49 protein-coding genes and 1 other annotated feature (2 of these 50 running past the window's edge) are annotated in these 57,671 nt (G+C 48.9%); of the genes, 41 read left to right on the top strand and 8 right to left on the bottom strand.

All coding sequences use genetic code 11. The annotated features are described in order from the left end of the window. A protein-coding gene (locus tag D328_RS0108820; RefSeq protein ID WP_267879783.1) for a helix-turn-helix transcriptional regulator crosses the window boundary here: on the top strand, window positions 1–579 show its 3' portion. Its footprint begins 381 nt before the window's first position; the window shows 579 of its 960 coding nt (coding positions 382–960); the start codon falls outside the window, past its left edge; the stop codon is at window positions 577–579. 85 nt (window positions 580–664) lie between these two features. On the opposite strand, the gene D328_RS28640 is transcribed toward D328_RS0108820, so the two are convergent. Beyond that, entirely contained in the window at window positions 665–952 is a 288-nt protein-coding gene (locus D328_RS28640; RefSeq protein ID WP_018884626.1) for a hypothetical protein, read from the bottom strand. Between the two features lie 253 nt (window positions 953–1,205). Here D328_RS28640 and D328_RS0108810 point away from each other — a divergent pair, with 253 nt between their 5' ends. Then, a complete protein-coding gene (locus D328_RS0108810; protein ID WP_018884625.1) occupies window positions 1,206–2,138 on the top strand; it encodes a family 43 glycosylhydrolase in 933 nt (310 codons plus the stop codon). A gap of 285 nt (window positions 2,139–2,423) precedes the next feature. Then, window positions 2,424–2,669, top strand: a complete 246-nt coding sequence (locus D328_RS0108805) for a hypothetical protein (RefSeq protein ID WP_018884624.1) — start codon at window positions 2,424–2,426, stop codon at window positions 2,667–2,669. A 216-nt stretch (window positions 2,670–2,885) separates the two neighbouring features. Here the strand turns inward: D328_RS0108805 and D328_RS0108800 are convergent, their stop codons facing one another. Continuing rightward, the gene (locus tag D328_RS0108800) at window positions 2,886–3,944 is read right to left on the bottom strand and encodes an anthranilate phosphoribosyltransferase (protein WP_018884623.1); all 1,059 of its coding nucleotides are present in this window, start codon (window positions 3,942–3,944) and stop codon (window positions 2,886–2,888) included. A 23-nt stretch (window positions 3,945–3,967) separates the two neighbouring features. Then, complete coding sequence (locus D328_RS0108795) at window positions 3,968–4,546, bottom strand: ANTAR domain-containing response regulator (protein ID WP_018884622.1); 579 nt, start codon at window positions 4,544–4,546, stop codon at window positions 3,968–3,970. Between the two features lie 431 nt (window positions 4,547–4,977). Here D328_RS0108795 and nirB point away from each other — a divergent pair, with 431 nt between their 5' ends. The 3 genes from nirB (at window position 4,978) to D328_RS0108775 (ending at window position 8,647) form a co-directional block, all read left to right on the top strand. Next, complete coding sequence (gene nirB / locus D328_RS0108785; protein WP_018884620.1) at window positions 4,978–7,407, top strand: nitrite reductase large subunit NirB; 2,430 nt, start codon at window positions 4,978–4,980, stop codon at window positions 7,405–7,407. 20 nt (window positions 7,408–7,427) lie between these two features. Further along, window positions 7,428–7,751 (top strand): nitrite reductase small subunit NirD, encoded by a 324-nt coding sequence (gene nirD / locus D328_RS0108780; RefSeq protein WP_018884619.1) that lies wholly within the window; start codon window positions 7,428–7,430, stop codon window positions 7,749–7,751. A gap of 359 nt (window positions 7,752–8,110) precedes the next feature. Further along, window positions 8,111–8,647, top strand: coding sequence for a GNAT family N-acetyltransferase (locus D328_RS0108775; protein WP_018884618.1), 537 nt, complete (start codon window positions 8,111–8,113; stop codon window positions 8,645–8,647). A gap of 149 nt (window positions 8,648–8,796) precedes the next feature. Here D328_RS0108775 and D328_RS0108770 read toward each other — a convergent pair whose 3' ends face one another. Then, window positions 8,797–10,014 (bottom strand): MFS transporter, encoded by a 1,218-nt coding sequence (locus D328_RS0108770; protein WP_018884617.1) that lies wholly within the window; start codon window positions 10,012–10,014, stop codon window positions 8,797–8,799. Between the two features lie 482 nt (window positions 10,015–10,496). On the opposite strand from D328_RS0108770, the gene D328_RS0108765 reads away from it, so the two are divergent. The 10 genes from D328_RS0108765 (at window position 10,497) to D328_RS0108720 (ending at window position 21,843) form a co-directional block, all read left to right on the top strand. Then, on the top strand, window positions 10,497–12,671 hold the full coding sequence (locus D328_RS0108765) for an FAD-dependent oxidoreductase (protein WP_026281082.1): 2,175 nt from the start codon (window positions 10,497–10,499) through the stop codon (window positions 12,669–12,671). Between the two features lie 167 nt (window positions 12,672–12,838). Next, window positions 12,839–14,923 (top strand): assimilatory nitrate reductase catalytic subunit NasC, encoded by a 2,085-nt coding sequence (nasC, locus tag D328_RS0108760; protein WP_018884615.1) that lies wholly within the window; start codon window positions 12,839–12,841, stop codon window positions 14,921–14,923. A 303-nt stretch (window positions 14,924–15,226) separates the two neighbouring features. Beyond that, entirely contained in the window at window positions 15,227–16,516 is a 1,290-nt protein-coding gene (locus tag D328_RS0108755) for a M20/M25/M40 family metallo-hydrolase (RefSeq protein ID WP_018884614.1), read from the top strand. Between the two features lie 90 nt (window positions 16,517–16,606). Next, a complete protein-coding gene (locus D328_RS0108750) occupies window positions 16,607–17,401 on the top strand; it encodes a DUF3100 domain-containing protein (RefSeq protein WP_018884613.1) in 795 nt (264 codons plus the stop codon). After that, window positions 17,401–17,886, top strand: coding sequence for a hypothetical protein (locus tag D328_RS0108745; protein ID WP_018884612.1), 486 nt, complete (start codon window positions 17,401–17,403; stop codon window positions 17,884–17,886). Before D328_RS0108750 ends, D328_RS0108745 begins: the two co-directional genes overlap by 1 nt. A 376-nt stretch (window positions 17,887–18,262) precedes the next feature. After that, window positions 18,263–18,883: a helix-turn-helix transcriptional regulator gene (locus tag D328_RS0108740; RefSeq protein WP_018884611.1), complete on the top strand. Its 621-nt coding sequence runs from the start codon at window positions 18,263–18,265 to the stop codon at window positions 18,881–18,883. 13 nt (window positions 18,884–18,896) lie between these two features. Further along, a complete protein-coding gene (locus tag D328_RS0108735) occupies window positions 18,897–19,700 on the top strand; it encodes a pyruvate, water dikinase regulatory protein (RefSeq protein WP_018884610.1) in 804 nt (267 codons plus the stop codon). 60 nt (window positions 19,701–19,760) lie between these two features. Continuing rightward, window positions 19,761–20,738: a class II fructose-bisphosphatase gene (glpX, locus tag D328_RS0108730; protein WP_018884609.1), complete on the top strand. Its 978-nt coding sequence runs from the start codon at window positions 19,761–19,763 to the stop codon at window positions 20,736–20,738. Window positions 20,739–21,073: 335 nt separating this feature from the next. Continuing rightward, entirely contained in the window at window positions 21,074–21,550 is a 477-nt protein-coding gene (locus tag D328_RS0108725; RefSeq protein WP_018884608.1) for a hypothetical protein, read from the top strand. 104 nt (window positions 21,551–21,654) lie between these two features. Beyond that, window positions 21,655–21,843 carry a nitroreductase family protein gene (locus tag D328_RS0108720; RefSeq protein WP_205622113.1) on the top strand — a complete coding sequence of 63 codons (189 nt, stop codon included), beginning with the start codon at window positions 21,655–21,657 and terminating at the stop codon, window positions 21,841–21,843. A 9-nt stretch (window positions 21,844–21,852) separates the two neighbouring features. Here D328_RS0108720 and D328_RS0108715 read toward each other — a convergent pair whose 3' ends face one another. Continuing rightward, window positions 21,853–22,542, bottom strand: a complete 690-nt coding sequence (locus D328_RS0108715) for an LrgB family protein (RefSeq protein ID WP_018884606.1) — start codon at window positions 22,540–22,542, stop codon at window positions 21,853–21,855. Then, window positions 22,512–22,916 carry a CidA/LrgA family protein gene (locus D328_RS0108710; protein ID WP_018884605.1) on the bottom strand — a complete coding sequence of 135 codons (405 nt, stop codon included), beginning with the start codon at window positions 22,914–22,916 and terminating at the stop codon, window positions 22,512–22,514. The genes D328_RS0108715 and D328_RS0108710 overlap by 31 nt, the downstream gene beginning before the upstream one ends. 321 nt (window positions 22,917–23,237) lie before the next feature. Here D328_RS0108710 and D328_RS0108705 point away from each other — a divergent pair, with 321 nt between their 5' ends. The 14 genes from D328_RS0108705 (at window position 23,238) to D328_RS0108640 (ending at window position 40,666) form a co-directional block, all read left to right on the top strand. After that, entirely contained in the window at window positions 23,238–25,127 is a 1,890-nt protein-coding gene (locus D328_RS0108705; RefSeq protein ID WP_018884604.1) for a beta-glucoside-specific PTS transporter subunit IIABC, read from the top strand. A gap of 29 nt (window positions 25,128–25,156) precedes the next feature. Beyond that, on the top strand, window positions 25,157–26,596 hold the full coding sequence (locus D328_RS0108700; RefSeq protein WP_018884603.1) for a glycoside hydrolase family 1 protein: 1,440 nt from the start codon (window positions 25,157–25,159) through the stop codon (window positions 26,594–26,596). 104 nt (window positions 26,597–26,700) lie between these two features. Further along, complete coding sequence (locus D328_RS0108695) at window positions 26,701–28,158, top strand: glycoside hydrolase family 1 protein (protein ID WP_018884602.1); 1,458 nt, start codon at window positions 26,701–26,703, stop codon at window positions 28,156–28,158. Next, window positions 28,130–28,963 (top strand): BglG family transcription antiterminator LicT, encoded by an 834-nt coding sequence (gene licT, locus D328_RS0108690; protein WP_018884601.1) that lies wholly within the window; start codon window positions 28,130–28,132, stop codon window positions 28,961–28,963. The genes D328_RS0108695 and licT overlap by 29 nt, the downstream gene beginning before the upstream one ends. A gap of 303 nt (window positions 28,964–29,266) precedes the next feature. Next, window positions 29,267–30,004 carry an NADPH-dependent oxidoreductase gene (locus tag D328_RS0108685; protein WP_018884600.1) on the top strand — a complete coding sequence of 246 codons (738 nt, stop codon included), beginning with the start codon at window positions 29,267–29,269 and terminating at the stop codon, window positions 30,002–30,004. 313 nt (window positions 30,005–30,317) lie between these two features. Next, window positions 30,318–31,319 (top strand): ABC transporter substrate-binding protein, encoded by a 1,002-nt coding sequence (locus tag D328_RS0108680; protein WP_018884599.1) that lies wholly within the window; start codon window positions 30,318–30,320, stop codon window positions 31,317–31,319. Continuing rightward, window positions 31,316–33,376: an iron ABC transporter permease gene (locus D328_RS0108675; protein ID WP_018884598.1), complete on the top strand. Its 2,061-nt coding sequence runs from the start codon at window positions 31,316–31,318 to the stop codon at window positions 33,374–33,376. The genes D328_RS0108680 and D328_RS0108675 overlap by 4 nt, the downstream gene beginning before the upstream one ends. Window positions 33,377–33,796: 420 nt before the next feature. Then, window positions 33,797–35,017, top strand: coding sequence for a GTP-binding protein (locus D328_RS0108670; protein ID WP_018884597.1), 1,221 nt, complete (start codon window positions 33,797–33,799; stop codon window positions 35,015–35,017). Window positions 35,018–35,111: 94 nt separating this feature from the next. Beyond that, on the top strand, window positions 35,112–35,525 hold the full coding sequence (locus D328_RS0108665; protein WP_018884596.1) for a (2Fe-2S) ferredoxin domain-containing protein: 414 nt from the start codon (window positions 35,112–35,114) through the stop codon (window positions 35,523–35,525). A gap of 125 nt (window positions 35,526–35,650) precedes the next feature. After that, entirely contained in the window at window positions 35,651–37,270 is a 1,620-nt protein-coding gene (gene nikA / locus D328_RS0108660; protein ID WP_018884595.1) for a nickel ABC transporter substrate-binding protein, read from the top strand. Between the two features lie 4 nt (window positions 37,271–37,274). After that, entirely contained in the window at window positions 37,275–38,222 is a 948-nt protein-coding gene (gene nikB, locus D328_RS0108655) for a nickel ABC transporter permease (RefSeq protein WP_018884594.1), read from the top strand. Then, a complete protein-coding gene (gene nikC, locus D328_RS0108650) occupies window positions 38,219–39,070 on the top strand; it encodes a nickel transporter permease (protein ID WP_018884593.1) in 852 nt (283 codons plus the stop codon). Before nikB ends, nikC begins: the two co-directional genes overlap by 4 nt. Window positions 39,071–39,101: 31 nt before the next feature. Continuing rightward, window positions 39,102–39,902, top strand: coding sequence for an ABC transporter ATP-binding protein (locus tag D328_RS0108645; protein WP_018884592.1), 801 nt, complete (start codon window positions 39,102–39,104; stop codon window positions 39,900–39,902). Next, on the top strand, window positions 39,899–40,666 hold the full coding sequence (locus tag D328_RS0108640; RefSeq protein ID WP_018884591.1) for an ATP-binding cassette domain-containing protein: 768 nt from the start codon (window positions 39,899–39,901) through the stop codon (window positions 40,664–40,666). Before D328_RS0108645 ends, D328_RS0108640 begins: the two co-directional genes overlap by 4 nt. 239 nt (window positions 40,667–40,905) lie before the next feature. Here the strand turns inward: D328_RS0108640 and D328_RS0108635 are convergent, their stop codons facing one another. After that, window positions 40,906–41,280, bottom strand: coding sequence for a VOC family protein (locus tag D328_RS0108635; protein ID WP_018884590.1), 375 nt, complete (start codon window positions 41,278–41,280; stop codon window positions 40,906–40,908). 346 nt (window positions 41,281–41,626) lie between these two features. Between D328_RS0108635 and D328_RS0108630 the strand changes: the two genes are divergently transcribed. From D328_RS0108630 to tyrS, 6 genes are all read left to right on the top strand, one after another. Next, entirely contained in the window at window positions 41,627–42,049 is a 423-nt protein-coding gene (locus tag D328_RS0108630) for a MarR family winged helix-turn-helix transcriptional regulator (protein WP_018884589.1), read from the top strand. Window positions 42,050–42,056: 7 nt separating this feature from the next. Then, entirely contained in the window at window positions 42,057–43,109 is a 1,053-nt protein-coding gene (locus D328_RS0108625) for a threonine aldolase family protein (RefSeq protein ID WP_018884588.1), read from the top strand. 195 nt (window positions 43,110–43,304) lie between these two features. Next, entirely contained in the window at window positions 43,305–44,048 is a 744-nt protein-coding gene (locus D328_RS0108620) for a LytR/AlgR family response regulator transcription factor (RefSeq protein ID WP_026281079.1), read from the top strand. Further along, window positions 44,045–45,334, top strand: a complete 1,290-nt coding sequence (locus D328_RS0108615) for a sensor histidine kinase (protein ID WP_018884586.1) — start codon at window positions 44,045–44,047, stop codon at window positions 45,332–45,334. The genes D328_RS0108620 and D328_RS0108615 overlap by 4 nt, the downstream gene beginning before the upstream one ends. 141 nt (window positions 45,335–45,475) lie before the next feature. After that, window positions 45,476–47,548 (top strand): serine hydrolase domain-containing protein, encoded by a 2,073-nt coding sequence (locus D328_RS0108610; RefSeq protein ID WP_018884585.1) that lies wholly within the window; start codon window positions 45,476–45,478, stop codon window positions 47,546–47,548. Window positions 47,549–47,623: 75 nt separating this feature from the next. Continuing rightward, window positions 47,624–47,863 (top strand) — a binding site (T-box leader). Between the two features lie 159 nt (window positions 47,864–48,022). Then, the gene (gene tyrS, locus D328_RS0108605) at window positions 48,023–49,282 is read left to right on the top strand and encodes a tyrosine--tRNA ligase (RefSeq protein ID WP_018884584.1); all 1,260 of its coding nucleotides are present in this window, start codon (window positions 48,023–48,025) and stop codon (window positions 49,280–49,282) included. Window positions 49,283–49,545: 263 nt separating this feature from the next. Here the strand turns inward: tyrS and D328_RS0108600 are convergent, their stop codons facing one another. Continuing rightward, on the bottom strand, window positions 49,546–50,400 hold the full coding sequence (locus D328_RS0108600) for an AraC family transcriptional regulator (RefSeq protein WP_026281078.1): 855 nt from the start codon (window positions 50,398–50,400) through the stop codon (window positions 49,546–49,548). Window positions 50,401–50,636: 236 nt separating this feature from the next. On the opposite strand from D328_RS0108600, the gene D328_RS0108595 reads away from it, so the two are divergent. From D328_RS0108595 to poxB, 5 genes are all read left to right on the top strand, one after another. Next, entirely contained in the window at window positions 50,637–53,252 is a 2,616-nt protein-coding gene (locus D328_RS0108595; protein WP_018884582.1) for a beta-L-arabinofuranosidase domain-containing protein, read from the top strand. A 122-nt stretch (window positions 53,253–53,374) separates the two neighbouring features. Beyond that, the gene (locus tag D328_RS0108590; RefSeq protein ID WP_018884581.1) at window positions 53,375–54,988 is read left to right on the top strand and encodes an extracellular solute-binding protein; all 1,614 of its coding nucleotides are present in this window, start codon (window positions 53,375–53,377) and stop codon (window positions 54,986–54,988) included. A 47-nt stretch (window positions 54,989–55,035) separates the two neighbouring features. Then, a complete protein-coding gene (locus tag D328_RS0108585) occupies window positions 55,036–55,998 on the top strand; it encodes an ABC transporter permease (RefSeq protein ID WP_018884580.1) in 963 nt (320 codons plus the stop codon). A 100-nt stretch (window positions 55,999–56,098) separates the two neighbouring features. Further along, complete coding sequence (locus D328_RS0108580) at window positions 56,099–56,941, top strand: carbohydrate ABC transporter permease (protein WP_226383710.1); 843 nt, start codon at window positions 56,099–56,101, stop codon at window positions 56,939–56,941. A gap of 255 nt (window positions 56,942–57,196) precedes the next feature. Further along, window positions 57,197–57,671: the 5' end (the start) of a ubiquinone-dependent pyruvate dehydrogenase gene (poxB, locus tag D328_RS0108575; protein ID WP_018884578.1), read on the top strand. 1,253 nt of this gene lie beyond the right edge of the window; only the first 475 of its 1,728 coding nucleotides appear in the window; the start codon lies at window positions 57,197–57,199; its stop codon lies off the right edge, out of view.

Raw genomic sequence — 57,671 nt, 5'->3', positions numbered from 1 at the left:
ATGGAGCTATTCAATCAGGTGAAGCAAGGAATATTCACGAGACAATTGATTTCATTTGACTATGTGGACTCCAATGGAGGGGCGAGCAAGGAGACGGCACAGCCAGTCAAGCTCATTTTCAAGAACAATTCGTGGTATTTCAAAGGTATAAAGTATATAGCACAGCAGGAGGCGGGCTTAGAGACGTACAAGATCAAACGGATCACAGAGCTACGGTTTGTGTCAGAGGTAGCTGATTCAAGCTCAGCCGCTTCAGTAGAGGAACGAGTGCATGAGGAGCATGAGATGGTTCAGCTTGAGATGTTGTTCTCGCGAGCGATTGCCTACAGGGTGCCTGATTATTTTGACCCGCTCAGCATTCGGCGTGAGGTGGATGGAAGGCTTAGAGTGTCTGTGCATATTGAAGAAGGCGAGCGGTTATATTCCTTCCTAATGTCCTTCGGTGCGGAATTGACGGTATTGAAGCCTGATAAAGTTCGGGAACAGCTGCTGATTAGACATCAAAAGGCCGTAGAGCATTTGCGGAACCGAGATTATAAAGAAAGAATAGAATACGAAGCGAAGATAAAGAATAGTTAAAGCAAAAATAGAACAGCCAGACGTCAGTATTGACGTCTGGCTGTTCCTGATGCAGCTACACATTTCCGAATCAGGACAACATGTATTAATAGCTAAGGCTGCTCGTTGCAGATGCGAAGACTACCAGTGTAAGAACCATGATGATACCGTAGATTACAAGACCGATGGCAGCCCAGATCAAAGCAGCTTTGCAATAATTGGCTTTGCTAGGATTTGCTCCGCCTCCGAATGCCCAAACGAACATCATGATCAAGTTGACCACAGGAATCGCCAGAATCAGAATTGTGATCATCCAATCTTTCACAGACATTGGTGGATGACTGGAAAAATCTGCGTTTGGTTTGGATAAGTTGGATTGTACGTGTGTTGACATGTTGTAATTAACCCCATTTCTTTTTTTGTATGTATGGAAACTCTTGTTCTATATTATATGATTCTATATCACTTTTCAAGAAAATTATGGGACTGAAAGTAATAATATTATCTTTTTTATCCATCGGATGAAGGATGTAGTATTCTCTGGTTGAAATATAGTAATATATTTATGAATATATCAACTATATTGTTAACGAAATTCGATTCTGGATTCTGTATTTCTATATTTAAATCCGAAGGAGAGAGTGTTTATGAAGAGCAGTCCTTTATTCAGAGATCCTATCATGGATGGAGCAGCAGATCCTACCGTAATCTGGAACCATGTTACAGAGGAATGGTGGATGATTTACACAAATCGCAGAGCAACGGTGGAGGGGCCAGGTGTAGCCTGGGTACACGGAACTGATCTGGGAGTCGCTGTATCCAGAGACGAGGGGCGAAGCTGGTTATACCGAGGGACACTTCAAGGACTTGAATTTGAATGGGGACGAAATACATTCTGGGCACCGGAAATCATTTATCATAAAGGTACTTATCATATGTATGTGAGCTACATTCAAGGTGTGCCTACGGAGTGGGCTGGACATGAGCGGCATATTATTCATTACACGAGTCCTGATCTTCAGCAGTGGACGCTAATGGGGCGGCTGTCCCTTAGCTCAGATCGAGTCATTGACGCGTGTGTGTATCCTTTGCCAGATGGTACATTCCGGTTGTGGTACAAGGATGAGGCTAATCATTCCCACACGTATGCTGCGGATAGTATAAATCTGGTCGATTGGGAAGTGGTGGGCCCGGTGCTGACGCATTGCGCACATGAAGGACCGAATGTATTTTTCATGTCCGATTCCTACTGGATGATCGTGGACGAATGGAGAGGGCAGGGAGTATTTCGATCGACGGATGCCGAGCAGTGGGAGCGAACAGGTCTCATTCTGGAGCAGTCAGGTACACGTCAAGACGATTCTGGGGTAGGGCTACATGCAGATGTGGTCGTTCAGGGAGAAGAGGCGTATATCTTTTACTTCACCCATCCGGGGCGAAGCTCATCTCATGAAGAGCTTACTACCTATGGGCAGCGCAGAACGTCCATCCAGGTCGCCAAGCTCAAGGTAGAGGGGGGCACACTTCGGTGTGATCGCAATGCGGAATGTGAGCTGAGGCTATCACGACCGCTTTTGTAGTCTGTAGTCTGGTCCACGCAGACAGGCTTATCCATAGTGGGACAGGCTGGGATTATTAAGCATACACATGGGCAATACAGGCAATACATCAAGTCCTCTGGTCGAGTGAATATCTTTTGTTTAGGTGAAAAGGTTGTAACGACAGGAGGGGGCTTGAACTGTGGGTCTAGGGGGAGACTTAGACTAAAGTCGAGGTTAAATCCTCGTCTCAGGCAAGTTACTGCGATCTGTCAGCCATGATATGCTATGAGTATCTTAGGAAACTCATTGAAAAGGATGGATGTCATGCTACGGGATTACGCAGATCGACACCCTCGGGCAAGAGCGGCATTGCTTAGCGCTGTATGCTTTTTGCTGGCCTGCATCATCGGTTATCTGGCACCTCAAGGAACAGACGGAATGAATGTAAGTACCCGACCTGCAGACCAGTCAACTTCAAATGCGATTCAGACAGACCATAGCATTTATTTTCAGTCACAGCATGTAGCCCCTTCGCAGACCTACTACATGTCGAGTCGTACATACAGATAGCTGCTTGCAAGCAGAGTGGTCCAAGTCAGCAATAGGAAAAAAGCTTTCCCGAACCGTCGTTGTCGGGAGAGCTTTTTTTTTCGAATATAATTGAATTTATAAGTTTTAGCGAAGCTGAGCAAATTCGATATCGTAAGAAACTTTCACCCAAACGCGGTCTTTCTTCTCGTGGAAGTACGTCAAAAGACGTTTTTTTGCGTGACATCTTTAACATCCTTAACGACTGGAAGAGGGTGCCTCCGCCTGTAGACTCTCTTGCATAACGGAACGCCAGCCGGTATAGGTGCGCCAGGCTTCGCCGTTCTCCAACAGGAGCTTGCAGGTATAGATTCCTTCCTCAATAGAATCCACACGGCCAGCGACATGCAGGCGGACTGCCCCATTCAGCAATACCTGATTCATGAATGCCATGTGCCCTTCACCGCGCAGGACCTCTTCAGTAACTCGAATTTGGGCAGCAGGGGTCCAGGTCATCTCTGGCAGCTCAGCCTCCAGACCGAACATTTCCGGATCAATGACCTCCATGGTCGTATGACCAGCATCCAACCGGTAAGTGCGGGTAGGTCTGTTAATGTGAAGATCCTCCGACCCTTCAACGCCCTGAATAATCAATGCACTTTGGTAATTCAAGCGATTCAGGAGCTTGGCAGTTCGTTCGAATACCGTATTATGGAAAACGCCGAACACGATGTAAGGTGAATGGTTGTAGTCCACCAGCTTTTCCATGGTATTCAGTACAGTACGTAGTCCCAGTTCCTCACGAATGGAGCGAAGCCTTTTGAGCGGTTGGCACCATGCTTCGGCATGCATATAGGTCACTCCTGAAGTTACCGCTGCCCTGGCCATGAGCTCGTTAGCCGCCTGTTCAGGATGAATTCCCAGCTCCTTCAGGAGTATAGACAATGTAATGCCCCATTTTGGAGGGAGCGGAGAGGTTCCGTGAAGTGTGACTGGTAAGCCCGCTGCTGCAAGCAGAAACGCTGTTGGAAAAGTGGCAATGAAGGACGAGACTCTACCGTCATAGGGGCCAGCAAAATCAATGCCTTGCTGCAGTGCAGGTCGCTGAGCATGCTTACGGCAGGTTAGCACGAATGCCTCAAGCTCCTCCACGCTCTCCATCTTGATGCGCTCCGCAGCAAGGAAGGCACCGATCTGTGCCGGTGTGGCTGTGCCGCCAAGAATATGCTCTGCGGCCTGCAAGGCTTCTTCGTAGGTGAGGTCACGGGCTCCGCGTTTGCCACGTCCAACCTCCTTCAAGACATCGATCATATTCATCGTCAATTCTCCTTCTCGGATTACTATGCTCTAAGCATTTCGTGCGCTTTGACAATAGATATCGCTACATCGACAATACGTTTGCGATCATTCATGGCCTTCTTGCGCAGGACGTCATAGGCTTCGGCCTCGGGTATGCCGTTAATTTGTCCAAGTATCCCCTTAGCTTTATCAATCCATTTCCGCTCCTCCAGACGTGCGTGCAGTTGCTCCCGTTCGCTATGCCAGTGCTGCCGCTCGAAGAATCGCTTTTCTCCAAAATGCAGTGACCAGTGAAGCTCCTGCTCCGTCATAGATGGGGTAAGCACTCCGTCAATGGATACATTTACTTCGCAATCCTGCAGCGACGACTGGGCCGTCTCGGTGCTGCACCACCAGAAGATAGGTAAAGACCTCTGCTTGACGAGGGTATTTCCCCATGTCTCTATTGAAGAGAGTGGCAGGTGTAGGATCATGGCATCCGCATGCTGGATGGACTCACGAACGATAGCCTCGCTACCGGAAGGATGCACCTGATAACCGTAGGATAACATGATGGATTCAGGATGATATTTGGAAAGATTCTCCGGCGGTTGGGCGTCAATAATAAGAAAAGAACGCATGCTGGGAATTTCCCTCCTGTAGTATCGGGTTATATAACCTGACATATGATTACTTGCTAACGAGCAGGTTTCGCATCAGTATTGGTGTCTTTTCGTACATTCTGGAGGTGTTTTAACAAAAAAGCAATCATTTTTTTCTGAAAATGTGATTTTTATTGCCTCTTTTTACCTTATTCTTCTGTTACTTTATAAGTTAAACACTTTTTGCGTAAAGATAGTTGACATGGTCGTGAATTCCTTTTATATTAAAGCTAATATTACCTTAACTTACAAGGTCATTAATCTGATGGATACAACGGCGTATCTGTCTGGAAGCGGCAATGAAGCCCGTCTTCGTGTAGCATAGAGCGATGTCTCTTTGCGCATGAGCGGGCTTTTTCTGTTTCCGTGCTGCCATAAGGCTTGAAGCTCGCAGAAGGGGGATATGTAGGATGGGAAGTGCAAAGAAACTGGTACTGATCGGGAATGGAATGGCGGGTATACGAACAATAGAGCATTTGTTGAAGCTTGCTCCTGATGCGTATGAGATCACTGTTTTTGGAGAGGAGCCGCACCCGAATTACAACCGCATTATGCTGTCGACGGTCCTGGCGGGAGGGTCGGATATTCGCGATATCGTCATTAATGACTGGGATTGGTATGAAGAAAACGGGATTCACCTTCACACAGGGGATCCAGTCCAGCACATTGATCCTGCGAATAAGGTGGTAAGATCTCTCAAGGGCATGGAGGTAGCCTATGATGTGCTGCTTATTGCCACAGGCTCCAATGCCTTCATTCTACCTCTTCCAGGAGCGAATAAAGAGGGTGTCATCGGCTTCCGCAACATCCAAGATTGTCACACGATGATGGAGAGCGCCAAGAAATACAGCAAGGCAGCCGTCATCGGTGGTGGCCTGCTGGGCCTTGAAGCAGCACGTGGACTTTTGAATCTGGGGATGGATGTATCTGTCATTCATAATAGTGAAGGGCTCATGGATCGCCAACTGGATAGACCGGCCTCTGTGATGCTGCAGCGTGAGTTGGAAGCTCAAGGAATGAAGTTCCTGCTAAGCCACCAGACTGCAGAGATCATGGGTCGCAAGCGGGCGAATGGACTTCGTTTCGCGGATGGCACCACTCTGGAAGCAGATCTGGTCGTGATGGCCGTCGGGATCAAGCCCAATATTGAATTAGCCAAATCCGCAGGCCTAGATACGAACCGCGGGATTATTGTGGATGACTTCATGCATACCAGCATCCCGGATATCTATGCTGTAGGTGAATGTGCAGAGCATCGCGGGATTGCGTATGGTCTTGTAGCTCCACTATATGAGCAAGGGGCTGTACTAGCCAAGCAGCTGGCGGGAATTGGTAGCGAGGGCTACGCAGGCTCCTTAACCTCCACCAAGCTGAAGGTGTCTGGTGTGGATGTATTCTCTGCAGGCTATTATAACGATGAGCCAGGTATGCGCTCCATGCGGTATCAGGACGAAATAGATGGTGTGTATAAAAAGATTGTCATCCGCGACGAGCGTCTCGTCGGAGCTGTATTGTTCGGGGATACCTCCGATGGAGCGTCCTTGTTCTCGCTGATTAAAAGTGGTGAGTCCATTGCTGGCCGGGAAAAAGAGCTTCTGCTCGGATATGCGCCAGGTCAAGCCGGTAATTCAGGCTCGGCCATGCTTGAGGCCATGAGTGATGACGAGATCATCTGCGGCTGTAATGGTGTGAGCAAGAAGGACATTGCAGACGCTGTTGCTGGCGGTTGTCGCACAGTCGGCGAGATCAAGGCTTGCACGAAGGCGTCTGCTTCTTGCGGAGGCTGTAAGCCACTGGTGGAGGGTCTCCTTCATTTATATGCGGGAGATGAGGCGACATCGGTCAAGGAAGGTATCTGTGGCTGTACCTCGCTGAGTCGGGATGAGATCGTAGACAGCATTAAAGAAATGGGTCTGATGACTGTCAAGGAAGTTATGAATGTGCTGGGATGGGAAGAGGACGGAGGCTGCTCCAAGTGCCGCCCTGCCCTGAACTATTACCTGGGTATGCTATGGCCGGCTGAATATGTGGACGAGAAGGAATCCCGCTTCACCAATGAACGCTACCATGCCAACATTCAAAAGGATGGTACTTATTCCGTAGTACCTAGAATCTATGGTGGAGTCACCTCGCCAGCTGATCTGAAGAAGATTGCAGATGTCGCTGAGAAGTACGAGGTTCCTTTGGTGAAGTTCACAGGTGGACAGCGGCTGGATTTACTTGGTGTCAAGAAGGAGGACCTGCCAAAGATCTGGGAGGAGCTGGATATGCCTTCCGGGCATGCTTATGGCAAGACGCTGAGAACGGTAAAGACATGTGTAGGTAATACGTTCTGCCGCTTTGGCACACAGGATGCAATGGATATGGGCATTAAGCTGGAAAAGGCATTTGAACGGATGAATGCGCCAGCAAAGGTTAAGCTTGCTGTCTCCGGCTGTCCGCGTAACTGTGCAGAGGCTGCCATCAAAGACGTCGGGATTGTAGCCATTGATGGAGGCTGGGAATTGTATGTCGGCGGTAATGGAGGCATCAAGGTACGTGCAGCGGAGCTGCTCTGCACCGTCAAGACAGAAGCGGAAGTGCTGGAATGGTCATCGGCCTATTTGCAATATTATCGTGAGCAGGCCACCTGGAATGAGCGTACGGCCCACTGGATGGAGCGCGTCGGTATTGAAGCGGTTAAGACAGCCCTCTCGGACCCAGAGGAGCGCAAGCGCCTGCAAGGCAGACTTGATGAGACGTTAAGCTACACTAGAGATCCTTGGAAAGAGATCGTCGAGGACGGCGGACTTCGCAAGAATTTCGAACCTTTAGCTGGCCTGCAGGCTGTAACAGAGTAATATAGGAGGGGGAAAAAGAGATGGAGAGCAAGATTCGCGTAGCACACCTGAGTGAGATCGACAAATTGGGTGCAAGAACCCTTCGCATAGAGGATAAAGAGGTAGCATTATTTCGCTTGCAAGATGGAAGCATCAAGGCGCTGGAGAATCACTGTCCTCACAAAGGAGGAAAGCTGTCTGAAGGGATGGTCTGCGGTCACAAGGTCCATTGTCCGTTGCATGATTGGAAGATCGATCTGGCAAGCGGCAATGTACATGAGCCGGATGTAGGAAGAGTGACTACTTTTGCCACAGAGATTGATGAACAAAGTGGGGATGTCTACATTCTGGTCAATGGAGCGTAGAAGCCTATCGCGCTTAATGGCAGATCAAACTGTATGAAATATGGAACGGGCTAGTGATGGATGCGTCGCGTGCGGTTGCATGAATAACGCCACAACTGCCTGATATGATGTGATGAAATGATTGGGGCGCTGAAATGTAAAAGAAGGTGAGGGCTGGCAAGGGACTGACCCCTGTATGTGAGACAGGAGTCAATCCCCGAAGCTGGTCGCTCTTCTTTTTTTTTGCCTGAATGGATGCCTACGCTTGTAACGACACGACACTCACCATTACTCTGGTTAAAACACTGGTAGAAGGAACAAGCTTACTATTATAATATTAATTTATATAACAGCTATTAACCTGTACTGGAGGAAATCAGTTGAGAGGAACCCAAATCTACTTTAGACCGCTGGATCAAGAAGATGTTCATCAGAGCCTTAGGTTGCAGACGGATAATCGCGCATTTTTTGAGAAATATGCTGTGTCCCGCGAGGAGAATTTCTATACCCTCAAAGGTCAGGCGAACCTAATTGCACAGAAGCAACTGGATGCTCAGAGGGAAGAAGGCTATTACTTTGGTATCTTTACCAATACAGACGATCTACTGATTGGCACGATCCAACTATTTCATGTCAATCGAGGCTCCCTTCATAAAGCGACCATGGGATACCTTTTGGATAAGGAGCATAACGGTAAAGGCTATGCCACGGAAGCCGTGAATTTAGTGGTTCAGTATGCGTTTGGAAATTTGGATCTTCATTGTATTGAAGCAGGTGTAATGCCTCATAATGCTGGCTCGTTAAGAGTGCTTGAGAAGGCAGGCTTCCGAGAAGAGGGTCTGGCTCGAAAAGATGTGATGATTGCTGGCAAGTGGGAGGAGCACATTATGCTGTCCATAATGAAGCCTCAAGATTAGCCATGCATGCATTCATTCATCATTACAGAATTCCAAGAGTGATGGGAATCGAATGATGCCAAATGCTGTGATATCTATAATTGCAATAAAAGAGACCTACCCCGGACGAATCAATCGCCTGGGATAAGTCCCTTGAATTTCTTCTCTGTTTATGCAGTCTCGCCCGCCCGCTTGGTGCTCAAGGACAGCCAGGTATAGCGCCACTTGAGCTGCATGACGAGCAGCAGGATCAGGGCCAGCACAGCTACCATACCGATCGTAATAAAGCCGAGAGAGTAGGAGCCTGTAGCCTTATACATATTGCCGAGTATTAATGGCAGCGCGTATCCGCCGAGACCGCCTGCTGCACCAACAATGCCTGTCATTAATCCAATTTCATTAGAGAAACGCTGTGGCACGAGTTGGAATACAGAGCCGTTGCCTGCACCAAGGCACATCATACCCATGAACAGAAGGGCAACGACTACAGGCAGTGATGGCAGGAAGGATACACCTGCCAGCATGAGTGCCGCACCTCCGTAAAGCATTGTAAGTACCTTGATGCCGCCAAAGCGATCTGACAGATAACCACCTACTGGTCTGAAGAAGCTACCTGCGATAATACATATGGTTGCGATGTCAGCAGCTTGAATAGCGGACAGGCCATATTGCACGTTGAAGAAAATAGTAAGATAATTCGCCAAGCCTACGAAACCACCAAACGTTACGCAATAGAGTAGACAGAATACCCAGGCATCCCCTTGGCTCAGCACCTTGGCATAATGGCTTAGACGCTTGGGTGCAGGGCGATTGGGGCTATTGGAGGCTAGGATGGAGAACAGGATAAAGACGATGAACATCGGAATTGCAGCCAGGCCAAACACGATCTTCCAGCTTCCGAAGTGCTCAGCGATCCGATTGGCGAACAGGGTCGCGAGGACTGTACCGCTGTTGCCTGCACCGGCAATCCCCATGGCCAATCCCTGATGCTCCTTGGGATACCACTGACTTGCAAGTGGCAGGGCGGCTGCGAAGGAAGCGCCAGCTACGCCGAGCAGCAGCGCTACAAGATAGAGCTGATCCAGCGAATCGACCCATAGCCATCCCAGTAACAAAGGAATAAAGGTCGTGGCCATTCCCAGTTGCCCCGTTAGCTTTGGACCGATGTAATCGGACAGAAAGCCGAGCAACAGACGTAATATGGAGCCGCCTAGCACCGGGAGAGCTACCAGGTTGGCTTTTTGCACCGGGTCCATGGGGTAATCGAGGGCAATGAGTACGCTAAGTGGCCCGATCATGCCCCAGATCATGAAGCTGATGTCGAAATACAAAAATGAACTTAATAGGGTAGGCTTGTGCCCGCTTTTCCAAAAACTCGTCTTATCCATCTAACCACTCCTCTGTATAGCCTGCTCAACCCAAAAAGAGGCCGCAACTTGTCCTGATGACATAAGTTGGCGGCCTCTTTGCCGACACGAAATAGCACGTCATTGTGCCTTCGCTGGATGAACATGTAGCCATGTTATTTTGATTCAAATTATAAAAACCAAAATATTAAATGTCAATATTCATGACACATAATTTTATAAAAACCTGAATTTTCGTTTTTGAACCCTTTTTGATGTTAATTTTATTGACTTATTTAAAATTGCAGATTATATTAGAACTAATATGAGCAGCACAACGAGGTGCTGTGTGTAATCGGCAATGGAGCCCTTTTCTTTTAATGGAAAAGGGCTTTTTCTGTCTACAGGAGAGGGAACGTTCGCAAAGACGCTTTTGCGCTGCAGGTGAACGATTGAGTCAGGTTTTCTGACTTAGATGAATGAGAGCTATTAATACAAGCTGGGAGCTGGAAGTGGGGAGTGCCATGGAGAGAACTAAACTACTCATCATTGGTAACGGAATGGCTGGAATCAAATGCGTAGAAGAGATTATACAGCTCGCACCAGACCAATTCGATATTACGGTCATTGGGGATGAGCAGCAACCCAACTATAACCGGATTATGCTATCCAAAATGCTGCAAGGCGGGGCTGAGTTAAATGATATCATTCTAAACGATTATAGCTGGTATGCAGAGCATGGCATTGAACTGATTACGGGAGAACGGGTTATTGATATTGATCCGCATGCCCGAACTGTCTTGACGACTGCAGGGACTTGTCGTACGTACGAGCTCTTAATCATAGCTACCGGCTCATCCTCTTTCATTCCGGCACTTCCGGGTGTGGACCTAGAGGGTGTGATCTCATTTCGAAATATTGAGGATTGCAGCAGAATGGTGGAATATTCCCAGCGCTATAGGAAGGCAGTTGTCATTGGTGGCGGACTATTGGGGCTTGAGGCTGCGCGAGGGCTGCTGCACTTGGGAATGGAAGTCGTTGTTGTGCACAACACCTCATATTTGATGAACCGCCAGTTGGATGAGCCAGCGGCCGGGATGCTGCAGGCGGAGCTGGAAGGCCAAGGTATGCAATTTCGTTTATCAGCGGATACGAAGAGAATTAAGGGCAAGAAGCAGGTTACTGGCCTCGAATTCACAGATGGCACAGAGCTGAAGGCGGATATTGTGGTGATGGCCATCGGTATACGTCCGAATGTTGCGCTAGCCAAGAACTGCGGTCTACAGATGGGGCGGGCGATCGTGGTGGATGATTATATGAGAACAAGCCAGCCGCATATCTACGCTGTAGGGGAATGCGCAGAGCATCGCGGGATTACCTACGGTCTGGTTGCACCATTATACGAGCAGGCCAAAGCGCTCGCTGCACATCTGTGCGGACATGAGCATGAGGGGTACCGAGGCTCCATCCCTTATTCAAAGCTAAAGATTTCGGGGGTCGATGTATTCTCGGTTGGCAATCTGAGTGAGCCCGGGACAGAAACGGTTATCCAGCAATATGATGGCATTCGTCGTACTTACAAGCGGATAACGGCCAAGAATGGTGTCGTGCATAGTGCTGTGCTATTCGGTGATACGATGGAAGGAACGACTTTGGTAGGCATGGTACGCAGCAGCGCGTCTGTCAGTGAATTAGCGGCAATGACAGCTGCTCGGGCGGATACAGGCAACGATGGATCATTGAGTCTGGTGGCTTCCATGCCGGATCAGGAGACCGTCTGCGCATGTAACGCAGTGAGCAAGCGAACGATCATGAATACAATACGTGAGCATAATCTGCAGTCAGCGGAGGAAGTCAGAGCACACACCAAAGCCTCCGGCTCCTGTGGCGGATGTCTCAATATCGTCAAGGCGTTGGTACAGTACGCTCATACAGATATGGGAAACACTAGCCAAGCTGCTGCTTCGCCAGTCCAGAGGAAGGCGCCACTATGTGAATGCACTGATCTGACTCACGCTGACGTATGTAGCCAATTGCGCGAACTTTGCGAATCTGATCCAGGCCTGACGACTGTAGCGGCTATGGCTAGGCTAGGCTGGCGGTCATCGGCTGGCTGTGGACTCTGCATGCCTGCAATTGAATATTACATTGATATTTTGCATGAAAAACAAGGATTGCAGCAGACTCACAAAGTATCGGATCATCAGGATCTGACCACTTCAGGCAACAGCTTGTATGTGATGAGTCATTCTGCTGACCCTATGTCGGGAGCATTGGCTGAACAGGGGAGAAGACTAGCGAGTCGACTCTCAGAGAGCTGGAGCGGTATAGTGTTTCCAACTAGGGTCAACGCTGTCGTCAATACTATCAACGATCCCATTCTGGTCCTGCACGTACAACCGATTGGACTTATGCGAAGTCCCATAGGCTGGGAAGTCTATGCTGGCGGTCATTCACACTCGCCTACCCGTGAGGCACAGCTTGTCGGGGTGGAAGAGGATGAGGAGCATGCGCTTCAGCTTCTAATGGCATGCTTGCAGCTCTACAGACATACCAGCGAGTATGATGAACGAATGTCTGAGTGGCTGGAGCGGATAGGACTCACCACGGTGCGTGAACAGTTACTGGATCTGGAACAGAGAGCAAGCTTAGTGGACTCGATCCAACGCCGTGTGAGAGTGCCATTAGAGCAAACATAGAAAAGAGAGAGTAAGCAAGGTAGAGCACAGCTGGAGAAAAGACAGCGTTATCGAATGGACATAGCTAGCGAGGGAATGAACATTATTCATCTAGGATGGCACGGAGCACCATTCATCTTAGATGGCAATGAGCATAATTCATCCTAAATAGAAATGGGGAAAAAGGGATGCTAACTACATTGACGCAATGTCCTTTTTGCAGTGTACAATGCAAGGCTGATATACGGCTGGAGGAGAGAACACCACAGGGCAGGTCGTTCGTTGTCCAAGGAGCTCCTAACGCGGCTTCCCAAGGAAGATTATGTGTCAAAGGGCAAAATGCCCATCAGCACGCACAGGGTCGCGATCGCCTGAAGCAGCCGCTGATCCGAAAAAATGGCGAGCTTACCCCTGCTAGCTGGGCGGAGGCGCTGAGTCTGGTAGGTGCACAATTCAAGCAGACCACATCCCGGTTTGGTCAGAATGCTATCGGTGTATATGGGGGTGGCTCATTGACCAACGAGACGGCCTACATGCTGGGTAAGTTCGCCAGGGTGGCGCTTGGCACTAGATATATAGACTATAATGGTCGTTTTTGCATGTCAGCAGCAGCTTCGGCGGGCGTCAAAACGTTCGGCATGGATCGTGGGATGACCTGCCGTCTGTCTGATATTGCCGCAGCTTCTTGTATTATTCTGGCGGGTACCAACATAGCGGAATGCCAGCCTACGTTAATGCCGTATTTTCTCCAGGCCAAGGAGAAGGGGACGAAGATCATTGTGATCGACCCAAGACATACAGCTACGGCTGCCCTCGCAGATATTCACCTGCAAATCAAGCCGGGCACGGATGCTATTCTGGCTGCTATGTTCATGAAGATCATCGTCTCTGAGGGACTGGTTGATGAGGATTTTGTTGCTAGTCGAACGGAAGGCTATGCAGAGCTGCAAGCTGAGCTAGCCGGGCTTGATCTGGCTGAGATGGCTGATCGTTGTGGGCTCGCGCTTGAGCAAGTGCGTACAGCCGCCATCATGTACGGCGATGCTCCGACAGGAATTATATTTACAGCGCGAGGAGTGGAGCAGCAGACGGACGGTCATCTGGCTGTGAGGGGACTGCTGAACCTCGTGCTCGCTACAGGCAAGATTGGACGCGAAGGCTGCGGTTATGGAGCGGTGACCGGACAAGGCAATGGGCAAGGCGGAAGAGAACATGGACAGAAGGCCGACCAGCTGCCAGGATACAGATCCATTGAGAACGATGCGGATCGTGCTTATATTGCTTCTGTATGGGGAATACAACCGGAGGATCTGCCGCGCCAAGGTGTATCCGCTTATGAACTACTTGAACGGATGAATTCACAGGAGATCCGTACGCTGTTCATTATGGGCTCCAATCCTGTCGTCTCTAGTCCGCATGCAGATCGAGTGGAAGAGGGCTTGAAGAAGCTGGATTGCCTCATCGTTGCAGATATGTACCTGTCTGAGACTGCGCGGATGGCAGATGTCGTACTGCCGGTAACGTCCTATCTGGAGAACACGGGAACCATGACGAATCTGGAGGGACGTGTGCTTCTGCGTGAGGCCGTTCAGCCCCCTCCAGGCGAAGCTTGGCATGATTGGATGATTCTGCGGGAGTTGGCACGGAGCCTGAGCAAGGAGCAATACTTCCAGTATACGTCGGCTGAAGAAATATTCGAAGAGCTACGGATTGCGAGCAAAGGCGGAACTGCAGATTATTATGGAATAACCTATGAACGTCTGAGACAAGAGGGAGGAATTTACTGGCCCTGTCCCGCAGAGGAACATCCGGGTACAGGCATGCTATTTGCAGAGCGATTCGCCCATGCAGATGGAAAAGCGGTCTTCGCACCGTTCCAGCTTCCTCAGCAGACAGAATTCCCGGATGGAGAGTATCCATTGACCTTAACTAATGGAAGGGTGCTGGCTCATTATCTGACGGGGGTACAGACCCGTCGCAGTCCTGCACTGGCTGCCAGACAGCTGCATAACTTCGTGGAAATTCATCCGCAAACAGCTCAACAATACCGGATTAGGGAAGGTGAATGGGTAGAGATATCATCCCGGCGGGGCAGCTTCACTGTGCGCAGTAAGTACAGTGCTGCAATTCGCCCAGATACGATCTTCGTCCCCATGCATTGGGGCGGCATTCAGAATGTGAACAAGGCTACGAATCCGGCGCTGGACCCATTCTGCAAAATGCCAGGCTTCAAAACGGCCGCTGTTCGGATACGGACAGCAACTCTGGACTAACCGAGCTGTTGAACAGCATGTAGGAAAGTAGGATCTACAGAAATGTAGTGAATTACGTGGAGTGTCGACAGATCAGAGGAAGCAGATGTGAAAAGGCAAGTATCCGTAGTATTTATGCGGATGCTTGCCTTCTTATGTGCATGCTGGACAGGATCTTTGCATCATGGAACTCCATCTCTTTTGGAGCTTTAAACTGCCTGCAAAATGTTAATTTTTATTAATTTGTGATTGACAGCATGAAAAGATATAAAGTAACATTGTTTTCATTATTGTGTGAAATCTTTCGGAAATAAGGAGAAAATTATGGACTTTAAATCGAGTTTTTCAGAAATCCACGCTATTTCTCGAACGATATTCCAAAATCCAGAGCTTGGCTATAAGGAATTTCAGACCAATAAACTGGTAAAGGATTTTCTTCAGCGCGTGAACCCTGATATTGAGCTGGAGAGCTTCAGCACCACAGGGCTCAAGACTACTCTGGGTACCGGCAAGTCGCTAAATATTGCGTTCATTGCCGAGCTGGATGCTGTTTATGCACCCTCGCATTGGCAGGCCGATCCTGCAACAGGTGCGGCTCACAACTGTGGGCACTATACCCAGGTTGCCATCGCACTTGCTCTCTATCAATACTACTACAACACCAAAGCTTATGAAGCGTTGGATTATGCGCTCACCTTTGTCTTCGTGCCTGCGGAAGAGTACCTGGACCTGGCCTATCGGGATCAGTTGCTTGAGGAAGGCAAGATCTCCTATTATGGCGGCAAGCCGGAAGCGATGAAGCTCGGCGTCTTCGATGATATTGATGTTGGCATTTGTGTGCACGCTATGGGTGGGGAGTTCGAGCGCAGAACGATTGAGATTAATTGTGACCTGGCAGGCTTTTTGTACAAAAAATATACCTTCAAAGGACAAGCCTCGCATGCAGGCTTCGATCCCTTCAGTGGTAAAAATGCATACAGCATGTCTACGTTGTTCAATGTAGCGCTTGGTCTGGCTCGACAGCAGCTGCGTGATACAGAGAAGATTCGAATGAACCCGATTGTATTGCAGTCCGATATGTCCACGAATGTAATCCCTAATCATATTACTGTTGGCAGTGATCTTCGCACCCAAACCGTGGATTACATGAAGATAGCTGCCCAGACGATGGACAAGGCTGCTTTGGGAAGTGCACTGGCTCTTCAGGGTGAGGTAGACATCGCTACTCAAATGGGATATTTGCCCTTTGTGCAGGATCGTTATCTGTCCGAATTCGTGCGAGAGGCCTTCCTTGCCAACGATGAAATCGAGGATATCTACAATAATAACGCGATCAGTGCAGCAGGGGACATTGGTGATCTGGCCTACATGATGCCATGTATTCAGATCGGCTACAGTGGCTTCACGGGGACGATCCATGGGGATGATTTCAAGGACATTGATCCGGAGTTCATCTATGAGGTGTTCCCAAGGTTCCTGACGCAAGTGCTGGAGCGAATGAGCGGAAGCATTGACCGCAGTCGGTTGTATCGGAGAAGCTTTGCTTCTTATGAGCAACTGTTAGCATCCATCGTTGAGCCTCCCCAATCCAAGACTGAACATCCCTTTAGCTAATAGATAGTAATAACATACAATTCATTGTGAATTGTGATGAGAGCCAGCACAGATCTGAACATAAGACTAGAAATGAGGTTAGCCTGAACTATGACTAGAACGAAATCCTATATTTATCTGCTTGCTTTCGTGCTATTAATCATTACTGTGGCAGAGTTCATTGGTATTCAATCCATTCCCGTAGGTAACATCCGTATTAGTCTGCTTCCGCTTGTATTCGCTATTCTGATCACTATGGTATTAGGTATTCCCGTTCTGCGCAAAGGCATCATGACCAAAATTTACAGCAAGACGAATGTGAACTTCGCCAGTAAATACTTGATTTTCATCATGCTTCCGCTAATGGCTCGTTACGGGGCCGATGTAGCGCCGAAGCTGGATCAGATCCTCGAGGTAGGCTGGGTGTTCCTGCTTCAGGAGATTGGCAACCTCGGAACGATCTTGCTCGGGCTCCCTATCGCGATCTTGCTGGGATTGAGAAGAGAAGCCATTGGATCGACACTGGGACTTGGACGTGAAGGAGAACTCGCTTATATTTCTGAAAAGTATACCCTGGATTCGTCTGAAGGAAGAGGCGTATTGTCTCTTTATATTATAGGTACATTGTTTGGTACGCTGTTCTTCAGCATTATTGCTCCGATCTTGCATGCGATGGGCTTCTCGATTGAAGCATTAGCCATGTCCGCAGGCGTCGGCTCTGCCAGTATGATGACAGGCGCATCCTCGGCTCTAATAGCGATCAACCCGGAGATGACGGAGACGATCAACGGCTACGCGGCAGCAAGCCAACTGCTAACCAGTTTCCTGGGCACCTATACCATGGTCTTCCTGGCCGTTCCCCTGCAGCGCTTCATGTACAAATTCATGGTAAGAGGTGATCGTTAATGAATCCGGTGGTTCATAAATATGGTAAATATGCGTTGATCATGCTGCTAAGCGTGTCTCTTATTCTCTTCACTGAGCAAGTCAAATTCTGGCGTGCGGGCGAGGGTGGCCATGTCGGTCTAGGGACGATATCCGGTCTGGCTGTGCTGTGGTTGTTCTCGTTCATTGGAATCCTGATTGCTGAGGTAATGAAGAGACAGCCGATCAAATTCCTGGCGGACTTTCCAGTATTGGGCTGGGTATCGATTACTTCTCTTATATGCTGTCTGATATCGGATGTGTTCATTACGGCTATTGCCAATGTCAATTTCTTATCGATTACAACCCCGATCCTTACATTTGCAGGCATTTCAGTAGCAGACAGGCTGGTGGATCTGCGGAAGACTTCCTGGAAAATTGCCATTGTAGCTGTATTCGTCTTCACCGGCACGTATTTGGGAAGTGCAGTCATCTCGGAAATTGGTTTGTCACTGGCTGGAAGATAATTTATAACTGATTTCATAAGCCCGCTGATCCAGAATATTGGACAGGGGGCTTTTTTATTTCACTTAGTACCATGAAACATCACTTTCCATTATGAATCACAATAACAGTCATAGAAAATAATTATGACTTATATTGGGGTAATAATGTTGCATATAAAATATATATGACGTATTATATGAATCAATAAAGCAATAAGTTGGTAAATTACCTTCTGACTGGCATCATAATAGACCTCATGAAGGAGGCGGGCGGCGGGATAATGATAACGGTGCTGAACAGATATAGCGGTCAGCGACACGATGTGGATTCCGGGACCTGCACAGCCTGCATGGAACGGAAGCGGAGGGATTGACGATCGAACTAACACCAAGACAAATGGATATTGTAAATATTGTACAAAAGCATGCACCGATTACTGGTGAGCAGATTGCAGAAATGCTGAATGTCAGTCGGCCCACCCTGCGGACAGACCTGTCCAAGCTGGTAATCTTGAATTATATTGATGCCAAGCCCAAGGTAGGCTACTTTCTCGGCAAGCGTGGTACACAGAACCGGGATGAGAAATTCCGACTTCTGCAAATGAAGGTAGGAGACATTCATAGCGTACCCGTGATTGTCCGGGAGACGACGACGATTCAGGATGCTGTAGTATCTCTTTTTCTGGCTAATGTCGGGAATCTGATCGTTACCGATGAGCACGGACATCTGGCAGGTGTAGCCTCGCGGAAGGATTTTCTTAAGGTCACACTCGGCAATCCTACAGCAGGTGCGATTCCGGTGAGTATGATTATGACCAGGCAACCGAATGTGGTCACAGTATCTCCGGAAGACACCATTATGGACGCAGCTCGCAAGATTATTTCTCATCAGATTGACAGTCTTCCAGTCGTCATTCCGGTAGAGTCGGACTCGCCAGGGGAGCAATGGAAGGTTGTAGGTCGCATTACCAAGACGAATATCATTAAAATGTTGCTGGATATGGTAGCAGAGGAATAGTGGGAGGAATGGGATGGTTCAGTCTTCAAGTCATTTTATAGCGGTATGCTCAGACTCGATTGGCGAGACAGCCGAGGCGGTAGTGCTGGCTACGATGAGACAGTTCGAGCTGCCGAACACAGAGATCAAACGATATATGAATGTAAGAGATGAAGAGGAACTGACCCAGATGATGGAGGAGGTCGCAAGGCGTGGTGGATTTGTGGCCTATACACTGGTCCAGCCGGAGCTGCGAGAGCTCATCAAGGAGGAAGCGGTCAGATTGAATGTGCGGGCTGTGGATGTGATGGGTCCGATGATGCAAGCGATGGCTGATACCTTCAACAATGATCCCAAGGAGAAGCCGGGTCTGCTCCATCGACTGGATGATACGTATTTTCGGCGAGTGGAAGCGATTGACTTCGCAGTACAATACGACGATGGCAAGGATGTAAGCGCAATACAAAGAGCGGATATCATATTGCTGGGTGTCTCGCGCATATCCAAGACGCCACTCTCGATGTTTTTAGCACACAAGGGCTTCAAGACAGTGAACTTCCCGCTCGTTCCAGAGCTGACGCCACCTGCGCAGCTATGGGAAGCATTGCCTGGTAAAATATTCGGCTTAACGATCAAGCCAGAGGATCTGTTGAAGATTCGCAGTGAACGCTTGAAGGTCATGGGACTGCCGCATAATGTGCAGTACGCCACACTGGAGCGTATTCAGGAGGAAATTGATTATGCTATGAAGCTGTTCGCCGAGCTGGGTTGCCCGGTTATTGACGTGACGGATAAGGCGATTGAAGAGACGGCGGGTCTTATTACTAAAGAGCTGTAACGCTAGTTATCGCTTGCTTACAAATTCAACAAGAAGCATATATATGGAGGGATGATGGTTATGGAAAGTCAATTGGCCTTGGAGTTGGTACGTATTACAGAAGCGGCTGCTTTGGAATCCGCCAGATGGACAGGTCGCGGTGACAAGCATAGTGCAGATGATGCCGCTACCGTAGCCATTCGAACTCATTTTAATTCAGTATCCATGGACGGCACCGTCGTCATTGGCGAAGGCGAGATGGATGAAGCCCCCATGCTGTATATCGGTGAAAAGGTAGGTAACCGGAAGGGGCCCAAAATTGATATTGCTGTGGATCCATTGGAAGGCACAGAGACGGTGGCTAACGGGCTGAATAATGCCCTGTCCGTCATTGCCGCTGCTCCAGCGGGCAGCTTGCTGCACGCTCCTGATATCTATATGCAGAAGCTGGCTGTGGGACCGGAGCTGGCCGGCAAGCTCTCATTGGATGATTCCATGGAGGACACCTTGATTAAGGCATCACGTATTCTGGATAAGTCCCTGTCTGACCTCACAGTCTCCATCCTGGACCGTACCCGTCACGAGCATCTGATCAGTGTCCTGCGTAAAGCAGGCGTACGTATCAAATTGCTCGGTCATGGGGATGTTATGGCGGCGATTGAAACCTGCACAGATAGCGGTGTGGATATGTATGTGGGGTCCGGCGGTGCCCCTGAAGGGGTTCTGGCGGCAGCTGCACTGAAATGCATGGGTGGTGAAATTCAGGGGCGCTTGCTTCCTGAAAGCGATGAGGATGTGGCCCGCTGCATTCGGATGGGCTTGCAGCACCCGGATGCATTGCTGAGTATGGATGCGATGGTCGGTGGCCAGGGCGTGCTGTTCGTAGCCACGGGAGTAACTCCTGGCGACTTCCTGCCAGGTGTGAAGTACCTGCCGCGCAATCAGGCCGAGACGCATTCCGTGGTCATGTATTCGGAGACGAAGACGGTACGGTTCGTGCGCAGCATGCACCGCTTGCCGCTACTGCAAAGTGATCTGGCCGCTGCGGTCTCCTATTAATTCTATGAAGTTAGATTTGTAGTTCGGTATTATCCGTATTTCAATCCAGCACGATTGGAATCTGGTTAATATAGCTTTGACTTTATTGCCATTGTGTAATACTCCGTACTTGGCGTACTTGGGCAGTCTGCTCGGGTACGCTCTTTTTGTATCTTATAAATGTTTTTTATGGTGGCAGGAGTCCTTTTATTTCCTATAGTCGTGTTAGGTAAAGCTGGTTTATATGCTGAATATAGGATGCTCCTAAATAGTTTGTTGTAATAATATTACTAATTTGGACGGTTGAATTTAACTATGCTAGAATATAAGAATTAAACGGAAAGGAACTTAAATCAATGACAAATAAAGTTACGAAGATTATGGGCGCAACTGTATTGTCTGTTTCACTTATTGCTGGAGTGTATAGTGCTGTTTCGGCATATGATGTTTCAGCATCTGAAGAAGGAAATGAAATCATTGAAGCTAGCCCTTTAATCAAGGATTCACTAACTTGGGATTTGAAGGGGAATGCAATGGACCCTACGAATACCTTTTCTGTGACAGCTGGTTATCCAAATATAAAATTGTATGCAAAAAATACAGGAGCAGCACCCTATAGAGTTGAGGTACAGCACATCAGCAAGAAAAGGGTTATTTTTAATGAGACCGTTGCAGTAGGTAAAACGGTAGAAATCGCAAATAATGATAGTAATCCACTTGTTCCCTCAGGCACGTATTTAATAACCATTTACGGTGGACCTGGTCTACCCAAAGGAGAACTTATTCTCAAAAGCTCTGACACGAAATGGCCTGTGAAAAAAGAGGTGAAGTAGAAGCGATAATATCGTGCCATGCAGAATTTCCGCTTTCAGTTCTGGCTTCTTTAGTGAGAACTTTTTTGCTGTTCTGCATGGATTTCAACAAGGTACGGATAGCTATGGAAATGGCAGGAGAAGAGATTGCCATTTCGCACAGCGCAGAATCGACGATTGTGGAGGGTGACAGATGTAGGATTGCACTGGGCTTTGAGATCGCTGCAGCCGAATCGATGAGACTCGGTATCGTTCCGATTGAGGGAGCACGGCGGAATCCGGTCGAATTGATTGAGCTATGCATCATATGGTGAAGAAGCAGATCATAATAGCACCCATACGATTAGCGGAGCCAACATTGAGCCGAACACTGCACTGAGCGTAAGCGCCACTGTACTGGTAGAGACCACGACAGGACCGATTTCTGCCGCCTTGCTCGTCCCAAGCGCGTGTGAAGCAGCTCCTAATCCGATGCCCTGGGCAATACCACTGGTAATTCGAGAGCATCTGAAGACAGCGGGTCCCAGTACAACCCCAGTAAATCCGGCGATCATTACAAATACCGAGGTAATAGATGCATTTCCGCCTAATCCTCCGGCAATCCCCATCGCCACAGGTGTCGTGATCGACTTGGGCAGTAGTGAGATGATCAACTCCGTGGGATAGCCCATCCATAAAGCCAACCCGATACCGCTAACCATGCCAGTCATGATTCCGACAGCGGTTCCTCCAAGTACAGCCCGCCATTCCTTCAGTAAAAGATCTAGCTGCTTGTACATGGGATAGGCTAACGCTACGACAGCTGGACCGAGACAATAATTCAGCCACTGTCCACCTCTCATGAACACGTCATAAGAGATGTCCATTCCCAGCAGGAGGATGATTATCAGCGCACAGCAGGTCAAGCTGGGTACGAGAATCGCCCACTTGAGCTTCCGGTACAGTGCGTTCAGTACAGAGAACATCACCACAATAGCTATAACTATGGCTGCTTCGAGAAGGATTTCGAGCATGTGGCAGCCTCCTCGGGATTTGACGTTAGCTTGGCGATCCACTGTGTGGCTTTGCCCGAGAGAACCATGGTCAGCAGCGTACTGAATATCACAATGCAGATTAGCCACTGTCCACCACCAGTGAACACATGGAAGTAGTTTATGACCCCGACGGTAGCAGGCACCAGAAAGAGAGGAATGTATTTCTGCAGAAATGTAGCTCCATGCATGACCCAATTCTCTGGAACGATGTGTAGTTTGAGTGCTGCAAACAACAGCAACAGCCCGAATATGCTGCCAGGAATCGGGAGTCCAGTGAGCGTCTGAAGCAGTAGCCCTGCACCGTAAAATGCAGTGAGTAGAGCAAGCTGTAAGAAAAATGAGATGATTTTCATAGTGTTGTGGGGAGTCTAACGCTCTCCATGTGCCCCCTTGCAGTCTAAAAATGTAAAGCTATCTTATCCCAACGTTATCGGTTTCTACAAGACCCGAAATAAAAGAGTATAAAAGTAAGCGTTGACATCAAAAATCTTCTATGCTAATTTGTTGAGGTAAGTACTTAACCGAATACGGGATTGTTACTGGTAAAGCAGGCAAGACCTAAATTGTAGAGCATGGGATACGTATGTATTCTGCCGCTTCTTACGATTTAGGTCTTTTTTTGTTGCTGATCACGTCCCGCAAGACCACATGACACAGCTAAGGGGGATTAAACAATGGGCAAATTTACAGAGCTCTCCAATCGTATTGTAGAGCATGTAGGTGGCGAGGAGAACGTCGTTGAACTGTATCACTGCATGACGAGGCTTCGCTTTAAGCTAAAGGATTTCGCAAAGGCGGACAAGCAGCAGCTTGAGCAGTTGGATGGAGTAATAACGGTGGTGCAAGGAAACGGGCAGTATCAGGTGGTCATCGGCAATGATGTTCATGCTGTATACAAAGAGATCATTGCACAGCATGACATCAAGGCAGCAGGAGAGGCGAAGGAAGAGGCCAAAGGTGAAAAATCCGGCAATCTGATCACACGCTTCTTCAACACGATGTCCGGGATCATGACGCCAATCGTACCGGCCTTAGCCGGGGCGGGGATGCTGAAGGCTGTCCTGGTGATTCTAAGCACGACGCTTGAGGTGCTGTCTCAGGACAGCAGCACTTACAAGATTCTGGCAGCTGCTGGAAATAGCGTATTTTATTTTCTGCCGCTGCTGTTGGCCATCTCGACGGCAAGGCACTTCGGAGCGAATATGTTCGTGTCCCTGACCATCATGGGCGCCTTGCTTGAGCCGAATTTTACAGGACTGATGAAGAGCATCGGAGATGTCACCAGCTTTATCGGCATTCCAGTCGTACTGATGTCTTATACAGGTACATTGATTCCGGCGATGCTGACAATTTGGGTATTTTCCTACCTAGAACGTTATCTTAAAAAAATCATTCCCGCCAATATCCAGATGTTCGCCGTACCGCTGCTATCCCTGATGATTATGGTGCCACTGGCCGCCGCTGCAGTCGGTCCGGTGGGTGTCTATCTTGGAAATGGGATTGCATCAGGAATTAATTATCTCAGCAGCTCCAACGGGCTCATCATGGGAGCTCTGATCGGTGGGGGCTGGACACTGCTTGTCATGTTCGGACTTCATTGGGGGATCGTCCCGGCGATGCTGAACAACCTTAGTCTGCATGGGTTCGATACGATCAAGCCGCCCTCCGCAGCAGCTACCTTTGCTTCCTCCGGTGCCGCGCTAGGAGTGTTCCTGAAGGCCAAGGACAAGAAGCTGAAAGCCTATGCCTTATCCGCTTTGATGCCGTCCATTCTGGCTGGTGTAACGGAACCGATTGTGTACGGAATTTCAGTGAAGCTGAAACGCCCGTTAATTGCCCAGATTATAGGGGGTGTGATCGGTGGTGCGTTTATCGGTGCGTTCCACTCCACTGTACTTGCCTATGTATTTCCAGCTGTTACGACATTGCCTGCCTTTGCAACCGATACCTTTGTCTATTTTCTGATTGGGATCACCGCGGCCTTCGTCATTACGGCTGTACTGACTTATATATTCGGCTTTGAGGAGCAAGTAGAGGTAGCACCGTCTGGTAGGAGCAAGGCAGAGACCGTGCAACAGCAAGCCTCTTCCACTCCAGCAGCAGACACTCAAGAAACAGGTGTATCTGCTCCTGTTAGCGGTCAGGTCATTCCCCTTCAAGAAGTCTCTGATCCGGTATTCTCTTCCGGTGCTATGGGGGACGGGGTAGCTATATTACCAGAGGAAGGAAAAGTCTATGCTCCGGTCGCGGGAACCGTGACATCCATAGCCAAGAGCAAGCATGCCATTGGCATTACAGCAGACGATGGCTTCGAAATCCTGATTCATGTCGGACTGAATACCGTTAAGCTCAAAGGAGCACCGTTCGAGCTAAAAGTAACGGAGCAGCAGCAGGTTCGCGAAGGAGAACTCCTGATGGAGTTCGATCTGGAAGCGATTCGCCAAGCAGGTCTTGAGCTGACGACGCCTGTTATTGTGACGAATCTGAATACTTTTCACCGTGTAGAGACGACAGCCAAGCGCCAGGTCTTGTATCGTGAGCCACTGCTGAAGCTGCATGAATAATAACAAACTAAAAAATGGAGGTTGAGACTGTGGAGCATCGCCAAAAATCACCGTTTCCGGACGGTTTTCTGTGGGGAGCGGCATCGGCCGCTTACCAGATTGAAGGGGCTTGGGATATAGATGGAAAGGGACCTTCCGTATGGGACACTTTCACCAAGCAGGAAGGAACGACATACCAGGGGTCGAATGGGGATATAGCCGTCGATCACTACCATCGCTATAAGGAAGACATTGCACTGATGGCTGAGCAAGGCCTGAAGGCATACCGATTCTCCGTTGCCTGGAGCCGTATTTATCCAACTGGACGGGGAGAAGTGAACGAGCAGGGGCTGGCCTTCTATGATGACCTGATCAATGAACTGCTTGCCCACGGCATTGAACCCATTTTGACCCTGTATCATTGGGATCTGCCGCAGGCTCTGATGGATGAGTACGGCGGATGGGAGTCGCGCCGAATTATCGAGGATTTTGATCACTATGCAGTGACGCTGTTCCGCCGCTACGGGGACCGGGTAAAGTACTGGGTATCCTTGAATGAACAGAACTATTTTGTAAGCTACGGCTATGAGACGGCACTTCATCCACCGGGCGTACGTGATCGCAAGCGCATGTATGAAGTCAACCATATTGCGAATCTGGCTAATGCCACCGTCATTCGCTCCTTCCGTTCGTGGGTTCCTGACGGGTTGATCGGCCCAAGCTTTGCATACAAGCCGTATTATCCCATCAATTCTGATCCGGCGAATGTATTGGCTTATGAGAACAGTGAGGACTTGAACAATTACTTCTGGATGGACATATACGCCTGGGGACGTTATCCTACTTCGGCCTGGAGATATCTGGAGGAGAATGGATTGACACCGACAGTCCAGTCTGGGGACTTTGAGCTGCTGGCATCCGCCAAGCCTGATTTCATGGGCGTCAACTACTACCGCACAACGACGGTAGAGCATTATGGATTGCATAACGAGCTTGAGCTTGGGCTTAAGAATACATCTGGTGCGAAGGGCTCCACCAAGCATTCCGGTATTCCAGGACTGTACAAGACTGCGGCCAATCCCTTTGTGGAGACTACCAATTGGGACTGGGACATTGATCCACAAGGAATGCGCATTGGCATGCGTCGCATCATGAACCGTTATCAGCTGCCAGTACTGATCACCGAGAACGGACTAGGCGAGTTCGACAAGCTGGAGGAGGGAGAGCTCATCCGTGACGACTATCGTATCGCTTATCTTCGCAGCCATCTAGCTGCTATTCAGGATGCGATCTCGGATGGAGTAGATGTTCTAGGCTATTGCGCATGGTCTTTCACAGATCTGCTGAGTTGGCTGAATGGATATCAGAAGCGTTATGGTTTTGTGTATGTGGACCGGGATGAATTGGACGCTAAAGAGCTGCGCCGTATCAAGAAAGAAAGCTATTACTGGTATAAAAATGTCATTAAGAGCAATGGTGAGGAATTGTAGAGAAGGTACACGGACTAGTGTGTTCATAGAATCACGGCCACCATCACGGCCCCTATTATTACGACTACTATAATCACGACAGTTATAGAAACGAGGGAGAAGACATGATTTCAAATACAGCATTTCCCAAGCATTTTCTATGGGGCGGCGCCATAGCCGCCAACCAGGCAGAAGGAGCTTGGAAGGAAGGCGGCAGAGGCCCATCTATTAATGATGCCTTGCGACATGGAATCGTAAATGGCGTGCTGGATGAGGAAATTGATTCAGGTGTGTACTATCCAAGTCATGAGGCCATTGACTTCTATCATCATTATAAGGAGGATATTGCACTCTTTGCAGAAATGGGCTTCAAATGTCTGCGCACCTCGATAGCCTGGTCCCGGATTTTCCCGAAGGGGGATGAGGAGGAGCCTAATGAAGCCGGTTTGCAGTTCTATGATCAATTATTTGATGAACTGCTCCATTATGGGATCGAGCCAGTCATTACAATCTCCCACTTTGAGACGCCGCTCCACCTGGTGCGGGAATATGGAGGATGGACGAACCGGAAGCTTGTTGCCTTTTTTACTCGCTACTGCGAGGTCATCTTCAGACGTTACGGGCACAAGGTAAAATACTGGATGGGCTTCAATGAAATTAACCATATGCATACGATACCCCTGGCCGCAGGCGGCATTGAGCTGCGCAACCCGGAGCACAAGCTGCAGGACATATACCAAGCCAGTCACCACCTGTTCGTGGCTAGCGCGGCAGCTACCAAGCTATTGCATGACATCATTCCTGGTGCACAGATGGGTTGTATGCTCTCGTTGAGCATTATCTATCCGAATTCCTGTAATCCTGATGACGTATTTGAGAGCTACGAGCTACGGCGCCGTTCGTTATTCTACTCGGACGTGCTGCTGCGCGGCGCGTATCCCAAGTATGCGGAGCGAATCTTCAGAGAGCATGATATCAAGCTGGTCATGGAGCCAACAGACTTGGCATTGATCAAGGCCTATCCTGCTGATTATATTGGATTTAGCTACTATCGCAGTACGACGCATAAGGCAGGCATGCCGATTTTGGGGAACACTGGTGGTATTATGGGGCTGGATAACCCGCATCTGCGAAAGACCTCATGGGGCTGGCCCATTGATCCAAAAGGGCTACGTTATGTATGTAATGAGATCTATGATCGGTACGAGAAGCCAATCTTCATCGTAGAGAACGGATTTGGAGATCGGGACGAGCTTCGTGAGGACGGAACGATTGTGGATGACAGTCGTATCCAATATCTCAATGAACATTTGATCGAGCTTCATCAGGCCATGCTAGATGGATGTGAGATTATGGGGTATACCTGGTGGGGGCCGATTGATATTGTCAGTGCTGGCACAGGGGAAATGAATAAACGCTATGGCTTCATCTATGTAGATAAAGACAATGAAGGACGTGGAACGCTCCGCCGCATGAAGAAGAAGAGCTTCTACTGGTATCAGCAAGTCATCGCTACGAATGGAGAGATTCTCTTACAGGCAAAGGACGATTCAGATGAGAATAGAGCGAATACTGAACAATAATGTAATCATCGTCATGAATGAACATCATAAGGAATCGGTCATCATGGGAAAGGGGATTGCTTTCCAAAAGAAGGCCGGTGATCATGTCGATAATGACAAGATTGAGAAGATGTTCACGCTGGACAATAAGGGACTGTCAGAGAAGCTGCAGGCCTTGCTTGCCGAAATACCAATGGAGCACATGGAGGCGTCGGAGAAAATTATTAATTACGCCAAGCTCCAGTTGGGTAAAATTTTGCATGATAGTATCTATGTCACCCTTACGGATCATATCAGCTTTGCGATCAAGCGCGCTTTTAAGGGGATGGACCTCAAGAATCCGCTGTTATGGGAGGTCAAACGCTTCTATAAAGAAGAATTTGAGGTTGGGCTAAAGGCTCTTCAAATACTGCGTCAGGATCTGGGTGTAGTGCTCTCGGAGGACGAAGCGGCCCAGATTGCTCTTCATCTGGTAAATGCCGAGCTGAACGAGAACATGGGCAATATGGTTGATATTACCAAGGTTATGCATGATGTGCTCAGCATCGTCCGCAAGCATTTTGCATTTGAATATGATGAAGATTCGCTCGTATATTTTCGATTCATTACACATTTGAAATTTTTCGCCCAGCGTCTGATCAACGGAACAGATGCCACCAGCACAGACAATGCACTGTTTGGGATGGTAAAGGAGCAATATAAGGAAGCATTCGCCTGTGTGGAACGGATCAAGGTGTATATTCACAAGACGTACCAACGTGAGCTGACCAACGAAGAAATGCTGTATTTGACCATCCACATTGAGCGTGTAGTCAACCATCGCTAAATTAGAATGTGATTTGGCATCGCAAGAATCTCTGATGCAATACAAGAAACTAAGGCTGTTCCCCAGGAAAGGCGGGTCCTGCGGGAATCAGTCTTTTTTTCATAAAGAGAGGCAGTGGATTTCATGCGTCCTGAAGATGTAGAACTTTTAACTTACGAGGATATAAGGTATTCTGTTATATATTGCAATTGCTGTAGGTGCTGCAGGTGTAGCAGATTCAGTGACTTCTGACTGGATTCCTGTCACATTTGATGCATTGTACAACGGGCTAGTTAAAGGTAATGGATAAAAGGAGAGAATCATATGAATGAAGTCATTAATACGCTGAAGGATCATCGTTCCATTCGCTCGTATACGAATGAGCCTGTCACTCAGGAGCAGCTGGATGCCATTATTGCTGCTGCCCAGGCAGCCCCAACATCTATTCATGGTCAACAGGTCACGGTCATTGGTGTCCAAGACGCTGAGCGTAAGGCGAAGATTGCAGAGCTCGCAGGTAATCAGAAATGGATTGCAGACGCACCTGTATTTCTGCTGTTCTGCATGGACTTCAACAAGGCGCGGGTGGCCATGGAGATGGTAGGAGAAGAGATTATCATTACGGACAGCGTAGAATCGACCATTGTGGGCGCGACCGATGTAGGGATTGCTCTGGGCTTTGCGATCGCAGCTGCCGAGTCGATGGGGCTTGGCATCGTTCCGATTGGCGGAGCGCGGCGTAATCCGATCGAACTGATTGAGCTGCTCGGACTGCCTCAATATGTAGTCCCTGTCTGCGGACTTGTAGTGGGTCATCCAGCAGATAGCTCAGGCTTGAAGCCTCGTCTCCCCAAGGAGACTTTCTATCATGAAGAGACTTATAATCATGACCTCGCCCCATGGATTGATCAATTCAATGAACAGTATGGTCAGTATCTGACAGAACGCGGGGCAGAGAAGGGACGCAACTGGTCTAATACCATTTCTGCCTACTATACACGCCTGTACTATCCACACGTGCATCATATGGTGAAGAAGCAGGGCTTTGGACTAGATAGATAACCAATGGATTCGGAGTGGAATACCAATTGGACTTTGTACATCGGATTGAAATATGTACGAATTATAATCTAATGTGTCCAACCTGAATGATGGCTTGCATAGAATCAATATAGCGTTTGTACGTTCATATAAGAAATATCCACGATGGTCAGGGGCAGCTTCCAGTAGTTATTACTGTGTAGGCTGCTTTTTCTTGTTCTATTTAAGCTTCTCAGTAGTTGACAAGAGATTCATTGTAACTGATAATTATCCAGTGATAATCATTATCATTTGTGCGCGAAAATTCTATATGAAGCAAGGAGATTAGGAGAATATGAAGAAAATCTGGAGTTCATGGATCACATTAATCGCACTGGTCGTGGTGCTGGCAGGGTGTGGAGCAGCAGGTGGGAATGGAAGTACCGATACCACCAATAATGAAGGGTCTAATACTACGACAGCTGCTGAAGGACCTATCACAGTTAAGCACAAATACGGTGAGCTTACGCTAGATAAGCCTGCTGTTCGCGTGGTTGCACTGGAGTGGACGCTCACAGAGGACTTGGTCGCATTGGGTGTGCAGCCTGTTGGTAGTGCCGACAATGAGAATTACAAGCTGTGGGTTTCCCCAGAGGCGGCTCTGGATAGTAGTGTAACGGATGTCGGTATGCGCTGGGAGCCGAATCTGGAGGCCATTGCTGCGCTCAAGCCTGATTTGATTCTGTCCAACTCAGACAACAATGCTGCAATCTACGAGCAATTGAAGGCAATCGCGCCGACTATGGAATTCAATTTCTATGAGGGTGACGGATACAGTTATGACCGTATGGTTGATGTCTTCAATGAAATCGCCAAGGCTGTAGGGAAGACAGATGAGGCTGCGAAGGTGATCAGTGATCTGGATCAGCATTATATTGAAGCCAAGCAAAAGCTTGCTGATGCAGGAAAATCTGATCTTCATTATGTATTAACACAGGCGTTCACCGTGCAAAATGCAGCGACACTGCGTCTCTTCGCGGATAATTCCGTAGTCGCTGGTACACTGGCCAAGATCGGGATGATTAACGACTGGAAAGCCGAGAAGCATGAGGCGTACGGCTTTGATACGAAGGGTATTGAGGCATTGCCAGCAGTACAGGACAGTAACTTCATCTATATAACACAGAAGGATGATGATGTGTTCGGGAAAGCGATGAAGGATAACTCTGTCTGGAAGGAACTGAATTTTGTAAAAGAAAACCGCCTCTATGCGCTAGATGGTACCTCGTGGACCTTCGGTGGGCCGATTTCATCCAAAGTTCTGGTAGATCAGGTAGTTGGTGAGCTGACCAAATGACCGGCGGTACAGCAGAGCATTCATCACAGCATGGTTGGCGAATGACAAGTATTTTTGGGGGCGGGATTCTCGCCCTCTTGCTGATTTTTTTCATCAGTCTCTGTTACGGTGAGGCAGCTATTCCCTTAGCTACAGTATGGGATGCCTTAGCTCACCGTCAACAGTCACTGGAGCATAACATGATTTGGGATTTGCGCATGCCCCGTACCGTCATTGGCTTACTGGCAGGAGGAGCTCTTGGGGTCGCTGGAGCTTTACTGCAGACGATAACCAAGAACCCACTCGCAGCCTCGGATACATTGGGGATCAATGCAGGTGCGTATTTTAGTGTTATTTTAGGTACGGTGATGTTCCCAAGCCTGTTGCAGCATTCCCCATTCCTGTTCGCTGCGGGGGGAGGACTCTTGGCAGCCGGCATGGCTTATGTCATGAGCGGAGGCCGCTCCGCAACGCCAGTAAGACTTGCTCTGTCCGGCCTGATCGTCTCGATGGTGCTGGGCTCGTTCACTAGTGCGCTACATATTTTCTTTGCATTTGAGACGCAGGGATTGTTCCTGTGGGGTGGAGGCACGTTGATCCAGAATGATTGGAGCGGTGTAGCGTATGCATGGCCATGGGTTGTGGGAGTAGCCGTTCTTGTCTGGTTGCTTTCTAGACAGTTTGATGTACTCGACTTGGATGAAGCGACTTCCTCCTCGCTTGGTCAGCGTGTGAATCTGACACGGGGGATCGGTCTACTGCTCTCCGTAATACTGGCTGCCATAATCGTTAGTGTCATTGGTCCGATAGGGTTCGTCGGTCTGGTGGCCCCCCATCTGGTAAGGCTCAGTGGTCTCAGGTCTCACCGACTGCTGATACCAGGTACGTTCTTATGGGGCGCGGTGCTGCTGACCGCAGCAGACGTCCTGGCACGGATGATTCGCAATGGAAGTATGGAGATGCCGACAGGTGCCATGATGGCACTGATTGGTGCCCCTTGGCTAATCTGGCTTGTATTGTCTCGTATGAAGCTCGCTGCTGGTGGGAATCATCAGACCTCGATGAGTGTCGGAGGCCGCTCCAGACGTGTTCGCTATGTCGGTCTCGCATGGGCGCTTGGAACAGGTACCCTGTTGCTGCTTCTGCTCAGTACGATGTTCGGAGGAACGAAGATTCCGTTCACCGATTGGTTCTATACACTGATCGGGCAAGGAGAAGGACTTCATTCTGCCATGCTTCAGCTACGGATTCCACGCACGCTCGTTGCTGCTGGAGCAGGAGCTGCACTGGCTGTCAGTGGCGTGCTGATTCAGATGGCCGTCCGCAATCCGATGGCGGATGCATCTGTGCTAGGGGTATCGTCGGGAGCGGGTCTTGGAGCATTGGCAGTGCTGATTGCGTTTCCACAGATTCCTATTGTCCTCCTGCCGATTGCAGCCATCATTGGAGCAGGTGCGGCAGCGTTCATTATTTTCTTCCTGTCATGGAATAAGGCACTCAGTCCGTCGGTTATCATCCTGTTGGGGATCGCGGTCTCGGCAATGGCCGGCGCGGGAATTCAAGCCTTGATCGTTCGCGGCTCCCTGTATGGCAGTACGGCGTATGTCTGGCTAACGGGAAGCACATATGCACGGAGCTGGGAGCAGGTCTGGACGATTGGAATTTTCCTGGCGGTACTACTTCCAGGTGCATGGTTGCTGGCCCGCCGCTTTGATCTGCTCGTCTTTGATGACCATACGTCGACGGGACTGGGACTTTCTGTTCGCCATACCCGCCTATGGGCAATGCTGGCGGGAGTATTACTGGCTGGAGGTGCTGTGGCTTGTGTGGGAACGATTGGCTTCATCGGTCTGATTGCACCACACATCGTGCGCGTATTGATCGGACATCATGTGCGTCATTCCATCGTGTTGTCGGCATTACTGGGAGCTGTACTGCTTGTATTGGCAGATACAGTCGGGCGAACAGTCATGGCTCCCACAGAGGTGCCCTCAGGCTTGCTGATTGCACTGATTGGTGCACCTTACTTCCTGTACCTGATGTATCGCAGCAATTGGCGGAAGCCTGGTAATGGCTGAAGTTAATCACACGTATCGACGATAGAGAAATAGATAGAAAAGATAGAAAGAAAGATAGATAGAGGCCACGTTGGAAGCTGTTGATCATATCAGGTTGAATTTTAGTAGTAAGATGTAGATAAAGTAACACATTCACAAGCGGGTTAGGCGCATGGTGCCTCCCGCTTTTTTGTCATTTATGTCATGCATTTTTCTAATAAATTCTCCTCGTTGTGTCATAAGTTATGCCTCAATATAAGCTTTGTCCGCTCGTATAATCTTTTGAAATATCATTTGTTTCGTTGGAAATCTGCTTGACACAGCGCTGGAAGGGCTATATATTAATGTTTGTTAATCGTAATAATTACTAATTAACAAAAATGAGTACGAGTCGAATCATAAGTAGCTAACATAATTCCCCAATAAAAGGAGTAGAATCAGATGACAAATCAACGAATTCCTGTAACTGTACTAAGTGGCTATCTGGGCTCAGGCAAGACAACCGTACTTAACCATGTGCTGAATAATCGCAAAGGCCTTAAGGTAGCCGTAATCGTTAATGATATGAGCGAGATCAATGTCGATGCTGCTCTGGTCAAAGGAGAGGCAACGCTCTCGCGTACAGAGGAGAAGCTGGTAGAGCTGTCCAACGGATGCATCTGCTGTACGCTGCGTGATGATCTAATGCAGGAGATTGAACGATTGGCGAATGAAGGGCGTTTTGATTACATCCTGATTGAATCGACAGGCATCAGCGAACCCATTCCGGTGGCTCAGACCTTTACCTATGCCGATGAGCAGACCGGTGTTGATCTTACGCGGCTGGCCAGATTGGACTGCATGGTAACGGTAGTGGACGCCTATCGCTTCTGGCATGATTTTGCTTCTGGTCAGAGCTTGCTGGATCGTGACCAGGCCGCAGGCTTGGAGGATACCCGCGAAGTTGTTGATCTGCTAATCGATCAAATTGAGACCTGTGATGTGTTGTTATTGAATAAATGTGATCTCGTAGAGGAGAACGAGCTCAACAGACTCGAGGGAATTCTCCGGAAATTGCAGCCAGGCGCCAAAATCATCCGTACTGTGAACGGGCAAGTGAACCCTTCTGAAGTTCTGAACACGGGGTTGTTCGACTTCGAGAAGGCCAGCATGTCTGCGGGCTGGATTCAGGAGCTAGAGCAGGAGTCGCATACACCGGAGACAGAGGAATACGGAATTCGCTCCTTTGTGTATCGGCGTCGAAGACCATTTCACCCGTCCAGGCTGGCAGACTTCATGAATCATTGGCCTGAGGAAGTGGTGCGAGCCAAAGGACTCGTATGGGTTGCTGCGAAGGAGGATGTAGCTGCAAGTCTCAGCCAGGCCGGTCCTTCCATTCAGTTTGGGCCTGCAGGATATTGGGTTGCTGCTCTACCAGCTGCTCAGCAACAGGAGATTTTGCAATACGAGCCAGAGGTAGCAGTTCGATGGGATAGCGATTGGGGTGATCGGCTAACGGAGCTGGTCATGATTGGCATGGATATGGAGCAAGCCGAGCTGGAGGCAGAGTTGGATCAATGCCTCGTTCGAGAGGATGAGCTAGCAGGAGACTGGAGCAGGTTCGAGAACCCGTTGCCTTGGTTCAGTGATGCTGATGATTCTGGCGATCCACAGCTGCAGTAGCATGAAGTGAGGCATGCCCCTATTGCGGTGCGAGCAACTGAAGACTCGGATGTGTCAGGGCATTCCATCAACAAGGAAAAAAGGAGTGACGCCAATGGCTACCTGGAATCTTGAAGGGACTCGCTGTCATTTGTTCATCTGTAACGGGGCAAGCTGCATGCGAGCCGGAGCTGATGAAGTGACAGACGAGATTAGGGCGGAGATTGTAAGACAGGGGGCCGAGCAGACGATGCATACAACTCGTACTCGCTGCAATGGACGCTGTAATGATGCCTGTGTAGTGATTGCCTACCCCGAGGGAATCTGGTACAGAGAGGTTACGCCAGAGATCGGACAAGAGCTGGTGCAGCAGCACTTGTCCGGTAGTTATCTCGGTAGTAATGCAGTCTATACCTACAGTGAAGGGTTGGCTGCAACAGGCGCCGGGCTCCAAGGTGTGAACAAAGTGCGATCAACGCTTACTCCGCACAATGCCCAAGGTACGCCTCAGGAAACCACTGATTCATGAAATGTGTCGTTCCTGAATTTCATCCTCTTTATAAAATTGATCTTTACAGAAAAGCAAAAATTCAATACACTGTTAATTAGTAATTTTTACGATAAATATTATTATTAGAAATTTAGGAGCGGAATATGAATCACGAAGCCGGAGTAAAGACAAATGATCATACGATATCACAGATTAGAGTACATAATCGAAGGAGGCGCTTCGGCTTTAGAAGTGGAGCCAAGTGTGCCATAGTTCTGGCAAACGTACTTGCACTTCTATTTCTAAATGCTTGTGCAAATACGTCCTCTGTAGAGACAGCTAGCGACCAGAATAAGCATATTAGCTTCCTGTATAACTTCTCGACACGTTCATTGGACCCGCATGTAGATTCCAGTTATGTCCCACTTCGGGCAGGTATTACGGAGACGTTGGTCAAGCTGGATGAAGAACAACTGACGGTGGTACCGTGGCTAGCGGAGTCCTGGGAGGGTAAAGACGGGAAGCACTGGACGCTTCACCTGCGCGAGAACGTGACCTTCCACAATGGAAAGAAGATGGATGCAGAGTCAGTTAAGGCTTCAATTGAGCGAGCGGTCAAGGAGAGCATTGCAATTAGAAATGCGCTCAAGATTGATAAGATCGAGGCTGAGGGAAGTACACTACAGATCACAACCACTCAGCAGTTCCCCGAATTTATATCGGAGCTTGTCAATCCGAATGTATCCGTGATTGATGTTAGTGAGCAGGATTTTGTGAACAAGCCAGTGGGCACGGGACCATTCCGGTTAATCTCCTTCGCCCCAGGTAGCAAGCTGGAACTGGAGCGATATGAGGATTACTGGGATGGGGCTGCCAAGCTGGATTCTGTTACTTTTGCATTCAATGAGGATGCCAACGCGCGTTCTCTGGCACTGGAGTCCGGTCAGGTGGACATCGTGTACCGTCCAGAAGTAGAGAGTCTGGAGTCCTTGCGCGCTAAGCCCGGAATGAAGGTGGAATCAACAGCCACGTTCCGTGTTCACCAGATGACAATGAACATGGAGCGTGAGGCGATGAAGGATATTCATGTTCGACGCGCTGTGGATGCGCTGATTAACCGGGAAGAGATTGTGAATACGATTCTGCTGGGGTATGGAGAAGCAGCCCAAGGGCCTTTTCTGCCATCACTTCCATTTGCACCAACGTATGATAACCATCCAACAGGACAGTCGGTAGCGGTGGCGGAGTTGGCAGAAGCTGGCTACTCACAGCAGAACGGTATCATGCAAAAGAACGGTGTACCGCTTCGTCTCGTGTTGCTCACCTATAGCTCTAGAGCAGATCTGCCACTGATCGCTCAGGTATTTCAATCTGACGCCAAGCGAATCGGAATTGAGGTGGAGATCAGACAGATTGATACACCGGAGGAGTATATGGCCTCCAACCGTGATTGGGATCTTGCAACCTATAGTAATCTGACGGCTCCTCGCGGGGATGCAGGATATTATCTGAATGCTACCTATCATCCAACAGGAGCCCTGAACTTCAGTGGGGCAGAAGAGCCTGAGTTGACAGAGTTCATTGATCAGTTGAATACGACCGTGGACACGCAAGAACGAGCCAAGCTCGCCGAGCAGGCAGCCAGCTATGTGCATGAGCATGTCATCAATTCCTTTGTGCTGCACCCTGCAACCATTGTGGCCTACAATGAACAAAAAGTGAAAAACTGGGTAACCAGTCGCAGTGAATATTATATGATTACGAATCAGTTGGATGTGAACTAACCAAATGCTACAAATTATCGCCCGCAAGCTGCTGGAGGTAGCCTTGTTTTTACTCTTGATTACATTCATCGGCTTCCTTTTCCTACGTCTGGCTCCAGGCGATCCGGTGCTTACCATTCTCAACGTAGACGAGTTGTCGGTAAGCCAAGAGCAAATTGAACAAGTGAGGGAAGAGCTTGGCTTCAATGATCCGCTGTTGCTGCAGTATGGGGATTGGCTCTCACGAATGCTTCGTCTGGACTTCGGACCGTCCTATGCGACAGGGCAGCCGGTCATGGAGATGATCCTCAGCTCGCTTCCTGCTACCATGGAGCTGGCGATCGGATCTCTTCTGGTGATGCTAATTATTTCTTTGCCGCTCGGGTCGTTGTCTGCGTTGTACCGCGATCGCTGGATTGACCAGCTCAGTCGTCTGCTATCTATTGTAGGTGCAGCGGTGCCGAGTTTCTGGCTGGGTCTCATCTTGATTGATCTCTTCGGAGTCCGTCTAAGCTGGCTTCCCACGATGGGCAGGAACGGCCTTGAATCACTGGTACTGCCTTCTCTGACACTCGGACTTGCGATCTCTGGTGTATATGTGAGGCTACTTCGGTCCAGCCTGCTGGATGCGCTGGGTCAGGAATTCATTCGTGCTGCCCGTTCAAGGGGATTATCCGAGTGGAGGATATTCTGGGCACATGCCTTTAGACACTCTTTGCCACCAGTCATAACAGTGTTCGGTATAAGTCTCGGGAGCCTGATTGGCGGGATTGTCGTTGTGGAGGTACTGTTTGCCTATCCAGGGATCGGCAAGCTTGTCGTGGATTCCATCCGACAACGGGACTATCCGATGATACAGGGCTACATTCTCGTAATGGCGATAATCGTCTTCTTGGTAAATACGGCAGTGGATATCTCCTACAGATACCTGAATCCGGAGATAAGATGGAAGGAGAGGGAACAGAACGGATGAAGGTCTTAAGCAACAATTCAGGGCGAAGCTTCCGCAGAAAGTGGCCGCTTCTTCTTCTCTCTCTCTTTACAGTTGTCGTGCTCATGTCCATTATTCATGCATTATTCTTTCTTCGCCATGACCCGACGCTTACGGATCTTGGCAATCGGCTGCAAGGCATGAGCCTGCAGCATCCGCTGGGAACGGATCATCTGGGTAGAGATGTGTTCACAAGACTGTTGCTCGGCGGACAACAGACGCTGGGCTACAGCTTTTTGGCGCTGTTTGCTGCCCTTGTTGTCGGGATTCCAGTAGGCCTGTTATCCGGCTATTTTGGCGGATGGATCGACCGTATATTCATGCGATTGGCAGACGGCTTTCTGGCATTTCCGGATATGATTGTGGCTATCATTCTGGCTGGTCTGTTAGGTCCTGGGATGGAGAGCCTGATCCTCGCTATTGTGATGGTGAAATGGGTCAGCTATGCCCGAGTGGTCCGCAGCATCGTCATGGCCGAATCGCGCAAGGATTATATCCTCATTGCCCGCACGAATGGATTGCCACCACATGCCATCATACGCAAGCATTTGCTGCCGCATATCATTGGACAGGTACTCGTACTGGCCAGTCTCGATCTGGGCAAGGTCATCCTGCTGATCTCAGCTTTCTCCTATATAGGCCTTGGCGTGCAGCCGCCTATACCAGAGTGGGGAGGTATGCTTAACGACTCCAGGCCTTATTTCCAATCAATGCCTGGGCTGATGCTGTATCCAGGGCTGGCTATTGTAATTGTAGTGCTGTGCACGAATTGGCTCGGCGACTGGCTTCGAGACCGCTATGACGTTAGAAAAACTGCAGAACAGGAGTAACATACATTCCAAGCCAAAGGAGGCATTTCAATTGCTATCATTCCAAGAGGTCACCGTACAGAGTAGCTCGCGAATGCTGCTGCATAAGGTGTCACTGACGATTCGTCCAGGGGAGTGGTATGCACTGGTCGGTCAGAGTGGTAGCGGGAAAAGCCTGCTGTCCCAAGCCGCTGGTCAACTGCTGCCTCCCACACTGCATGCAGAAGGAAAGATTCTACTGGATGATCAGGAACTACTGTCTATGTCGCTGAAAAGCCTGCAGCACATCCGAGGCCGCAGATTAGCTTATATTTTCCAGGATTATCAAGGCTCCTTCACACCATTTCGCACCATTGGGCAGCACTTTATGGAGTACATACGAACTCATGACAAGGTGACAATAACGGAATGCCGCAGGCGGACTGAAGAAGCGCTAGCCTCGGTTGGGCTGGAGGCTGACATGGCGCAGCGGTATCCATTTCAATTAAGTGGTGGACAATTGCAGCGTATCTCGATTGCGCTGGCCTTATTGTTTTCCCCAGATGTGCTGATTGCGGACGAGGTGACGACGGCGCTGGATAGCATGACAGGTCATCGCATTCTTGAGCTGTTGCGGCAGCGGCAGCAGGTGACAGGCTGTGCCATTCTGTTCATCACTCATGATTGGCGGCTTGTCAGACGTTATGCCGACCGGATTGCGGTGATGCTGGATGGCACAATCGTAGAATCCGGGCGGAGAGAGCAGATGCTGAGCCATCCACGTCATGAATATACGAAGCAGCTTATCGCTGCTGCCCCCATGTTGGGAGCGCCTGTGGTCCCTGTTCCAGAAGCACAGGAGGTGGCACGATGACAGACATCTTGCTGTCTGTAGAAGAATTAAGCAAAAGGTATGCCAGTGGCAAGCTCGCAATCGACGCTGTATCTTTCGGATTGAGCCGGGGGGAATGTCTCGGACTGGTCGGGGAAAGTGGCTGTGGCAAGAGTACACTTGCCCGTTGCCTGATGCGAATTGAGCCTATTACGGAAGGAACAATCCGCTTTCATGGAAAAGCGATTGAGCGCTTATCTGAACGAGAGCTGCGTCCTTATCGCAAAAATATGCAAATGGTGCTGCAGAACCCAAGCGCAGCGTTGAATCCGAGGCTGCGAATCCGAGAGTCTCTGCTTGATCCCTATGAGCAATACCAGCATGAGCTGGAGCTGTCTCATTTTGCATGCACCTCTCGTAAGGCTTTCATTCATGAGCTGATGGAAGCAGTAGAGCTGCCTGCCTCATTGGCTGATCGTTATCCGCATGAGCTGAGCGGTGGTCAGCGTCAACGGGTGACGATCGCAAGAGCAATCAGTATTGAGCCTGACCTGATCGTGCTGGACGAGCCAACAGCCAGTCTGGACGTACTCTCGCAGGGAGCTGTGCTCAAGTTATTGCAGGAGCTACAGGAAGCATTAGGCTTAGCGTATTTGTTCATTTCGCATGATCTTGCAGCCGTTCACCAGCTGAGCCATCGCATTATGGTTATGCATGAAGGACAGCTGGTGGATCAATTCGAGCGGGAGCAGTTGTTTTACGAGGGAAGACACGAGTATACCAAATCATTGATTTCTATCTATTAAGTACGGCCTATTCACGATATAAATACCAAAGTAGAAGAACTCCGAATCCATTTTCATGGGCCGGAGTCTTTTTTATATATTTGCGTAGTTAGGATATTGCTGCTCTTACGTTGACGTGTACTCCTCTGGTTCACGTCGCCAGGAGTACTTGTTATTAAAGCATAGAGCGGCAGAGCCGCAGAGCGAAGCTTGTTAGCGCATCAGCCTTAGCCTTAGTTCAAGTCTGAATGTGCCTCAAGCTATTGTTTCTCCATGACTGCAAAATAATTGCCCTCGTCATCTGCAAAGTTAAAAACTTTGCCAGTGGGCATTTCGACCATTTCTCCAACGGTGACTCCCTGAGTGGACAGGCTACTGTAGAGCTCCTCCAGATTGTCGGAATAGAACATGAGGGAAGGAGTGCCCAAATGCAATTCTGGGGACATCTTGGCTACAAGCTCTTTGTTATGAAGCACAATGCTGGTGCCTGAGTCTGACGGAGCAACCTCGATCCATCTCATCTCACCCATTTGTTCCTCTGATACTACATTGAAACCCAGCTTGGTTGTCCAGAATTGTACGGCTTGATCCTGATTATTCACATACAACATAATTTGACCTAGCTTGTGAATCATGGATTCCATCACTCCCGTTAAAATGATCTGCAGCTCTGGTCTGTGCTAACAATAGCTTCTGCAAGCTTGTTCTAGTATAAGTATAACAAGTTGCAAGGAACATGCCAGTCAAGCATCAGACGTCTTCATTTAGCTTGTCCTCCTCGTGATTATATCATGTAATCTTCACTAATAGCATTTCATAGCCTGATATCGCAGAGCAGTCCTGATGGCGGAAGGTACTAGATATATTTTCAGATGAATTATTGTTGACAACGTCCACATTATCTATCTAAACTATTAGTTGACTAAGTCCACAAAAAGAACGGAGGGGATCATCATCGACGCTGGTCAGATCAGCAGGGACATGATCGCAGACATCAGACGCTTTAACCGCTATTACACCAATACGCTTGGAGTCATGGACAGACACATTCTGGGCACAGGACATTCCTGGGCAGAGGCACGGGTCATTATTGAGATTGGCATTCAAGGTGAGTGTATTGCGAACAGCCTTGTCGATGCGCTCACGATTGATCGAAGCTATATGAGCCGGATCGTCACCAAGCTATGCAAGCTTGGATATCTCATCAAGCAAAATTCTGATGCTGATAGTCGCGTGAGTCTGTTGAGATTGTCACCGAAGGGATTAGATCTCTATCACGAACTGAACGAGCGATCCGACGAACAGATCCTGCTCCTGATGCGCGGATTAAGTGAGGAAGATATCAGAGAGATACATGCCTCCATAATGAAAATACAGGAGAAGCTGGATAAGAGGGAGAAGTGAGCATACGATGATTAGATTTGAGTGTGACTATACAGAGGGAGCACATGAGCGTATTATGACACGTCTTGTAGAGACCAACGGGGAGCAGACGAGTGGCTACGGGACAGATGAGCACTGTGCATTGGCAAGGAGCTACATACGTCAGGCCTGTGAGCGTGAGGATGCAGAAGTTCATTTCCTGGTGGGGGGAACACAGACGAATTTGACGGTCATTTCCTCCATTCTGCGCCCTCATCAGGGAGTCATTGCTGCCGCTTCGGGCCACATCGCGGTTCACGAGACAGGTGCCATTGAAGCGACTGGGCACAAGGTGCTTACGTTGCCAAGCGATGATGGAAAGATAACGGCAGAGCAGGTGCGGGAGCTGTATGAGGCACATGCTAATGATGCGACTGCTGAGCATTGCGTACAACCAGGAATGGTCTACATCTCACAGCCATCCGAGAATGGGACCGTCTACAGCAAGGCTGAGCTGGAGGCTCTGTATCAAGTGTGCCGTGAGCATGCGCTTCCGCTATTTATTGATGGTGCACGTCTCGGTTATGCGCTGGCTGCCCGTGATTGCGATATGACGCTTGCCGATCTGGCTCGTCTTTGTGATGTCTTCTACATTGGTGGCACCAAGATAGGCGCGCTGTTGGGCGAAGCTGTCGTCATCCTGAAAGAAGAATTGAAGCGCGATTTCCGGTACCTCATCAAGCAAAAAGGCGGACTACTTGCCAAGGGAAGGCTACTCGGCATCCAGTTCGAGACGCTGTTCGAGGACGGATTGTACCTGGATATTTCCAGACACGCTGTGGAGATGGCCATGATGATCCAGGATGCGCTCAAGGCGGAGGGCATCGCCTTCCGTTATGCTTCGCCAACGAATCAGCAATTCCCGATTCTGCCTAACCATCTGCTGGACTCCTTGCGGGATCGATACAGCTTCTCATTCTGGGAGAAGGTCGATGAGACGCATAGTGCCGTGCGCTTCTGTACGAGCTGGGCAACGAGACAAGAGCATGTTGAGCAACTGATCCGGGATATCCGGCAGTATTCACAGAGTCTCGCAGGCTAAATGGACATAAATAGTGTTTAAATGGACCTTGCAGCCGAAAAGTTAACGGTCAACATCTACCGTTAACTTTTCGGCTGTTGGCATTCAATTTCCACCATTGGAGAGAGTGTGTGAAGGAATTTTATGGAGGATGATACAGCCCATTCATTGTATACTGTTGGAGATAGACAGCTTCAGGAAGTGAGGAAGACATTCATGTATAATATAGCCATCTGTGATGATGAAGAAAGACAAAGGGAGCGGGTCAAGACCATGCTAGTGGGTCTGTCTGTCAAGTCGGGCATAGAGTTCGCAATTGAGGAGTTTAGCTCGGGAGAGCAGCTCCTGGAGCGCTATCAGCAGCGAGATGCCTCATTTCATATTCTCATTCTGGATATTGAAATGACAGGTCTGAGTGGGATTGATACAGCACGGGCCATTCGGGAGCTCGGGAGACGCGATGAGCAGATCGTATTTCTGACGAGCTATGCTGAATATATGCTGGAGAGCTTCGACGTTGTGACCTTTCAATATATCCTCAAGCCAGTCGAGACAGAGGTCTTTGAAGAGAAAATGCTTAAGCTGTGCCACTATCTTCAGAGAATGGATAATCGGCTCCTGGTCATCAAGTCCGCATCCGAGGAGCTGGTGCTGAAGCATGACGACATCATCTCCATTGAAGCCGTGGCGAGCCTGACGATCAAAGGACAGCTGCAATTTGTCACCACGGAAGATAGCCATGAGAGCAGAGGGTTGATATCCAATTATGCAGCTGCTCTAAAAGAGCACCATTTTCTGCAGATCCATCGGTCCATTATCATTAATCTGTCCCATGTCAGGAAATTCACGAGCGGAAGAGTGCTGATGTCTAATGGAGCAGAACTTCCGATCGGCAGATCCAAGCTCAAGGAAGTCAAGGATGCCTACACCAAATTCATGGTTATGAGTATGGATGTATGAACGGATACTACCTGCTGCTTCATCTGTGTGTTGCGCTTGTCATGTGTTTTCAGCTAAATCTGTATTATGACTCGGTATTCGGAAAAGCTGCGCGTAAGCCGACCAGATTCATCTATTGTGCTATATTTGTGCTGCTCGACATGCTGTATCTGCAAATTGATCTGCCGTCTATTGTCGCATCTCTGATGGCTTTAATTGTTATATTTAGTATGTCCGGGGCATATCGTGTCGAGCTGAAGCTAAAAGTTCTGTTCTCCATCCTGTACAGTGTCCTTATCACGCTTGTGCATATGGGTACACTTTATGTTCTCTATCCAGCGATGGATATGAAGGCCTCCAGCAATCCTGATTTTCAGGGGCAATATGTACTGTTAGCGAGTGGAATTACGTTGTTGCTGAGCTGCATTATCATGTTTGCAGTCATTGGGGTAATACGCTGGATGGCGAGGCGCCGGAGCCTGCCGCTACACAATCGTTACTATTTGTTATTTTTGAGCGTGCCGTTAATCAGCATCTTTCAGGTTAATGTCCTATCCTCCAACAGCGAGAAAAATGTATATTATCTGATCTCCGTGTGTGGGCTCTTGTTCCTGAACGTCATGATTGTGTACTTGTTCGATAATATTATCGAGAAGTTCCAGTTGCTCCATGAGAACGACCAGCTACAACAGCAGATGGATTATCAGGATGCGAACTACGAGAAGACCGTTCATAGTTTCAAGAATATCAAGCGAATTATCCATGATACGAATCAACAGTTTTTGTATATAGAGGAATGTCTGAAACGCAATCAGCCAGCGGAGGCTCAGGCGCATATTCGTACTACTTTACATAAAATTGAGGATGCCTATCAGCGTGTGAACACTGGCAATCTCGTTATTGATGCATTAGTCACGAATACCCTCCAGATTGGGCAAGCGAACGGGATTCGGATCGATGCCAGGCTTCATCTTCATGAGCATGAACTGCCCATTGAACGTTATGATCTGTGTGTCGTGCTCGGTAATATGCTGGATAATGCCATTGAGGCATCCAAACGTATCAGATTAGCAGAGGATCGCCACATGGTGATCAAAATTCATTCGACTACGTCGGCCCTGATGATCCACATCCGCAATCAAATGGAGCAACCAGCGCCTGACCTGATTAGTCAAAAGCCTGATGCAGAATTCCATGGAATTGGCCTGACGAACATCGCGCGTATTTGTGAGCATTACGGTGGGAATATGACAATCGAGAGTGAACAGAGAACCTTTAATAATATGGTTTTTATTCCATTTCCATAGTTGTAATACAAAAAAATCCCTGGACAGGATGCTGTTCAGGGATTCTTTACGTCATTTCAAGGTTAAATTTGTTCCAGGCATAGTACTCTGACATATGATGGATGCATGTAAAAAGCATAGTTCAGAAAAGGAGGAGTAAGGATGAAGAAATTCGGTTTGGCACTGATGGCAATCCTGTTATTCACCATGCCTGTAGGCCCTGTAATTACCGCTCAGGAGAGCAATGATCGCATACAAAAGGTGGCTCGCGACCTGGCAGAGGAGCTCATTGCGAACTATGGTGTGCAAGGTGTACAGTATGCCATTATGGATCATGGCTCGAATACACTATCAGAAGGGTTCGGTAAAGGGGCAGAGGGTGAACTGGTGAAGATTGAACCGGACACGATGTTTGGCATCGGCTCTGTCAGCAAAATGTACGTCTCTGCTGCAACCATGATGCTCGTGGATTCGGGTCAGATCCAATTGGATGAACCGCTAACCACCTACATTCCAGAGTTCAGTATGGCAGATGAACGCTACAAGCGCATCACTCCACGAATGCTGCTTAATCATTCATCCGGTCTGCATGGCATGCATTACAAAAATTCAATATTGTTCGATGATACGGATACGTATGCACATGACAAGCTACTGACACAACTGAAAACAGAAGATCTAAAATCCGATCCTGGTGAATTCTCGGTCTACAGCAATGATTCATTTCAGCTGCTGGAAATTATGGTGGAGCGGGTAAGTGATATGAGCTATACACAATTCCTGGATACCCACATTAGTAAGCCGCTTAATCTTAGTGCTACCAAAACACCGCTGAATGCTTTCGATCGGGAACGACTGGCGAGCACAGCTCTCCCCGGTTTGGATGAAGAACTTCCCATTGAGAGCACGAATGTACTCGGTACCGGTGGCCTATACTCTACGGCCGAGGAGCTAACGAAATTCGCTGAAGTGCTGACCGGAAATAGACCCGATATACTATCCAAGCAGGCGGCAGCTGCGATGCAATATCCAGAGTATCGCAGAGGAGCATGGGTAAGCGAGGAACGTAACACTTTTAACTATGGTCTTGGCTGGGATGCTGTGCGGCTTGCGCCATTCAGTGATTACGGTATTACGGCGCTATCCAAGGGTGGAGATACCGTTCTGTACCATTCCGTATTGATTACATTGCCTGAGGAGCAGCTGTCGATGGCTGTTGTTACCTCAGGAGGATCATCTTTTTATAACAATATATTCGCTTCCAGTGTCTTGATGGAGGTGCTGAAGGAGAAAGGAAAGATCAAGGTCGAGAAAGAGGCTCAAATCACTAGTGCTGATAACGCGAATCTCGCAGCGCCTGTGAAAGAAGCCATGCCTGCTGAAATGTCTTCACACTCCGGGTTGTACGGAACAATGGGAACGACGCTGGAAATTCTCGTAAAGGATGGGGAGGTTACGCTGCCAGCCTTGATGGACGGATTAATCCCTGCAGCGACCTATGTCTATACAGGAGAGAAGCAATTCACGAGCCCTGATGGCAAAGTCAGTATCAGCTTCGAGCGCGCCAGCAATGGCAACGAGTATTTGCAAGTGAACGCTACGCTGGATTTTGGTGCTATTGGACAGACGGTCATGTCCTATTTTGAGGCACAGAAGCTGTCAGCCAATCCTGTGGATGCTGCGGACCAGAGCATATGGAAAGAGCGCAACGGCAAGACCTATTATGTGCTGGACGAGAAGATCAACTCCGTATTTTTCCTGAGCCCTGAAGTTACCACTCAGAAGCTTGTTGTCGCTGACGGTTATGCCAATGGCAACAAGATTGTGGATGCGAATCAGGCACTGAATGTCTTGGAGATTCCTGTCATGATGGGCAGAGATACGTATCATCTTCGCTTCACACAGCAGGGCCAGACGGAATATATGGACATGAGAGGCTACCGTTACATCCGTGAAGATGCCATAGATACATTGAAATCTGATGGTGTGTCAACAGTGACGATTCCGGCTTCTGGATATGCACAGTGGTTCAAGCTGGGCGATGCAACAGCAGGTCGCGTCCTGACCGTTAATGCAGCGCAAGGCGGAGACTTTGTTGTCTATGATGAGCAGGGACTTATGCTTCATTCCTCCGTCATCAGTGACAATCCTACAGTTCAGCTTCCTGCCAAAGGAATGATTGTGTTTGGCGGGAATCCAGATAGCACATTTGAGATTGAGCTGAAAGACAAATGAGTACGCAATTCTCATACATGCTCATTGGTTGACATTGGTTCGCCGTTTCACTTATACTGTCTGTAATCTTATACACGATATGCGTTGAAAGAGCCCAGTAGCTGCTTGATCCCTGTTCCAGAAAGCCGGGGGTAGATGAGACCCGGTACACATGAAGCACGCGAATTACACTCTGGAGTATCCCGGTTAACCCTGGGCGGACGCTGCGAACGTTAACTCGCAGAAGAGTGGTATCCTGACCATGCGGTAAGCTAGACCTCCGTCATGTGCTGGATGCAATCAGGGTGGTAACACGGTTATATAATCGTCCCTATGTCTGTAATAGACGTAGGGACGATTTTTTTGTCTTTCAACAAATGCTGCAAGCTGTGTACATCAGCAGCAACTCTCTCGGGCTGTTAGGACAATATGCCTTACACCAGCGAGGGGACTCGTTATAAGTGAACGTGACAATTTGAAGGAGTGGATGAGGTCATGAATATTATTGATGAACTTGAATGGCGCGATGCCATCAACCAGCAGACGGATGCAGAAGGGCTAAGAGCCTTGGCGAATGAGAAAGCCGTCTCCGTATATTGTGGAATAGACCCGACTGGCGACAGTATGCATATTGGTCACTTGATTCCGTTCATGGTACTCAAGCGCTTCCAGCTTGCAGGCCATCGTCCTGTTATTCTGATCGGCGGCGCGACAGGTACAATCGGGGACCCGAGTGGTCGTCAGACAGAGCGCTCTCTGCAGACCTTGGAGCAGGTTCAGGCTAACGTCGATGCTCTCACGGCACAGATGAAGAAGCTGTTCGTGACGGATGGCAACAACCAGATTCGTCTGGTGAACAATTACGATTGGACGCACAAGATCAATGTTATCGAGTTCCTGCGGGACTACGGGAAGAATTTCAGCATCAACACGATGCTGGCCAAGGATGTCGTGTCCAGCCGACTGGATAGCGGTATTTCCTTCACGGAATTCTCGTACCAGATTCTGCAATCGCTGGACTACCTGCATCTGTTCAGAAATGAGGATGTACAGCTGCAGATTGGTGGATCGGACCAGTGGGGAAATATTACGAGTGGTCTGGATTTCATCCGTAAGAAAGAAGGAGCAGAAGCCAAGGCATTCGGCCTGACGATCCCGCTGATGCTGAAGGCAGATGGTACGAAGTTCGGCAAAACAGCTGGTGGAGCAGTATGGCTTGATCCGAAGAAGACGACACCATATGAATTCTACCAATTCTGGGCGAACTCAGATGATCGGGATGTCGTCAAATACCTGAAGTACTTCACCTTCCTGGAGAAGGAGCAGATTGATGAGCTGGCGCAGAAGGTCGAGACTGAGCCACATAAGCGCGAGGCGCAGAAGATGCTGGCTGAGGAAATGACTCGCTTCGTGCACGGAGAAGAGATGCTAGAGCAAGCCAAGCGAATTACGGCTGCATTGTTCAGTGGTGATATCCGGTCCCTGACAGCCGATGAAATTGAACAGGGCTTCAAGGAAATGCCTACCTACGAGGCGTCCAAAGACGCTAAGAATATCGTTGACTGGCTGGTGGACCTTGGCATCGAGCCTTCCAAACGCCAGGCACGTGAGGACATTACCAAGGGAGCGATCTCCATTAATGGCGAACGGGTAAATGATATTACCGTGGAGATTACAGCCGAGCAAGCGATCGGTGGCCGCTTCATTATCGTGCGTAAAGGCAAGAAGAGCTACAGCTTGGTAAAGCTGGGCTAATTCTGGTGAAGCTAGGCTAATCAATGAAACTTTGAAGAGCTTGAGAATTCAGAAGTTGTGAAAGTTCGAAAGCTGAAAAAGATCGAGAAGCCGAGTACGTGTGAAGTAAGATCATATAAAATGCATTCCAGAATTGAATAGTAGAAGGACTGAGAGCAGTGATCTGACTTTCAGTCCTTTTTGCTTATTGGTCTCTTTGTCACGGGATGCCCATAACGTCTTTCCTGTTAGCCATGAATCACTAGCATATCTATGTTCTATCATCACTCATAATAGAGTAATCGCTTGGCATAGGCATTGCGGAAGTCGGTAGGTGTCAGGCCGACGATCTTCTTGAAATACTTCATGAAGTGATGTGCATCTTTATACCCCAGTTGAGCTGCTATTTCACCGATATTATTGTTCGTATCCGTAAGCAGGAACTTGGCAGCCTCCATCTTCTGCTGCAAAATGTACTGCTTAAGTGAGACTCCTCCCATGGTGGTGAACAGATGTGACAGGTATTTCTCGTTATAGCCGAAATGCTGAGCGATCTGCGACACCTTCATATTTTCGTGCCAATTCCACTTGATGTAGTCGAGAATATCATTGTACAGCTGTGTCTGCTTGGACCCGTCTGCCACAGGGGCCTGCTGCAGCAGTTGATTGTAAAGGGAACAAAGAATCACCGTAGACATATAATTGCTTAGGGTCTGCTCATTGTAGCTTCTTACGGAATCCTGGAGTTGCTTCATCATGACGATGAGTCTCTCAGGGTCTCTAAGTGTGCCATGCTGAGGAAGCGTAATGGTAGCCTCTTTTTTGGAGGAAAGGGAATGCAAGGGCTGATCTGTTCGGATCATGCCATGATTCGGTGAGAAGTGAAGCCAGTAAAAGCTGCAATCCGAAGGCTTGAAGCCTCGCTGGCGCATATACGGTGGCATGAACAAATACTCCCCACGTTCGACAGCGAACCGCTCCTCATTGAGCTCCAGATACAGACAGCCCTGAGTCATGATAATCAGTTCATAATCGGTGAGATCACGCTCCATATGCTGCCAAGCTGCGGTGGGAGCAGAGAATTTCCCCGTCATCGTCATGTGCACCGGAGATTGTATATTGACCTCGTAGCTGTACATCTGCTTCACCATCCTTTCTAACCTTTTGCCACTAATTCGAACGTTGCCCTATTTATTCAGGCTGCAAATCACGCTAATCTAGATCTAAGCCGGCTGAACACAATATCGTAAGCATGAGTCTGGTCAGACGAGAAGCCATGGCAAATGACTATGCTGTACTATCGAATGAACCTTACGTCACCCGACGGGGAGATCTGTAAGACGCATGAGAAAGATGACAGGAGTGTGGAGCGCTTATGGCAAACGTCCAGCAGACGCTGTTAGACGTCCCGCTCAAGGACCTTCGGCTCGCTCAGGTCCGGCTGCAGGATGAATATTGTATCAACGCTTTTGATAAAGAGCTGGCTTACTTACGCCGCTATCAGCCAGATCGCTTGTTGTCCTCATTTCGAACGAACAGGGGGCTTTCACCCAAGGCTGAGCCTTATCCTGGCTGGGAAAGTACAGAGATTCGCGGCCATACGCTAGGCCACTATTTAACGGCAGTAGCACAAGCCTATTCCACGACTCAAGATAATGACCTGCATGAGCGGCTCGTGTATATAGTGGATGAGTTAGAGTTATGTCAATTTGAAAACGGATACATTTCTGCATTTCCCGAATTGTTATTCGATCACGTAGAGAATGGAAAGCCTGCATGGGTACCTTGGTACACTATGCATAAGATTATAGCAGGAATTGTGTCAGTTTATCACGCCACCCAGAATATGGTCGCATACCGCTTGGCCGATCGGCTCGGTGACTGGGTTGCTGATCGGGCATTAGGTTGGACAGAAGAGGTTCATAATAGAGTGCTGGCTGTAGAATACGGAGGGATGAATGATGCACTGTACCACCTGTACCGCATCACCGCCAAGACGTCCCATATGGAAGCAGCTCACCGTTTTGATGAACTGACTTTATTCCACCCAGTACAGCAGGGACGGGATATTCTGCAGGGGAAGCATGCCAATACGACGATACCCAAGTTCCTCGGTGCATTGCATCGCTACCAGCTTACAGGAGAGAGCTTCTATCTGGAGGCTAGCGTACGCTTCTGGGATATGGTCGTGGAGCATCATAGCTATATGACTGGTGGCAATAGTGAGTGGGAGCATTTCGGTGAACCGGATCAACTGGATGGGAAGCGTTCGCCTTTCACCTGTGAGACCTGCAATAGCTACAACATGCTTAAGCTGAGCCGGGAGCTGTTCAAGCTGACGGGCGATATGAAGTATGCTGATTTTTACGAGAATACGTTCCGTAATGCTATTCTATCCTCTCAGCATCCTGAGACGGGCATGACGATGTATTTTCAGCCAATGGCCACAGGATATTTCAAGGTATACAGCTCTGAATTTGAGCATTTCTGGTGCTGTACAGGGACGGGAATGGAGAGCTTCACGAAGCTGAATGACAGTCTGTATTATGAAGGCGAGCATGCGTTATACATTTCACAGTTCATGAGCTCGACAGTGGATTGGGAGACGGAAGGCCTGGAGGTGCATGTAGATGCACAGGTACCGACCTCGGATCAGATCACGTTGCAGATTCAGGCCCAGGAAGGGCATCAGGCCGAATGCTCCATTCATGTGCGGGTACCGTACTGGAGTACTGCACCTGTGGAGCTGGAGGTAAACGGAGAGAACGTGATGTTAACACCTCGTGAGGGCTGGCTGACACTGAAGCGGAACTGGACCGATGGTGACAAGGTGCGTATCAGGCTTCCGATGAGCATTACTTATGAAGCGTTGCCTGATGCTCAGCATGCGGTTGGTTTTCGCTATGGTCCGGTAGTGCTCAGCGCTGCGCTGGGACAAGAGGATCTGATCACCTCCGCGACTGGAGTCATGGTGAGCGTTCCGACCCGGCATATGCCAATGAAGGATTTCATCACTTTGGAAGCTGGCATGACGCCTGACGAGTGGCTTGCACGCTTACCGGAGCACTTGGTGCAGGAGAAGGAGGCGTTGTCCTTCAGATTGCGTCATACCGATGACGATGACCGTCTCGTATTTACCCCGCACTATCTGCAGCATCGGGAGCGATACGGCATTTATTGGCATCTGGTGCAGCCGGATTCAACGGAATTGCAGCAGCATATCAAGCGTAGTAAGGCTGAGCGACGAATGGTGAAGGCGACCGTTGATAGCCTCCCCGTGGGAAATGATCAGCATGAGCTTGAGCATCAGGTGCAGGGGGATCGTACCTCAGCAGGTACCTGGGATGGCTACAGCTTGCGCAAAGCTGATCCAGGTGGCTGGTTCAGCTACATGATGCGAGTAGAGCCGCAGCAGCCTAATTATTTAACGGTATTGTATTATACTGCCCATACAGCTCAAGAGCTGGAGATCCGGTTGAATGATCACTTCTGGCTGCGGGAGCACATTCCGCGAACCAACACTCGCACTTTGACGGAGAAGAGGTATCTCCTGCCAGATCATCTCAGTATGACGAAGGATGGACTGGAACAGCAAGGATTAGCGTCGCAGCATGTGAAAGTTACCTTCGCAGCTTCTGACACAGAGATCAGCATTTATCATATTTTACGAACGATGAGAGCCTTTGACGCTGAGGCTGCTCTGCAGCAGCTACTATTTAATGAAGGAACACTGTCTCCAGCCTTCGCACCTGAGCTTAATAACTATACTTTGACCATTGGAGCTAATGTTAAGGCTTTGCAAGCAAGCTTTGTACCACAGAATGATCATGCACTAATCTATGTCGATGGCACTCTGATTGATGAATCGGTAATGCGTACTGTGAAGCTATCTGGTGAACGTCAAGAGCTGGTCGTCAGAGTTGTAGCAGAGGATTTTACTTCCGAGAGAAGCTACCTGATAACCATTGAGAGAGAACAGTATATAAATTGAACCTGTATTATTGAGGAAGGGCCGGAGCTCCAAATGTTCACCGCAGTTGCAAGCACTCGAACTCTCAGCATCTTCAGTTCAATCTTTACTGTGTACATTTTACAGCAATGGAGGAGCAGCTTATGCGAAAAATGTTCATCGTCTTGCTAGTAGTATGTATGACCAGCTTGTTACTATCTGCATGCGGTGGGGGCCAGGAGTCGGCTGAGCCACAGCTCACGCCGGATGGGAAGGTGAAGCTGAAGGCAATTATGATTAAGCACCCGCTCACGCAGCAGCTCGATAAGATGGAATGGCTGAAGGAGGCGGAGGCACGGGCTGGCGTAGAAATTGAATGGCAGGAGATATCAGCAGATTGGGATCAGAAGAAGGGGGCGCTGCTCGCCAGTGGCGATATTCCCGATCTGATCGTTGGTGTGAACTCCATTACAGATGCCGACTTTGCCCAATTCCAAGGTCTCTTCGAGGATCTGACTGGTCTGATTGAGACTCATGCCCCGAATGTCCAAGCTATGTTCGAGGCCAAGCCCGAGACAAGGGCGCTTGCTACACAGGTAGATGGCAAAATCTACGGACTGCCCAAGTATCAACGCTTCTGGCCTGAGACAACAACCCGACAGTTCATCAATCAGGAGTGGCTAGATCGTCTGGGACTGGAGACACCGACCACATGGGATGAGCTGCATACCGTGTTGAAGGCTTTTAAGGAACAGGATGCCAATGGGAACGGCGACCCGAATGATGAGATCCCGATGGACTTTGCACCGACTGGAAAAACTGGCTTCGGAGCGTTCATGCCGATCGTATTACTTGGAAGTCAGGGAATCACCCTGACCGACAACGGGGGCATGGGGTACTTCATGGAGGATGGCCAAGTCAAAAATTTCTTCATCGACGAACGATACAAGGAACTGGTGCAGTTCCTTCATAAGCTGTACAGCGAAGGCTTGATTAACCCCGAGGTGTTCACGCAGGATTATACCAAGTATCAATCTGTGGCCCGTGGCTCGGGAGATACCGCCAAAGTAGGATATACCTTCGGGTGGGAGGTATCGGACCGATTCGGCAACGCGGTCAGCCCGCAATATACTTCTCTGGCGCCACTCAAGGTGTCGGCCGATTCGACGACTCCGATGTCGTGGAGCTATGATTACAATTCTCTGAACTACGGAGTGAACACGGTTCAGTTGTCAGCTACTTCACCTAGTAAAGAGGCTGCCATGCGCTTCATTAATGAGCTGTATGATCCCAAGGTAAGCATGCAGGTGCTGTTCGGCTCTCTAGGCACGAACATTAAGGACAATGGCGATGGGTCTTACACTATACTCCCGCCAGAGGACAGCGCCATGGACCCGGGTACCTGGAAATGGACCTCGACCTGGGCAGACAATGGCCCTATGTATATTGCGGACGATCTGAAGTTGACGCTCGGCACAGATATGCAATCGGTAGGCAAGCAGACCGAGCCGCTCAAGCCGGCCCTTGATGCAATTGATCTGGACAATGATGTGATGCCTGGCGTATTTCTGAAGTACGCACCTCAGGATAATAGCATGATGGCACTTAATAATACGTCATTCATTAGTATGGCTATTGCCAAATGGTCGGAGTGGATTACGAAGGGCGGCGTTGAGGAGCAATGGGATGCCTATGTGGCAGATGCTCAGCGGACCGGGCTGGTGGCCAATCTGGAGATCATGCAGCGATACTACGATGAGTATAAGAGTAAGCAATAACCTGAGGATCGTTCCCGCCTACAATTCGTGCTGAATGGAGGTATCTTATGATTAGTCAGGCATCCAAATCGGATAAGAAGCTCTCCCGTGTAGCAGAGGTACCCAAGCGCACGTTACTGAATACGGTTACAAGAGACTATCAGCTGTGGATCATGGTGTTGCCTGCGATTATCGTCATCTTCGTATTCAATTACATTCCCATGTACGGCATCCAGCTAGCTTTTCGGGATTATAACTTCACACAAGGGCTTACTGGCGGTGAGTGGCGGGGCTTTTATTACTTCGAGCAGTTCTTCAACAACTATATGTTCATGGATTTGATGAAAAATACGATCGTCATCAGTCTGGCTACCATTATCTTCAGCTTCCCGGCGCCGATTATTCTGGCACTGCTTGTTCATCAAATTCGCTGGAAACGTGCCAAGAAGACGCTGCAGACGACGGTGTACCTTCCACATTTTATTTCAATAGTAGTTATGGTGGGCTTGCTGAACGTCCTGCTGTCGCCGAATTCAGGGGTCATCGGCCATGTACTCAGTGCAATCGGTCTGGGAGGTACGAACCTGCTCGGCTCGACGGAGGCATTCGTCTCGATCTATGTCATGTCGGACATCTGGCAGCATGCCGGCTGGAACAGCATTATATACTTTGCAGCCTTGTCCACGATTGATCCGCAGCTATACGATGCGGCCAAGATCGACGGTGCTAGTCGCTGGCACTTGATCCGTTATGTAGAGCTTCCCGCACTGGTGCCGACAATTATTATTTTGTTCATTCTCAGCATGGGCAATGTGCTTGGTACTGGCTTCGAGAAGGTGTTTCTGATGCAGAATCCGCTGAATCTCCCTGTCTCTGAGGTCATAGCAACTTATGTATACAAGATCGGGATTGTCAGCAACCAATTTAGCTATTCTGCGGCCATCGGGCTCTTCAATACGCTGATCAACTTTTTCTTCCTGTATGCCATGAATCTCATCGCCAAGAAATTCTCCAATATCAGTCTATGGTAAATGATAAGCGGCATCACTTGGGCAAAGGGAGGAGAACATCTTGAACCAGATTCGGCTAAGAGAACGACCGCTTTCGGATTATGCATTTGATGCGGCTGTTGTGATATTGTCTCTGTTGGTATTTCTGATCGTGGCTTATCCCATCTATTTTGTAATCATCGCGTCGATTAGTGATTCTACTCTTGTATCGACTGGACAGGTGACCTGGCTGCCACGCAATATCAGCTTTTTCGGCTATCAGGAGATTTTCCAGGATACACGCATCTGGACGGGGTACAAGAACACGATTATCTATACAACGCTCGGTACCTTTGTCAATCTGTTGTTCACGCTCCCTGCGGCTTATGTGCTCTCTAGACCGGAATTCCGGGCCAGAAGATGGATCATGTTTGCTTTTGTAATTACGATGTTCTTCAACGGTGGCCTGATTCCCACGTACCTGTTGATGAAGGAGCTTCATCTGACCAATACGATGTGGGTGTTCATTGTCCCGTTCTCAGTGAACGTCTACAATCTGATCATCACACGTTCCTTCTTCGAGCATTCATTACCGAAAGAGCTGTTCGAGGCAGCGCAGATGGATGGCTGTAGTCATTTCAAATTCTTCGCGCAGATTGCACTTCCGCTCTCCAAGGCGGTGGTCTCGGTAGTAGCCCTTTTTTACCTGGTAGCCCATTGGAATGATTTCTTTACCGGGCTCATTTATATCCAGAGCAATCATTTGCAGCCGCTTCAGATTGTATTGCGGGATATCCTGCTATCCAATCAGGTTTTTGCCTCTGGTGCAGGAGCTGGCGGTTCAGCGGGGGGATATGCCCAGCAATATGCGGATCAGGTGAAATATGCTGTTATTATTGTTTCTACTTTGCCAATACTTATTGTCTATCCATTCATTCAGAAGTACTTTGAGAAGGGGGTTATGATTGGTTCCGTCAAAGGTTGAGGACGTGGATTAAGACCGCATAGCACGTCTAGCTTAAGCATCCAAAATTTAAATACGGAGTAGCTCATTAGCTCGTTACCGAGTAGCCACTATGGTTGCTCGGTTATTTGTGTCTATAGTTATGTCTTCCGCTATCTTGGGAACAACGCATACAGGGATTCAACCCTGGCAAGCGTGGGGTAAGAGAATAGGTATATTGTGACATGGATAAGCTACCGCTAGAAGGAAGACTATCGTACGAAGGAGGCTTCACACATGAAGAAATCCATAGCAGATCAGGTACTTGAAGCACTTCTGAATGCGGGCATTAAGCGAATCTATGGAATCGTCGGTGATTCATTGAATGCCATACTCGACTCCATCCGCCGCTCAGATCAGATTGAATGGATTCACGTCCGTCATGAAGAGGTAGCGGCTTTTGCAGCAGTGGCCGACGCACAGGTCAGTGGAAGCATTGCAGTATGCGCGGGCAGCAGTGGCCCAGGAAATATGCACCTTATCAACGGCTTGTATGACTGCCATCGCAGCGGTGTCCCGGTGCTGGCGATTGCCGCTCATATTCCAAGCGATGAGCTCGGAAGTGAATACTTCCAGGCGACTCATCCCGAGCAAATCTTTCAGGAGTGTAGCCACTTCTGCGAGGTGATCACGACACCACGGCAGATGCCGCGCATGGTCACGATGGCGATTCAGACTGCCATTGCTCGTTCGGGAGTCTCTGTCATCGTCT

The organism is Paenibacillus massiliensis 2301065 = DSM 16942 (assembly GCF_000377505.1).
Classification (GTDB): domain Bacteria; phylum Bacillota; class Bacilli; order Paenibacillales; family Paenibacillaceae; genus Paenibacillus; species Paenibacillus massiliensis.
The sequence above is the reverse complement of the archived record's forward strand: the minus strand, read 5'-3'. Positions and strand labels throughout refer to the sequence as shown.

Excerpts from the sequence above, each read along its gene's own strand:
- D328_RS28640 (WP_018884626.1), bottom strand. The coding sequence starts at position 952 with ATGTCAACACACGTACAATCCAACTTATCCAAACCAAACGCAGATTTT.
- D328_RS0108810 (WP_018884625.1), top strand. The coding sequence starts at position 1,206 with ATGAAGAGCAGTCCTTTATTCAGAGATCCTATCATGGATGGAGCAGCA.
- D328_RS0108805 (WP_018884624.1), top strand. The coding sequence starts at position 2,424 with ATGCTACGGGATTACGCAGATCGACACCCTCGGGCAAGAGCGGCATTG.
- D328_RS0108800 (WP_018884623.1), bottom strand. The coding sequence starts at position 3,944 with ATGAATATGATCGATGTCTTGAAGGAGGTTGGACGTGGCAAACGCGGA.
- D328_RS0108795 (WP_018884622.1), bottom strand. The coding sequence starts at position 4,546 with ATGCGTTCTTTTCTTATTATTGACGCCCAACCGCCGGAGAATCTTTCC.
- nirB (WP_018884620.1), top strand. The coding sequence starts at position 4,978 with ATGGGAAGTGCAAAGAAACTGGTACTGATCGGGAATGGAATGGCGGGT.
- nirD (WP_018884619.1), top strand. The coding sequence starts at position 7,428 with ATGGAGAGCAAGATTCGCGTAGCACACCTGAGTGAGATCGACAAATTG.
- D328_RS0108770 (WP_018884617.1), bottom strand. The coding sequence starts at position 10,014 with ATGGATAAGACGAGTTTTTGGAAAAGCGGGCACAAGCCTACCCTATTA.
- D328_RS0108765 (WP_026281082.1), top strand. The coding sequence starts at position 10,497 with ATGGAGAGAACTAAACTACTCATCATTGGTAACGGAATGGCTGGAATC.
- nasC (WP_018884615.1), top strand. The coding sequence starts at position 12,839 with ATGCTAACTACATTGACGCAATGTCCTTTTTGCAGTGTACAATGCAAG.
- D328_RS0108755 (WP_018884614.1), top strand. The coding sequence starts at position 15,227 with ATGGACTTTAAATCGAGTTTTTCAGAAATCCACGCTATTTCTCGAACG.
- D328_RS0108750 (WP_018884613.1), top strand. The coding sequence starts at position 16,607 with ATGACTAGAACGAAATCCTATATTTATCTGCTTGCTTTCGTGCTATTA.
- D328_RS0108745 (WP_018884612.1), top strand. The coding sequence starts at position 17,401 with ATGAATCCGGTGGTTCATAAATATGGTAAATATGCGTTGATCATGCTG.
- D328_RS0108740 (WP_018884611.1), top strand. The coding sequence starts at position 18,263 with ATGGATATTGTAAATATTGTACAAAAGCATGCACCGATTACTGGTGAG.
- D328_RS0108735 (WP_018884610.1), top strand. The coding sequence starts at position 18,897 with ATGGTTCAGTCTTCAAGTCATTTTATAGCGGTATGCTCAGACTCGATT.
- glpX (WP_018884609.1), top strand. The coding sequence starts at position 19,761 with ATGGAAAGTCAATTGGCCTTGGAGTTGGTACGTATTACAGAAGCGGCT.
- D328_RS0108725 (WP_018884608.1), top strand. The coding sequence starts at position 21,074 with ATGACAAATAAAGTTACGAAGATTATGGGCGCAACTGTATTGTCTGTT.
- D328_RS0108720 (WP_205622113.1), top strand. The coding sequence starts at position 21,655 with ATGGAAATGGCAGGAGAAGAGATTGCCATTTCGCACAGCGCAGAATCG.
- D328_RS0108715 (WP_018884606.1), bottom strand. The coding sequence starts at position 22,542 with ATGCTCGAAATCCTTCTCGAAGCAGCCATAGTTATAGCTATTGTGGTG.
- D328_RS0108710 (WP_018884605.1), bottom strand. The coding sequence starts at position 22,916 with ATGAAAATCATCTCATTTTTCTTACAGCTTGCTCTACTCACTGCATTT.
- D328_RS0108705 (WP_018884604.1), top strand. The coding sequence starts at position 23,238 with ATGGGCAAATTTACAGAGCTCTCCAATCGTATTGTAGAGCATGTAGGT.
- D328_RS0108695 (WP_018884602.1), top strand. The coding sequence starts at position 26,701 with ATGATTTCAAATACAGCATTTCCCAAGCATTTTCTATGGGGCGGCGCC.
- licT (WP_018884601.1), top strand. The coding sequence starts at position 28,130 with ATGAGAATAGAGCGAATACTGAACAATAATGTAATCATCGTCATGAAT.
- D328_RS0108685 (WP_018884600.1), top strand. The coding sequence starts at position 29,267 with ATGAATGAAGTCATTAATACGCTGAAGGATCATCGTTCCATTCGCTCG.
- D328_RS0108680 (WP_018884599.1), top strand. The coding sequence starts at position 30,318 with ATGAAGAAAATCTGGAGTTCATGGATCACATTAATCGCACTGGTCGTG.
- D328_RS0108675 (WP_018884598.1), top strand. The coding sequence starts at position 31,316 with ATGACCGGCGGTACAGCAGAGCATTCATCACAGCATGGTTGGCGAATG.
- D328_RS0108670 (WP_018884597.1), top strand. The coding sequence starts at position 33,797 with ATGACAAATCAACGAATTCCTGTAACTGTACTAAGTGGCTATCTGGGC.
- D328_RS0108665 (WP_018884596.1), top strand. The coding sequence starts at position 35,112 with ATGGCTACCTGGAATCTTGAAGGGACTCGCTGTCATTTGTTCATCTGT.
- nikA (WP_018884595.1), top strand. The coding sequence starts at position 35,651 with ATGAATCACGAAGCCGGAGTAAAGACAAATGATCATACGATATCACAG.
- nikB (WP_018884594.1), top strand. The coding sequence starts at position 37,275 with ATGCTACAAATTATCGCCCGCAAGCTGCTGGAGGTAGCCTTGTTTTTA.
- nikC (WP_018884593.1), top strand. The coding sequence starts at position 38,219 with ATGAAGGTCTTAAGCAACAATTCAGGGCGAAGCTTCCGCAGAAAGTGG.
- D328_RS0108640 (WP_018884591.1), top strand. The coding sequence starts at position 39,899 with ATGACAGACATCTTGCTGTCTGTAGAAGAATTAAGCAAAAGGTATGCC.
- D328_RS0108635 (WP_018884590.1), bottom strand. The coding sequence starts at position 41,280 with ATGATTCACAAGCTAGGTCAAATTATGTTGTATGTGAATAATCAGGAT.
- D328_RS0108630 (WP_018884589.1), top strand. The coding sequence starts at position 41,627 with ATGATCGCAGACATCAGACGCTTTAACCGCTATTACACCAATACGCTT.
- D328_RS0108625 (WP_018884588.1), top strand. The coding sequence starts at position 42,057 with ATGATTAGATTTGAGTGTGACTATACAGAGGGAGCACATGAGCGTATT.
- D328_RS0108620 (WP_026281079.1), top strand. The coding sequence starts at position 43,305 with ATGTATAATATAGCCATCTGTGATGATGAAGAAAGACAAAGGGAGCGG.
- D328_RS0108615 (WP_018884586.1), top strand. The coding sequence starts at position 44,045 with ATGAACGGATACTACCTGCTGCTTCATCTGTGTGTTGCGCTTGTCATG.
- D328_RS0108610 (WP_018884585.1), top strand. The coding sequence starts at position 45,476 with ATGAAGAAATTCGGTTTGGCACTGATGGCAATCCTGTTATTCACCATG.
- tyrS (WP_018884584.1), top strand. The coding sequence starts at position 48,023 with ATGAATATTATTGATGAACTTGAATGGCGCGATGCCATCAACCAGCAG.
- D328_RS0108600 (WP_026281078.1), bottom strand. The coding sequence starts at position 50,400 with ATGTACAGCTACGAGGTCAATATACAATCTCCGGTGCACATGACGATG.
- D328_RS0108595 (WP_018884582.1), top strand. The coding sequence starts at position 50,637 with ATGGCAAACGTCCAGCAGACGCTGTTAGACGTCCCGCTCAAGGACCTT.
- D328_RS0108590 (WP_018884581.1), top strand. The coding sequence starts at position 53,375 with ATGCGAAAAATGTTCATCGTCTTGCTAGTAGTATGTATGACCAGCTTG.
- D328_RS0108585 (WP_018884580.1), top strand. The coding sequence starts at position 55,036 with ATGATTAGTCAGGCATCCAAATCGGATAAGAAGCTCTCCCGTGTAGCA.